58 protein-coding genes and 1 riboswitch (1 of these 59 running past the window's edge) are annotated in these 55307 nt (G+C 69.9%); of the genes, 44 read left to right on the top strand and 14 right to left on the bottom strand.

Annotation, left to right across the window (positions count from 1 at the left end):
* Positions 1-15: 15 nt before the first annotated feature.
* From rplL to E4198_RS09885, 10 genes are all read left to right on the top strand, one after another.
* Positions 16-405: a 50S ribosomal protein L7/L12 gene (rplL, locus tag E4198_RS09930; protein WP_136182835.1), complete on the top strand. Its 390-nt coding sequence runs from the start codon at positions 16-18 to the stop codon at positions 403-405.
* 495 nt (positions 406-900) lie between these two features.
* Complete coding sequence (gene rpoB, locus E4198_RS09925; protein WP_136182834.1) at positions 901-4383, top strand: DNA-directed RNA polymerase subunit beta; 3483 nt, start codon at positions 901-903, stop codon at positions 4381-4383.
* Between the two features lie 98 nt (positions 4384-4481).
* Positions 4482-8381: a DNA-directed RNA polymerase subunit beta' gene (locus E4198_RS09920; protein WP_136185294.1), complete on the top strand. Its 3900-nt coding sequence runs from the start codon at positions 4482-4484 to the stop codon at positions 8379-8381.
* A 150-nt stretch (positions 8382-8531) separates the two neighbouring features.
* Positions 8532-9047 (top strand): DUF1707 and DUF4190 domain-containing protein, encoded by a 516-nt coding sequence (locus E4198_RS09915; RefSeq protein ID WP_136182833.1) that lies wholly within the window; start codon positions 8532-8534, stop codon positions 9045-9047.
* A 283-nt stretch (positions 9048-9330) separates the two neighbouring features.
* The gene (gene rpsL, locus E4198_RS09910; RefSeq protein ID WP_003948652.1) at positions 9331-9702 is read left to right on the top strand and encodes a 30S ribosomal protein S12; all 372 of its coding nucleotides are present in this window, start codon (positions 9331-9333) and stop codon (positions 9700-9702) included.
* 2 nt (positions 9703-9704) lie between these two features.
* A complete protein-coding gene (gene rpsG / locus E4198_RS09905; RefSeq protein WP_027738898.1) occupies positions 9705-10175 on the top strand; it encodes a 30S ribosomal protein S7 in 471 nt (156 codons plus the stop codon).
* A 41-nt stretch (positions 10176-10216) separates the two neighbouring features.
* Positions 10217-12340: an elongation factor G gene (gene fusA, locus E4198_RS09900; protein ID WP_136182832.1), complete on the top strand. Its 2124-nt coding sequence runs from the start codon at positions 10217-10219 to the stop codon at positions 12338-12340.
* A gap of 220 nt (positions 12341-12560) precedes the next feature.
* Positions 12561-13754 carry an elongation factor Tu gene (gene tuf / locus E4198_RS09895; RefSeq protein WP_027763400.1) on the top strand — a complete coding sequence of 398 codons (1194 nt, stop codon included), beginning with the start codon at positions 12561-12563 and terminating at the stop codon, positions 13752-13754.
* Between the two features lie 196 nt (positions 13755-13950).
* Positions 13951-14508, top strand: a complete 558-nt coding sequence (locus E4198_RS09890; protein ID WP_136182831.1) for a YceI family protein — start codon at positions 13951-13953, stop codon at positions 14506-14508.
* A 96-nt stretch (positions 14509-14604) separates the two neighbouring features.
* Positions 14605-15843 carry an alpha/beta fold hydrolase gene (locus E4198_RS09885; protein WP_136182830.1) on the top strand — a complete coding sequence of 413 codons (1239 nt, stop codon included), beginning with the start codon at positions 14605-14607 and terminating at the stop codon, positions 15841-15843.
* A 156-nt stretch (positions 15844-15999) separates the two neighbouring features.
* Here the strand turns inward: E4198_RS09885 and E4198_RS09880 are convergent, their stop codons facing one another.
* Positions 16000-16740: a hypothetical protein gene (locus E4198_RS09880; RefSeq protein ID WP_136182829.1), complete on the bottom strand. Its 741-nt coding sequence runs from the start codon at positions 16738-16740 to the stop codon at positions 16000-16002.
* 563 nt (positions 16741-17303) lie between these two features.
* On the opposite strand from E4198_RS09880, the gene rpsJ reads away from it, so the two are divergent.
* The 31 genes from rpsJ (at position 17304) to rplQ (ending at position 34478) form a co-directional block, all read left to right on the top strand.
* A complete protein-coding gene (gene rpsJ / locus E4198_RS09875; protein WP_016909683.1) occupies positions 17304-17612 on the top strand; it encodes a 30S ribosomal protein S10 in 309 nt (102 codons plus the stop codon).
* A 14-nt stretch (positions 17613-17626) separates the two neighbouring features.
* Positions 17627-18271: a 50S ribosomal protein L3 gene (gene rplC / locus E4198_RS09870; protein WP_027763396.1), complete on the top strand. Its 645-nt coding sequence runs from the start codon at positions 17627-17629 to the stop codon at positions 18269-18271.
* Between the two features lie 4 nt (positions 18272-18275).
* Complete coding sequence (gene rplD / locus E4198_RS09865; RefSeq protein WP_027763395.1) at positions 18276-18938, top strand: 50S ribosomal protein L4; 663 nt, start codon at positions 18276-18278, stop codon at positions 18936-18938.
* Positions 18938-19273 carry a 50S ribosomal protein L23 gene (gene rplW / locus E4198_RS09860; RefSeq protein WP_023531020.1) on the top strand — a complete coding sequence of 112 codons (336 nt, stop codon included), beginning with the start codon at positions 18938-18940 and terminating at the stop codon, positions 19271-19273. Before rplD ends, rplW begins: the two co-directional genes overlap by 1 nt.
* Positions 19274-19319: 46 nt before the next feature.
* Positions 19320-20156 carry a 50S ribosomal protein L2 gene (rplB, locus tag E4198_RS09855; protein WP_027763394.1) on the top strand — a complete coding sequence of 279 codons (837 nt, stop codon included), beginning with the start codon at positions 19320-19322 and terminating at the stop codon, positions 20154-20156.
* A gap of 15 nt (positions 20157-20171) precedes the next feature.
* Positions 20172-20453, top strand: coding sequence for a 30S ribosomal protein S19 (gene rpsS / locus E4198_RS09850; RefSeq protein WP_023531022.1), 282 nt, complete (start codon positions 20172-20174; stop codon positions 20451-20453).
* 38 nt (positions 20454-20491) lie between these two features.
* Positions 20492-20839 (top strand): 50S ribosomal protein L22, encoded by a 348-nt coding sequence (gene rplV / locus E4198_RS09845; protein WP_136185293.1) that lies wholly within the window; start codon positions 20492-20494, stop codon positions 20837-20839.
* Entirely contained in the window at positions 20839-21675 is an 837-nt protein-coding gene (rpsC, locus tag E4198_RS09840) for a 30S ribosomal protein S3 (protein ID WP_027763392.1), read from the top strand. Before rplV ends, rpsC begins: the two co-directional genes overlap by 1 nt.
* Before the next feature lie 3 nt (positions 21676-21678).
* Complete coding sequence (gene rplP / locus E4198_RS09835; RefSeq protein WP_027763391.1) at positions 21679-22098, top strand: 50S ribosomal protein L16; 420 nt, start codon at positions 21679-21681, stop codon at positions 22096-22098.
* Positions 22098-22322 (top strand): 50S ribosomal protein L29, encoded by a 225-nt coding sequence (gene rpmC / locus E4198_RS09830; protein WP_027763390.1) that lies wholly within the window; start codon positions 22098-22100, stop codon positions 22320-22322. Before rplP ends, rpmC begins: the two co-directional genes overlap by 1 nt.
* Positions 22322-22609 carry a 30S ribosomal protein S17 gene (gene rpsQ, locus E4198_RS09825; RefSeq protein WP_027763389.1) on the top strand — a complete coding sequence of 96 codons (288 nt, stop codon included), beginning with the start codon at positions 22322-22324 and terminating at the stop codon, positions 22607-22609. The genes rpmC and rpsQ overlap by 1 nt, the downstream gene beginning before the upstream one ends.
* Positions 22610-22714: 105 nt before the next feature.
* Complete coding sequence (rplN, locus tag E4198_RS09820) at positions 22715-23083, top strand: 50S ribosomal protein L14 (RefSeq protein WP_027763388.1); 369 nt, start codon at positions 22715-22717, stop codon at positions 23081-23083.
* Positions 23084-23085: 2 nt separating this feature from the next.
* Positions 23086-23409 (top strand): 50S ribosomal protein L24, encoded by a 324-nt coding sequence (gene rplX / locus E4198_RS09815; protein ID WP_136182828.1) that lies wholly within the window; start codon positions 23086-23088, stop codon positions 23407-23409.
* Entirely contained in the window at positions 23409-23975 is a 567-nt protein-coding gene (gene rplE / locus E4198_RS09810; RefSeq protein ID WP_136182827.1) for a 50S ribosomal protein L5, read from the top strand. Before rplX ends, rplE begins: the two co-directional genes overlap by 1 nt.
* 1 nt (position 23976) lies before the next feature.
* Positions 23977-24162 (top strand): type Z 30S ribosomal protein S14, encoded by a 186-nt coding sequence (locus E4198_RS09805; protein WP_136182826.1) that lies wholly within the window; start codon positions 23977-23979, stop codon positions 24160-24162.
* A gap of 224 nt (positions 24163-24386) precedes the next feature.
* Positions 24387-24785, top strand: coding sequence for a 30S ribosomal protein S8 (gene rpsH / locus E4198_RS09795; RefSeq protein WP_027763385.1), 399 nt, complete (start codon positions 24387-24389; stop codon positions 24783-24785).
* A 23-nt stretch (positions 24786-24808) separates the two neighbouring features.
* Positions 24809-25348, top strand: a complete 540-nt coding sequence (gene rplF, locus E4198_RS09790; RefSeq protein ID WP_136182825.1) for a 50S ribosomal protein L6 — start codon at positions 24809-24811, stop codon at positions 25346-25348.
* 3 nt (positions 25349-25351) lie between these two features.
* A complete protein-coding gene (rplR, locus tag E4198_RS09785) occupies positions 25352-25735 on the top strand; it encodes a 50S ribosomal protein L18 (protein WP_136182824.1) in 384 nt (127 codons plus the stop codon).
* A gap of 43 nt (positions 25736-25778) precedes the next feature.
* Entirely contained in the window at positions 25779-26378 is a 600-nt protein-coding gene (gene rpsE / locus E4198_RS09780; RefSeq protein WP_027763382.1) for a 30S ribosomal protein S5, read from the top strand.
* Positions 26378-26560 (top strand): 50S ribosomal protein L30, encoded by a 183-nt coding sequence (rpmD, locus tag E4198_RS09775; protein ID WP_027763381.1) that lies wholly within the window; start codon positions 26378-26380, stop codon positions 26558-26560. The genes rpsE and rpmD overlap by 1 nt, the downstream gene beginning before the upstream one ends.
* A 1-nt stretch (position 26561) precedes the next feature.
* Entirely contained in the window at positions 26562-27026 is a 465-nt protein-coding gene (rplO, locus tag E4198_RS09770) for a 50S ribosomal protein L15 (protein WP_136182823.1), read from the top strand.
* Positions 27027-27228: 202 nt separating this feature from the next.
* On the top strand, positions 27229-28542 hold the full coding sequence (gene secY, locus E4198_RS09765; protein WP_136182822.1) for a preprotein translocase subunit SecY: 1314 nt from the start codon (positions 27229-27231) through the stop codon (positions 28540-28542).
* Positions 28542-29192 carry an adenylate kinase gene (locus tag E4198_RS09760; protein WP_136182821.1) on the top strand — a complete coding sequence of 217 codons (651 nt, stop codon included), beginning with the start codon at positions 28542-28544 and terminating at the stop codon, positions 29190-29192. The genes secY and E4198_RS09760 overlap by 1 nt, the downstream gene beginning before the upstream one ends.
* A 211-nt stretch (positions 29193-29403) precedes the next feature.
* A complete protein-coding gene (map, locus tag E4198_RS09755; protein WP_136182820.1) occupies positions 29404-30249 on the top strand; it encodes a type I methionyl aminopeptidase in 846 nt (281 codons plus the stop codon).
* Positions 30250-30423: 174 nt separating this feature from the next.
* Complete coding sequence (infA, locus tag E4198_RS09750) at positions 30424-30645, top strand: translation initiation factor IF-1 (protein ID WP_003948620.1); 222 nt, start codon at positions 30424-30426, stop codon at positions 30643-30645.
* 71 nt (positions 30646-30716) lie between these two features.
* On the top strand, positions 30717-30830 hold the full coding sequence (rpmJ, locus tag E4198_RS09745) for a 50S ribosomal protein L36 (RefSeq protein WP_003956441.1): 114 nt from the start codon (positions 30717-30719) through the stop codon (positions 30828-30830).
* Positions 30831-31048: 218 nt separating this feature from the next.
* Complete coding sequence (gene rpsM, locus E4198_RS09740; protein ID WP_027763376.1) at positions 31049-31429, top strand: 30S ribosomal protein S13; 381 nt, start codon at positions 31049-31051, stop codon at positions 31427-31429.
* Positions 31430-31496: 67 nt separating this feature from the next.
* Positions 31497-31901: a 30S ribosomal protein S11 gene (gene rpsK, locus E4198_RS09735; RefSeq protein ID WP_016473404.1), complete on the top strand. Its 405-nt coding sequence runs from the start codon at positions 31497-31499 to the stop codon at positions 31899-31901.
* A 26-nt stretch (positions 31902-31927) separates the two neighbouring features.
* Positions 31928-32554, top strand: a complete 627-nt coding sequence (gene rpsD / locus E4198_RS09730) for a 30S ribosomal protein S4 (protein WP_027763375.1) — start codon at positions 31928-31930, stop codon at positions 32552-32554.
* Between the two features lie 114 nt (positions 32555-32668).
* The gene (locus E4198_RS09725; protein ID WP_136182819.1) at positions 32669-33694 is read left to right on the top strand and encodes a DNA-directed RNA polymerase subunit alpha; all 1026 of its coding nucleotides are present in this window, start codon (positions 32669-32671) and stop codon (positions 33692-33694) included.
* A gap of 274 nt (positions 33695-33968) precedes the next feature.
* Entirely contained in the window at positions 33969-34478 is a 510-nt protein-coding gene (gene rplQ / locus E4198_RS09720) for a 50S ribosomal protein L17 (protein ID WP_027763373.1), read from the top strand.
* 78 nt (positions 34479-34556) lie between these two features.
* On the opposite strand, the gene E4198_RS09715 is transcribed toward rplQ, so the two are convergent.
* Both E4198_RS09715 and E4198_RS09710 read right to left on the bottom strand, forming a co-directional pair.
* The gene (locus tag E4198_RS09715) at positions 34557-36080 is read right to left on the bottom strand and encodes an FAD-dependent oxidoreductase (RefSeq protein ID WP_136182818.1); all 1524 of its coding nucleotides are present in this window, start codon (positions 36078-36080) and stop codon (positions 34557-34559) included.
* Positions 36081-36088: 8 nt separating this feature from the next.
* On the bottom strand, positions 36089-37024 hold the full coding sequence (locus E4198_RS09710; RefSeq protein WP_210732915.1) for a diiron oxygenase: 936 nt from the start codon (positions 37022-37024) through the stop codon (positions 36089-36091).
* Between the two features lie 133 nt (positions 37025-37157).
* Here E4198_RS09710 and truA point away from each other — a divergent pair, with 133 nt between their 5' ends.
* Positions 37158-38015, top strand: coding sequence for a tRNA pseudouridine(38-40) synthase TruA (gene truA, locus E4198_RS09705; RefSeq protein WP_136182816.1), 858 nt, complete (start codon positions 37158-37160; stop codon positions 38013-38015).
* Positions 38016-38115: 100 nt separating this feature from the next.
* Here the strand turns inward: truA and E4198_RS09700 are convergent, their stop codons facing one another.
* The 3 genes from E4198_RS09700 to E4198_RS09690 form a co-directional block, all read right to left on the bottom strand.
* Positions 38116-39453, bottom strand: coding sequence for a lytic transglycosylase domain-containing protein (locus tag E4198_RS09700; RefSeq protein ID WP_136182815.1), 1338 nt, complete (start codon positions 39451-39453; stop codon positions 38116-38118).
* 5 nt (positions 39454-39458) lie between these two features.
* Entirely contained in the window at positions 39459-39800 is a 342-nt protein-coding gene (locus tag E4198_RS09695; protein WP_136182814.1) for a hypothetical protein, read from the bottom strand.
* Positions 39801-40062: 262 nt separating this feature from the next.
* Positions 40063-40189, bottom strand: a riboswitch (cobalamin riboswitch).
* A 145-nt stretch (positions 40190-40334) separates the two neighbouring features.
* Positions 40335-41402 carry a polysaccharide deacetylase family protein gene (locus tag E4198_RS09690; RefSeq protein WP_136182813.1) on the bottom strand — a complete coding sequence of 356 codons (1068 nt, stop codon included), beginning with the start codon at positions 41400-41402 and terminating at the stop codon, positions 40335-40337.
* A 147-nt stretch (positions 41403-41549) separates the two neighbouring features.
* Between E4198_RS09690 and E4198_RS09685 the strand changes: the two genes are divergently transcribed.
* The gene (locus tag E4198_RS09685) at positions 41550-43175 is read left to right on the top strand and encodes a putative glycoside hydrolase (protein WP_247597617.1); all 1626 of its coding nucleotides are present in this window, start codon (positions 41550-41552) and stop codon (positions 43173-43175) included.
* Here the strand turns inward: E4198_RS09685 and E4198_RS09680 are convergent.
* The 3 genes from E4198_RS09680 to E4198_RS25390 all read right to left on the bottom strand — a co-directional run bounded on the left by E4198_RS09680 (position 43159) and on the right by E4198_RS25390 (position 49715).
* The gene (locus E4198_RS09680; RefSeq protein WP_210732801.1) at positions 43159-46092 is read right to left on the bottom strand and encodes a LuxR family transcriptional regulator; all 2934 of its coding nucleotides are present in this window, start codon (positions 46090-46092) and stop codon (positions 43159-43161) included. The genes E4198_RS09685 and E4198_RS09680 overlap by 17 nt on opposite strands.
* Before the next feature lie 297 nt (positions 46093-46389).
* The gene (locus E4198_RS09675) at positions 46390-47925 is read right to left on the bottom strand and encodes a S8 family peptidase (RefSeq protein WP_136182811.1); all 1536 of its coding nucleotides are present in this window, start codon (positions 47923-47925) and stop codon (positions 46390-46392) included.
* Positions 47926-48080: 155 nt separating this feature from the next.
* Positions 48081-49715 carry a M28 family peptidase gene (locus tag E4198_RS25390; protein WP_247597616.1) on the bottom strand — a complete coding sequence of 545 codons (1635 nt, stop codon included), beginning with the start codon at positions 49713-49715 and terminating at the stop codon, positions 48081-48083.
* A 378-nt stretch (positions 49716-50093) separates the two neighbouring features.
* Here E4198_RS25390 and E4198_RS09665 point away from each other — a divergent pair, with 378 nt between their 5' ends.
* On the top strand, positions 50094-50906 hold the full coding sequence (locus E4198_RS09665) for a hypothetical protein (RefSeq protein WP_168711408.1): 813 nt from the start codon (positions 50094-50096) through the stop codon (positions 50904-50906).
* Positions 50907-50972: 66 nt separating this feature from the next.
* Here the strand turns inward: E4198_RS09665 and E4198_RS09660 are convergent, their stop codons facing one another.
* The 5 genes from E4198_RS09660 to egtA all read right to left on the bottom strand — a co-directional run.
* On the bottom strand, positions 50973-51824 hold the full coding sequence (locus E4198_RS09660) for a hypothetical protein (protein ID WP_247597615.1): 852 nt from the start codon (positions 51822-51824) through the stop codon (positions 50973-50975).
* A gap of 80 nt (positions 51825-51904) precedes the next feature.
* Positions 51905-52876, bottom strand: coding sequence for an L-histidine N(alpha)-methyltransferase (gene egtD / locus E4198_RS09650; RefSeq protein WP_136182809.1), 972 nt, complete (start codon positions 52874-52876; stop codon positions 51905-51907).
* Entirely contained in the window at positions 52873-53715 is an 843-nt protein-coding gene (gene egtC, locus E4198_RS09645; protein ID WP_136182808.1) for an ergothioneine biosynthesis protein EgtC, read from the bottom strand. Before egtC ends, egtD begins: the two co-directional genes overlap by 4 nt.
* Complete coding sequence (gene egtB / locus E4198_RS09640) at positions 53715-55079, bottom strand: ergothioneine biosynthesis protein EgtB (protein ID WP_136182807.1); 1365 nt, start codon at positions 55077-55079, stop codon at positions 53715-53717. Before egtB ends, egtC begins: the two co-directional genes overlap by 1 nt.
* Positions 55076-55307 carry the end of an ergothioneine biosynthesis glutamate--cysteine ligase EgtA gene (egtA, locus tag E4198_RS09635; protein WP_136182806.1) on the bottom strand. It continues 1253 nt past the right edge of the window, so only the last 232 of its 1485 coding nucleotides appear in the window; its start codon lies beyond the right edge, outside the window — the gene reads right to left on this strand; it ends in the stop codon at positions 55076-55078. The genes egtB and egtA overlap by 4 nt, the downstream gene beginning before the upstream one ends.

Raw genomic sequence — 55307 nt, 5'->3', positions numbered from 1 at the left:
GGAAGGACCGCCACCATGGCGAAGCTCAGCCAGGAAGACCTGCTCGCGCAGTTCGAGGAGATGACCCTCATCGAGCTCTCCGACTTCGTGAAGAAGTTCGAGGAGAAGTTCGACGTCGAGGCCGCCGCCCCGGCCGCCGTCGCCGTCGCCGCCCCCGGCCAGGGTGGCGGCGCCGCCGAGGCTGCCGAGGAGCAGGACGAGTTCGACGTCATCCTCACCGGCGCCGGCGACAAGAAGATCCAGGTCATCAAGGTCGTGCGCGAGCTCACCTCGCTCGGCCTGAAGGAGGCCAAGGAGCTCGTGGACGGCACCCCGAAGCCGGTCCTCGAGAAGGTCGCCAAGGACGCCGCGGAGAAGGCCAAGGAGTCCCTCGAGGGCGCCGGCGCCTCCGTCGAGGTCAAGTGACCTCACGAGTCTGCTGACTCTTTCGCGGTACGTCTGAACGTGCCGTTCCGAAGGGCGATCACCCGAACGGGTGGTCGCCCTTCGGCCGTGCCGGGACGGGTTCCTTGCCCTTCCGAAACGGGCGGGTATGGTGATCACCGCTGCCGAGGGGGCGCCGAGGGGGCCTTGACGAATGGCACGCAGCGCGCAATTCTCGGGTCGCGTCGTCACACCGATCCAGGTTCCGAGGCATGGATCGGTGACGAAGCGGGAAGCATGGTGATGCGCCGAGAGCACCCGTCGCCTCCGAGGGCCGGAGGGTGCCCCGGCGCTGTGACGACAGCACAACGAGAGAGGGGGAGAGTGGCACTGCGCCGTTCTCCGGAGAACCGCTCTGGACATCAGTGGGCCGTTTGGCTACACTGACCCTTTGCGCTGCCTGTTAGATGCTCCCTGCCCGTCACCAGGGGCACCGGTATGCGCGTAGTGAGTCCGAGCCCTCGGAAGGACCCCCTCTTGGCCGCCTCGCGCAACGCCTCGACCGCCAATTCGAACACCGCCGTCGGCACCGCCCCGCTGCGAATCTCCTTTGCGAAGATCAAGGAGCCCCTCGGGGTTCCGAACCTTCTTGCGCTGCAGACCGAGAGCTTTGACTGGCTCCTCGGCAACGACGCCTGGAAGGGTCGCGTCGAGGCCGCGCTGGACAGTGGTCAGGACGTCCCCACCAAGTCCGGTCTGGAGGAGATCTTCGAGGAGATCTCCCCGATCGAGGACTTCTCCGGGTCGATGTCGCTGACCTTCCGCGATCACCGCTTCGAGCCTCCGAAGAACTCGATCGACGAGTGCAAGGAGCGCGACTTCACCTACGCCGCGCCGCTCTTCGTCACCGCCGAGTTCACCAACAACGAGACCGGCGAGATCAAGTCCCAGACGGTCTTCATGGGCGACTTCCCGCTCATGACCAACAAGGGCACCTTCGTGATCAACGGCACCGAGCGTGTCGTGGTCTCGCAGCTGGTGCGCTCGCCGGGCGTCTACTTCGACAGCTCGATCGACAAGACCTCCGACAAGGACATCTTCTCCGCCAAGATCATCCCGTCCCGGGGTGCCTGGCTGGAGATGGAGATCGACAAGCGCGACATGGTCGGCGTCCGCATCGACCGCAAGCGCAAGCAGTCGGTCACCGTGCTGCTCAAGGCGCTCGGCTGGACGAACGAGCAGATCCTCGAAGAGTTCGGCCAGTACGAGTCGATGCGCGCCACCCTGGAGAAGGACCACACCCAGGGCCAGGACGACGCACTGCTCGACATCTACCGCAAGCTGCGTCCGGGTGAGCCCCCGACTCGCGAGGCCGCGCAGACGCTGCTGGAGAACCTCTACTTCAACCCGAAGCGCTACGACCTGGCCAAGGTCGGCCGGTACAAGATCAACAAGAAGCTGGGCGGCGACGAGCCGCTCGACTCCGGCGTGCTCACCACCGCCGACGTGATCGCCACCATCAAGTACCTGGTCAAGCTGCACGCCGGCGAGGAGGAGACGGTCTCCGCCGAGGGCGACCAGATCGTCGTCGAGACCGACGACATCGACCACTTCGGCAACCGCCGCCTGCGCAACGTCGGCGAGCTCATCCAGAACCAGGTCCGCACCGGCCTGGCCCGCATGGAGCGCGTCGTCCGCGAGCGGATGACCACCCAGGACGTCGAGGCGATCACGCCGCAGACCCTGATCAACATCCGGCCGGTCGTCGCCTCCATCAAGGAGTTCTTCGGCACCAGCCAGCTGTCCCAGTTCATGGACCAGACCAACCCGCTCTCGGGTCTGACGCACAAGCGCCGCCTGTCGGCGCTGGGCCCGGGTGGTCTGTCCCGTGAGCGGGCCGGCTTCGAGGTCCGCGATGTGCACCCGTCGCACTACGGCCGCATGTGCCCGATCGAGACTCCCGAGGGTCCGAACATCGGCCTGATCGGTTCGCTGGCCTCCTACGGCCGGGTCAACGCGTTCGGCTTCGTCGAGACCCCGTACCGCGTGGTGGAGAACGGCGTCGTCAGCGACGAGGTGCACTACCTCACCGCCGACGAGGAGGACCGCTTCGTCATCGCGCAGGCGAACGCGCCGCTGAACGAGGAGATGCGGTTCGCCGAGGACCGCGTACTGATCCGCCGCCGCGGCGGCGAGGTCGACCTCATCCCCGGCGACGACGTGGACTACATGGACGTCTCGCCGCGCCAGATGGTGTCGGTCGCGACCGCTATGATCCCCTTCCTCGAGCACGACGACGCCAACCGCGCGCTCATGGGGTCGAACATGATGCGCCAGGCCGTGCCGCTGATCAAGGCGGAGTCGCCGCTGGTCGGCACCGGCATGGAGTACCGCTGCGCGGTCGACGCCGGCGACGTCATCAAGGCCGAGAAGGAGGGTGTCGTCCAGGAGGTCTCCGCCGACTACGTCACGGTGGCCAACGACGACGGCACGTACACCACGTACCGCATCGCCAAGTTCTCCCGCTCCAACCAGGGCACCTCCTTCAACCAGAAGGTGCTCGTCGACGAGGGCGAACGCGTCGTCGTCGACCAGGTGCTGGCCGACGGCCCGTCCACCGAGGCCGGTGAGATGGCGCTCGGCAAGAACCTGCTGGTCGCGTTCATGCCGTGGGAGGGCCACAACTACGAGGACGCGATCATCCTCTCCCAGCGTCTGGTGCAGGACGACGTCCTCTCCTCGATCCACATCGAGGAGCACGAGGTCGACGCCCGCGACACCAAGCTGGGCCCGGAGGAGATCACCCGGGACATCCCGAACGTCTCCGAGGAGGTCCTGGCCGACCTCGACGAGCGCGGCATCATCCGCATCGGCGCCGAGGTCGAGGCGGGCGACATCCTCGTCGGCAAGGTCACCCCCAAGGGTGAGACCGAGCTGACCCCGGAGGAGCGCCTGCTGCGCGCGATCTTCGGCGAGAAGGCCCGCGAGGTCCGCGACACCTCGCTGAAGGTGCCGCACGGCGAGACCGGCAAGGTCATCGGCGTCCGCGTCTTCGACCGGGAGGAGGGCGACGAGCTGCCCCCGGGCGTGAACCAGCTGGTCCGCGTCTACGTCGCGCAGAAGCGCAAGATCACCGATGGTGACAAGCTCGCCGGCCGCCACGGCAACAAGGGCGTCATCTCCAAGATCCTGCCCGTCGAGGACATGCCGTTCCTGGAGGACGGCACGCCCGTCGACATCATCCTCAACCCGCTCGGCGTCCCGTCCCGGATGAACCCGGGCCAGGTCCTGGAGATCCACCTGGGCTGGCTCGCGTCGCAGGGCTGGAAGGTCGAGGGCAGCGAGGAGTGGATGGAGCGTCTGAAGTCCATCGGGGCGGACGAGGTCGCCGCGGGCACCAACGTCGCGACCCCGGTCTTCGACGGCGCCCGCGAGGACGAGATCGCCGGTCTCTTCGAGTCCACGATCCCGAACCGCGACGGCGAGCGCATGGTCCAGCCCTCCGGCAAGGCCAACCTGTTCGACGGCCGCTCCGGCGAGCCGTTCCCGGACCCGATCTCGGTCGGGTACATGTACATCCTCAAGCTGCACCACCTGGTCGACGACAAGCTGCACGCCCGGTCCACCGGTCCGTACAGCATGATCACCCAGCAGCCGCTGGGTGGTAAGGCCCAGTTCGGCGGTCAGCGCTTCGGTGAGATGGAGGTGTGGGCGCTCGAGGCGTACGGCGCCGCGTACGCCCTCCAGGAGCTCCTGACCATCAAGTCCGACGACGTCACCGGCCGCGTGAAGGTCTACGAGGCCATCGTCAAGGGCGAGAACATCCCGGAGCCGGGCATCCCCGAGTCCTTCAAGGTGCTCATCAAGGAGATGCAGTCGCTCTGCCTCAACGTGGAGGTGCTGTCCTCGGACGGCATGTCCATCGAGATGCGCGACACCGACGAGGACGTCTTCCGCGCCGCGGAAGAGCTCGGTATCGACCTGTCCCGGCGCGAGCCGAGCAGCGTCGAAGAGGTCTGACGGGGGCCGGGGACCCGCTTTGGCGGGCCCCCGGCACCCACCCCGGACCCCCGTTCAGACCATTGATCTAGAGACGACCCTGAGAGGGATTGACGAGAGTGCTCGACGTCAACTTCTTCGACGAACTGCGAATTGGCCTGGCCACCGCTGACGACATCCGTCAGTGGTCGCATGGCGAGGTCAAGAAGCCGGAGACCATCAACTACCGCACCCTCAAGCCGGAAAAGGACGGGCTCTTCTGCGAGAAGATCTTCGGCCCCACCCGGGACTGGGAGTGCTACTGCGGCAAGTACAAGCGCGTCCGCTTCAAGGGCATCATCTGTGAGCGCTGCGGTGTCGAGGTCACCCGCGCCAAGGTGCGCCGCGAGCGGATGGGCCACATCGAACTGGCCGCCCCCGTCACGCACATCTGGTACTTCAAGGGCGTGCCGTCCCGGCTGGGCTACCTGCTGGACCTCGCTCCGAAGGACCTGGAGAAGGTCATCTACTTCGCCGCGTACATGATCACGTACGTGGACGAGGAGCGCCGTACGCGCGACCTGCCCTCGCTGGAGGCGCACGTGGGCGTGGAGCGCCAGCAGATCGAGCAGCGCCGTGACGCCGACCTGGAGGCCCGGGCCAAGAAGCAGGAGGCCGACCTGGCCGAGCTCGAGGCCGAGGGTGCCAAGGCGGACGTGCGCCGCAAGGTGCGCGAGGGCGCCGAGCGCGAGATGAAGCAGCTCCGCGACCGCGCGCAGCGCGAGATCGACCGCCTCGACGAGGTGTGGAACCGCTTCAAGAACCTCAAGGTGCAGGACCTTGAGGGCGACGAACTGCTCTACCGCGAGCTGCGCGACCGCTTCGGTACCTACTTCGACGGCTCGATGGGCGCCGCCGCGCTGCAGAAGCGGCTGGAGACCTTCGATCTGGAGGAGGAGGCCGAGCGCCTCCGCGAGATCATCCGTACCGGCAAGGGCCAGAAGAAGACCCGTGCGCTGAAGCGCCTCAAGGTCGTCTCCGCCTTCCTCCAGACCAGCAACAGCCCCAAGGGCATGGTGCTGGACTGCGTCCCGGTGATCCCGCCGGACCTGCGTCCGATGGTGCAGCTGGACGGTGGCCGCTTCGCGACCTCCGACCTGAACGACCTGTACCGCCGCGTCATCAACCGCAACAACCGCCTCAAGCGGCTCCTGGACCTCGGCGCGCCCGAGATCATCGTGAACAACGAGAAGCGGATGCTGCAGGAGGCCGTCGACGCGCTGTTCGACAACGGCCGCCGCGGCCGGCCGGTCACCGGCCCGGGCAACCGTCCGCTGAAGTCGCTGTCCGACATGCTCAAGGGCAAGCAGGGCCGCTTCCGGCAGAACCTGCTCGGCAAGCGCGTCGACTACTCGGCCCGTTCCGTGATCGTCGTCGGCCCGCAGCTCAAGCTGCACCAGTGCGGTCTGCCGAAGGCCATGGCGCTGGAGCTCTTCAAGCCGTTCGTGATGAAGCGCCTGGTCGACCTGAACCACGCGCAGAACATCAAGTCGGCGAAGCGCATGGTCGAGCGCGGCCGCACGGTCGTGTACGACGTGCTGGAAGAGGTCATCGCCGAGCACCCGGTGCTGCTCAACCGTGCACCGACCCTGCACCGCCTCGGCATCCAGGCCTTCGAGCCGCAGCTGGTCGAGGGCAAGGCCATCCAGATCCACCCGCTCGTGTGCACCGCGTTCAACGCGGACTTCGACGGCGACCAGATGGCCGTGCACCTGCCGCTGTCCGCGGAGGCGCAGGCCGAGGCCCGCATCCTGATGCTGTCCTCGAACAACATCCTCAAGCCGGCCGACGGCCGTCCGGTGACCATGCCCACCCAGGACATGGTGCTCGGGCTGTTCTTCCTCACGACCGACGAGGAACAGCGCAAGACCATCGGCGACGACCGGTCGTTCAACTCGGTCGCCGAGGCGATCATGGCGTTCGACGCCCGCGAGCTCTCGCTCCAGGCGAAGGTCGACATCCGCTTCCCGGTCGGGACCCTGCCGCCGCGCGGCTGGACTCCGCCGACGCCGGAGGAGGGCGAGCCCGAGTACCAGCCGGGTGACAGCTTCCGGCTGCGGACGACGCTGGGCCGCGCGCTCTTCAACGAGCTGCTGCCGGAGGACTACCCGTTCGTCGACTACACGGTGGGCAAGAAGCAGCTCTCCGGGATCGTCAACGACCTGGCCGAGCGCTACCCCAAGGTGATCGTCGCGGCAGCGCTGGACAACCTCAAGTCCGCCGGTTTCCACTGGGCGACCCGTTCCGGTGTGACGGTCGCGATCTCCGACGTCGTGGTCCCGGCCGCGAAGAAGGAGATCATCGCGTCGTACGAGGCTCAGGACGAGAAGGTCCAGAAGCAGTACGAGCGGGGTCTGATCACCAAGGACGAGCGTTCCAACGAGCTGGTCTCGATCTGGACCCGGGCGACCAACGAGGTCGCCGAGGCGATGAACGAGAACTTCCCGAAGACCAACCCGATCTTCATGATGGTCGACTCGGGCGCTCGAGGAAACATGATGCAGATGCGCCAGATCGCCGGTATGCGCGGTCTGGTGTCCAACGCCAAGAACGAGACCATCCCGCGTCCGATCAAGGCGTCCTTCCGCGAGGGCCTGTCCGTGCTGGAGTACTTCATCTCCACGCACGGTGCCCGTAAGGGTCTGGCCGACACCGCCCTGCGTACCGCCGACTCGGGTTACCTGACCCGTCGTCTGGTGGACGTCTCGCAGGACGTGATCATCCGCGAGGAGGACTGCGGCACCGACCGCGGCCTCAAGCTGGAGATCGCGGCCCAGGGCGAGGACGGGGTGCTGCGCAAGGCCGAGGACGTCGAGACCAGCGTGTACGCGCGTGCCCTGGCCGAGGACGTCGCGGTGGACGGCAAGGTGCTGGCCCCGGCCAACACCGACCTGGGCGACGTGCTCATCGACGAGCTCGTGCGGCACGGCGTCTCCACGGTCAAGACCCGCTCGGTCCTCACCTGCGAGTCCCAGGTCGGCACCTGCGCCATGTGCTACGGCCGCTCGCTGGCCACCGGCAAGCTGGTGGACATCGGCGAGGCCGTCGGCATCATCGCCGCCCAGTCCATCGGTGAGCCCGGCACCCAGCTCACGATGCGCACCTTCCACACCGGTGGTGTGGCCGGTGACGACATCACGCAGGGTCTGCCGCGTGTCGTCGAGCTCTTCGAGGCCCGTACGCCGAAGGGTGTCGCGCCGATCTCCGAGTCGGCCGGCCGGGTGCGGATCGAGGAGACCGAGAAGACCAAGAAGGTCGTGGTCACGCCGGACGACGGCTCCGACGAGACCTCCTACCCGGTCTCCAAGCGTGCGCGCATGAAGGTGTCCGAGGGCGACCACGTGGCCGTCGGCCAGCCGCTGACCGTCGGTGCGACCAACCCGCACGACGTGCTGCGCATCCTCGGGCAGCGCGCCGTCCAGGTCCACCTGGTCAACGAGGTGCAGAAGGTCTACAACTCGCAGGGCGTGTCGATCCACGACAAGCACATCGAGATCATCATCCGGCAGATGCTGCGCCGGGTGACGATCATCGAGTCCGGCGACGCGGAGCTGCTGCCGGGCGAGCTGGTCGAGCGGACGAAGTTCGAGGGCGAGAACCGCCGGGTCGTGACGGAAGGCGGCCACCCGGCCTCCGGCCGTCCGCAGCTGATGGGCATCACCAAGGCCTCGCTGGCCACCGAGTCGTGGCTGTCGGCGGCGTCCTTCCAGGAGACGACCAGGGTTCTGACCGACGCGGCGATCAACGCCAAGTCGGACTCCCTGATCGGCCTCAAGGAGAACGTCATCATCGGTAAGCTCATCCCGGCCGGTACGGGCCTGTCCCGCTACCGCAACATCCGGGTCGAGCCGACCGAGGAGGCCAAGGCCGCGATGTACTCGGCCGTCGGCTACGACGACATCGACTACTCGCCGTTCGGCACCGGCTCCGGCCAGGCCGTTCCGCTGGAGGACTACGACTACGGTCCGTACACCGGCTGACGAGTCGTACGTCGCGCAGGGCGGTCACCCCTCGGGGTGGCCGCCCTGCGGTATGTGCGGGGGGAACTGTACGCGCGGGGCCTGCGTCCTGGATGATGGTTGTCCCCTCCCGTCGCACGCGTACGGGAGGGGCCACGGGGAGGTCGGAAGATGCTGGCTGGAAACGCGGACCGGGAGCGGACGGTCGACGTGCTGCGCGCCGCCTACGCGGAGGGTCGACTGACCCGCGAGGAGCACGACCAGCGGGCCGCCCGGGCGCTTGCCGCGCGCACCGTAGAGGAGCTCCAGCTGCTCGCCGCGGACCTGCCGCAGGGGCCCGGTGGCGTGCCGGCGGTGTTCCAGCAGCCCCGCCCCTTCCCGGGGCCGTTCCCGGGGTATCCGGCGTACCGCGGCTTCGGGCCGCCCGCGTCCCCGTACCCGCCGCCCGTCCCGTACGCGCAGCCGCCCGCCAACGGCGCGGCGATCGGCTCGCTGGTGTGTGGTCTGCTCGCGCCGTTCAGCGCCGGCTTCACCGGTGTCCCCGCGGTGATCCTCGGGCACAAGGCCAGGGCGGAGATCCGGCGGACGGGGGAGCGGGGCGACGGCTGGGCCATCGCGGGGCTGGTACTGGGCTGGATCGGGGTGTGCTTCGTCCTCCTGATCCTCATGGGCATCGCCGCCGGTTGATCGCCCAGGGGCCGCGCGGGTACTTGTTTTGACCGGTGCGGACGCGGTAGGTAGGCTCTGACCTTGTGCCTGGGGTATCCCCTGCCCTTCCTGCGCGCATCGACGCCAGGAACGGGTGACTTCGGATACCGGTGTCTGCACGCTTCTCCCGTAAGGGAAGTCCCGCTCGCGGCACGTTTCCGCAGGCGGGGGGCTGTGCAGGCCCCGACACACCCGACCGCGTGGGTCGGGGACGTGTTCCAGGTTAGCTTTACCGAGACGGCACACAGAAAACGGAGAATCTGTGCCTACGATCCAGCAGCTGGTCCGCAAGGGCCGGCAGGACAAGGTCGAGAAGAACAAGACGCCCGCACTGGAGGGTTCGCCTCAGCGCCGCGGCGTCTGCACGCGTGTCTTCACCACCACCCCGAAGAAGCCGAACTCGGCCCTGCGCAAGGTCGCCCGTGTGCGACTGACCAGCGGGATCGAGGTCACCGCCTACATTCCGGGTGAGGGCCACAACCTGCAGGAGCACTCCATCGTGCTCGTGCGCGGCGGCCGTGTGAAGGACCTGCCGGGTGTTCGCTACAAGATCATCCGCGGCTCCCTCGACACGCAGGGCGTCAAGAACCGCAAGCAGGCTCGCAGCCGCTACGGCGCCAAGAAGGAGAAGTAAGCATGCCTCGTAAGGGCCCCGCCCCGAAGCGCCCGGTCATCATCGACCCGGTCTACGGCTCTCCTCTGGTGACCTCCCTGATCAACAAGGTGCTGCTGAACGGCAAGCGCTCCACCGCCGAGCGCATCGTCTACGGCGCCATGGAGGGTCTGCGCGAGAAGTCCGGCAACGACCCGGTCATCACGCTCAAGCGCGCGCTCGAGAACGTGAAGCCGACCCTCGAGGTCCGCTCCCGTCGCGTCGGTGGCGCCACCTACCAGGTGCCGGTCGAGGTCCGCCCCGGCCGTTCCTCCACCCTCGCGCTGCGCTGGATCGTGGGTTACTCCCGCGCCCGCCGTGAGAAGACGATGACCGAGCGTCTGATGAACGAGCTGCTCGACGCCTCCAACGGGCTCGGCGCCGCCGTGAAGAAGCGCGAGGACACCCACAAGATGGCCGAGTCCAACAAGGCCTTCGCGCACTACCGCTGGTAGTCGCAGACCCCATCGAGAGACCGAGAGAAGACTGAAGCCTTATGGCTACCACTTCACTTGACCTGGCCAAGGTCCGCAACATCGGGATCATGGCCCACATCGACGCGGGCAAGACGACCACCACCGAGCGGATCCTGTTCTACACCGGCGTCAGCTACAAGATCGGTGAGGTCCACGACGGCGCTGCCACGATGGACTGGATGGCGCAGGAGCAGGAGCGCGGCATCACCATCACGTCCGCCGCGACGACCTGCCACTGGCCGCTCAACGACATCGACCACACCATCAACATCATCGACACCCCCGGGCACGTCGACTTCACCGTCGAGGTGGAGCGGTCCCTGCGCGTGCTCGACGGTGCCGTGACGGTGTTCGACGGTGTCGCCGGCGTCGAGCCGCAGTCCGAGACCGTGTGGCGTCAGGCCGACCGGTACGGCGTTCCGCGGATCTGCTTCGTCAACAAGCTGGACCGCACCGGTGCGGAGTTCCACCGCTGCGTCGACATGATCGAGAGCCGCCTGGGTGCGGTTCCGCTGGTCATGCAGCTGCCGATCGGCGCCGAGGCGGATTTCAAGGGCGTCGTCGACCTGGTGCAGATGAAGGCGCTCGTCTGGTCCGCCGAGACCAAGCTCGGCGAGGCCTACGACGTGGTCGACATCCCCGACACGCACACCGAGGCCGCCGAGGAGTGGCGCGGGAAGCTGCTCGAGGCCGTCGCGGAGAACGACGAGGAGATGATGGAGCTGTACCTGGAGGGCCAGGAGCCCACCCAGGAGCAGCTCATCGCGGCGATCCGCCGTGTCACCCTCGCCTCCACCGGCGCCGAGGGCACCATCACCGTCACCCCGGTGTTCTGCGGTACCGCGTTCAAGAACAAGGGCGTGCAGCCTCTGCTCGACGCGGTGTGCAGCTACCTGCCGTCGCCGCTGGACGTCGAGGCCATCGAGGGCCACTCCGTGAAGGACCCGGACGAGGTCCTGAAGCGGAAGCCCTCGGAGGAGGAGCCGTTCGCCGCCCTGGCGTTCAAGATCGCGAGCGACCCGCACCTGGGCAAGCTCACCTTCATCCGCGTGTACTCGGGGCGCCTCGACACCGGTACGCAGGTGCTGAACGCGCTCAAGGGCAAGAAGGAGCGCATCGGCAAGATCTACCGGATGCACTCCAACAAGCGCGAGGAGATCGAATCGGTGGGTGCCGGCGACATCGTCGCCGTCATGGGTCTGAAGCAGACCACCACCGGTGAGACGCTCTGCGACGCGTCCAACCCCGTGATTCTCGAGTCCATGGACTTCCCGGCCCCGGTGATCGAGGTCGCCATCGAGCCGAAGTCCAAGGGCGACCAGGAGAAGCTGGGCGTCGCGATCCAGCGTCTGGCCGAGGAGGACCCGTCCTTCCAGGTCAAGACGAACGAGGAGACCGGCCAGACCATCATCGCGGGTATGGGCGAGCTGCACCTCGACGTGCTGGTCGACCGTATGAAGCGCGAGTTCAAGGTCGAGGCCAACGTCGGCAAGCCGCAGGTGGCCTACCGCGAGACGCTGCGCAGGAACGTCGACAAGCACGACTACACGCACAAGAAGCAGACTGGTGGTTCCGGCCAGTTCGCGAAGGTGCAGATCCAGCTCGAGCCCCTCGAGGGCGACGGCTACGAGTTCGTCAACAAGGTCACCGGTGGCCGTATCCCGCGGGAGTACATCCCGTCCGTGGACGCGGGCTGCCAGGAGGCCATGGAGTTCGGCGTGCTGGCGGGCTACCCGCTCACCGGCGTGCGCGTCACCCTGCTCGACGGCGCGTTCCACGAGGTCGACTCCTCCGAGATGGCGTTCAAGATCGCCGGTTCGATGGCCTTCAAGGAGGCCGCACGGAAGGCCTCCCCGGCCCTCCTCGAGCCGCTGATGGCCGTCGACGTCACCACGCCCGAGGACTACATGGGCGACGTGATCGGTGACATCAACTCCCGCCGTGGACAGATCCAGTCCATGGAGGACCGGGGCAACGCCAAGCTCGTCAAGGGCCTGGTGCCGCTCTCGGAGATGTTCGGATACGTCGGTGACCTGCGCAGCAAGACCTCCGGTCGTGCTGCGTACTCGATGCAGTTCGATTCCTACGGTGAGGTTCCCAAGAACGTCGCCGAGGAGATCATCGCGAAGGCCAAGGGCGAGTAAGGCCGGTTCGCCGGCTGCACTCACCCATTAGGCTGGAGCAAAGGCATTCGGGGCATACCGTCTCAGATCCGCAGGATCTGAGACGGGCCCCCGGAGCCCCGCCCAGAAGACGAAACGGTCAAGGGCGTCCCCCTCGGGGTCCTGACCGGTTCGGTACGACCACCTGAACCCCACCGCAGAGCGTGGTGGGCGTACAGCACCAGTCCACAGGAGGACCCCAGTGGCGAAGGCGAAGTTCGAGCGGACTAAGCCGCACGTCAACATCGGCACCATCGGTCACATCGACCACGGTAAGACCACTCTTACCGCGGCGATCACCAAGGTGCTGCACGACGCTTACCCGGACCTCAACGAGGCCTCGGCGTTCGAGAACATCGACAAGGCGCCCGAAGAGCGTCAGCGCGGTATCACCATCTCCATCGCGCACGTCGAGTACCAGACGGAGAACCGTCACTACGCGCACGTCGACTGCCCGGGTCACGCGGACTACATCAAGAACATGATCACCGGTGCCGCGCAGATGGACGGCGCCATCCTCGTGGTCGCCGCCACCGACGGCCCGATGCCGCAGACCAAGGAGCACGTGCTCCTGGCCCGCCAGGTCGGCGTTCCGTACATCGTCGTCGCCCTGAACAAGGCCGACATGGTGGACGACGAGGAGATCATGGAGCTCGTCGAGCTCGAGGTCCGTGAGCTGCTCTCCGAGTACGAGTTCCCGGGCGACGACGTCCCTGTCGTCAAGGTCTCGGCGCTGAAGGCGCTCGAGGGCGACAAGGAGTGGGGCGAGTCGGTCGTCAAGCTCATGCACGCCGTTGACGAGGCGATCCCGGAGCCGGAGCGCGACACCGACAAGCCGTTCCTCATGCCCATCGAGGACGTCTTCACCATCACCGGTCGCGGTACGGTCGTCACCGGCCGTATCGAGCGCGGTGTGCTCAAGGTCAACGAGAACGTCGACATCATCGGCATCAAGGAGGAGAAGACCTCCACCACCGTTACCGGTATCGAGATGTTCCGCAAGCTGCTCGACGAGGGCCAGGCCGGTGAGAACGTCGGCCTGCTCCTCCGGGGCATCAAGCGCGAGGACGTCGAGCGCGGCCAGGTCATCATCAAGCCGGGCTCGGTCACCCCGCACACGGAGTTCGAGGCGCAGGCGTACATCCTGTCGAAGGACGAGGGCGGTCGCCACACCCCGTTCTTCAACAACTACCGCCCGCAGTTCTACTTCCGTACCACGGACGTGACCGGCGTGGTGACCCTCCCCGAGGGCACCGAGATGGTCATGCCGGGCGACAACACCGAGATGAGCGTCCAGCTCATCCAGCCGGTCGCCATGGAGGAGGGCCTCAAGTTCGCCATCCGCGAGGGTGGCCGGACCGTGGGCGCCGGCCAGGTCACCAAGATCAACAAGTGACCTTCGGCTCCTGCTCCTAGCGAGCGCTTCGCCGGCTTCGGCCGGCACGGAGGGCCCGCACGACGCCTGTCGTGCGGGCCCTCCGCATGTCCCGGTCGCGGTCCCGGTGGAAACGGTTCCCTGCCGACGGAATAGTTGAGCCTTCAACCATGTTGTGCCGTGCAGAGAGCACGACCACGAACTTCGGAGGCCTACCATGACCGTCACCGACGACCGCGCCGGGCTCACCGGCGCGTACACCCTCGACCCGGCCCACACCCGCATCGGCTTCGTCGCCCGCCACGCGATGGTGACGAAGGTGCGCGGCGCGTTCAACGACTTCACCGGCACCGCCCGCATCGACGGCGCGCACCCGGAAGAGTCCTCCGTGGAGCTGACGATCAAGGCCGAGAGCATCGACACCCGCAACGCCGACCGCGACGGTCACCTGCGCAGCAACGACTTCCTCGACATGGCGCAGTACCCCGAGATCACCTTCCGCTCCACCGGTGTGCGGGCGACGGGCGACGACACCTTCGACGTCACGGGCGACCTCACGATCAAGGGCGTCACCCGGCCGGTGACGGTCCCCTTCACCTACGAGGGCAACGCCACCGACCCCTTCGGCAACAGCCGTATCGGGCTGGAGGGCAGCACCACGATCAACCGCCAGGACTTCGGCATCACCTGGAACGCCGCCCTGGAGACCGGAGGCTTTCTGGTCAGCGACAAGATCACGCTCGAGTTCGAGGTGTCGGCCGTCCGGCAGGGCTGACACGCGCCGCCGCCGGCCGTACGGGCCCCCGCCCGGTGCGCGGTCACCGGGCGGGCCGTACGCCCTGCGCTCCGGCGTGGTGGGAGGATCGGCCCCATGGCTCTCACGCACCACGCCCCCGGAATGGTCCTGACCGAGCTGGAGTTCCACGTCCCACTGGACCACGCGGACCCGGACGGCGCGCACATCACCGTCTTCGCCCGCGAGGTCGCCGCGCCGGGCGGGCGCGACCGGCCGTATCTGGTCTACCTCCAGGGAGGGCCGGGCCAGGAGGCGCCCCGTCCCACCGTCGCGCCCACCGCCCCCGGCTGGCTCGAGCGCGCGCTGCCCGAGTACCGCGTCCTGCTGCTCGACCAGCGCGGCACCGGCCTCTCGACGCCCGTCGGGACCCTGTCGGGCATGTCGCCGCGACAGCAGGCCGCACACCTCGCCCGCTTCCGTGCCGACGCGATCGTGCAGGACGCGGAGTGGATCCGCGCCGACCTGGACGTCGACCGGTGGAGCCTGCTCGGGCAGTCCTTCGGCGGCTTCTGCGCCCTGCACTACCTCAGCGTGGCGCCGGAGGCGCTGCGGGAGGTCTTCTTCACCGGCGGCCTGCCGCCCGTGGGGCGCCACCCCGACGAGGTGTACGCGGCGACGTACCGGGTGATGCGGGAGCGCAACGCCCGCTACTACCGGCGCTACCCGGGCGACCGCGCCCGGGTCCGCTCCCTGGTGGAGCGGCTGGAGGCCGGCGAGGTCGTGCTGCCGGACGGCGACCGGCTCACCGCGCGGCGCTTCCGGCAGCTCGGCAACCTGCTGGGTACCAGCGACGGTGCCGAGCGTCTTCACTACCTGCTGGAACGCGACCCCTCGTCGGCGGCGTTCCGTCACGACGTGGCCGCGGCGATGCCGTTCTCCGGCCGGAACCCGCTGTACGCGGTCGTCCACGAGTCGTCCTACGCCGACGGGCACGCCACCCGGTGGTCCGCGGAGCGGACCCTGCCCGCCGGGTACGCCGCCGACACCACGCTGTTCACCGGCGAGCACGTCTACCCGTGGATGTTCGAGGACTACCGCGAGCTGGCGCCGCTGCGGGAGGCCGCCGATCTGCTCGCCGAACACGAGTGGCCCCGGCTCTACGACCCGGACCGGCTGCGCGACTGCGACGTGCCCTGCGCGGCGGCGATCTACGCGGACGACGCGTATGTCGACCGTGCCTTCTCCGAGGAGACGGCCGCGCTGATCCCGACGCTGCGGCCCTGGCTCACCAACGAGTACGAGCACAACGGCCTGCGCGCCGATGGTGCCCGCATCCTCGATCGCCTCATTGCGCTGGCCCGTGGTCACGCGTAGTCCGCCGTGGCGCGGATTGCCCGCACTTCCGGGTACGGGCTCGACCAAGCACCGGACCCCAGCTGTGGTCCGGTCGTCGGAAGTTCCGCCGGGCCGCTGCCGCCCGGCTGCGTGCCGTTCCGGCGCCGGAGGGCTGGGCCGTCGGCCGCACCGCGGTCAGGCGGAGGGAGCGCCGCCGACGAGGTAGTCGACGCGGCGGCGCAGCGGGCCCCAGCGCCGCATGTGGGCGTCGGCACGCTCGGCCGCGCGGTGCTGCGCGCGCGGCCGCCGCGTGTAGAGGCGTTTCGCCCACGGCGACGCCGGCTTCGCGAGCCGCACCGCACCGAAGAGGGCGACCGGCGGGATCAGCACCCCGACAAGCGCCATCCACGTCTTGCCCTTGACCAGCGCGATCAGCACGATCGCGAAGTTCGCCAGCGCGGTGAGCGCGGCCCCGAGTCGGCTCTGCTCCTCGTCGTCGCCGAGGCTGTCGACGCCGAGCGGGGAGAAGCCGCTGAGCAGCAGCAGCGTCAGCGCGAAGGTGACGAGCACGACCTCGACGCTCTGCGTGCCGGCCTTGCTCCAGTACACGTCGTTCAGGTGCAGGACGAGCGCGAACTCGTCCAGGACGAGTCCCGCGCCCATCCCGAACAGCACCGCGGCCACGCCCGCGCCCCAGCCGTGCCGCCCGCCGGCGAAGGCGGTGAACCCGCCGACCGTCATGAGAAGGATGCCGGGCACCACGTGGTGGATGTGCATGCCGCCGGGCGTGACGTTGCGGAACGGCCCGCGTCCGGCGCGGATCATCCGGGTCACCAGCCGCGTGATGGCGAAGGTGAGCACGAACGTCACCAGCGCCAGCAGCAGCGGCAGCTTGCCGGGCTCGACGATGTTGCGCATCCACCAGTCACCGGACATTACGCCCACCTCTCCACGACCCTCTGCAGGGCACGCATACCAGTGCGGAAGGGGAAAGACCCGGAACCGGGCCGCGCCTCCTGTGTGTGTCGGGGTGGCGCGGGGGGTGCGCCGCACAGGCGCGGGACCGGTACGGTCGAGGGCCGGGTCCGAACGCCCGTGTGGGCCTCGTCACCTGCCTGGGCGGGGCCCGGCGCCGATTCGCATGGCCCCCGCCTGGTATGGCACACTGTTCCGGTTGCTCGGTTGAGTGCCGATGCTGTGCGCCTCCCGCCGGGAGGACTGGAAGCGAGTCCCGATGTACTCGTCGCCCCTCGTCAGGGGCGGAAGTACGGGAATCTTCCGGGAAGTGCAGGAGGGGCTCCGACCAGGCATCCCGGTGGGTCTCTTCCCCCGACTCCCTCCTTCATCGAGGACGTTCTCCTGTGGAGACGTACGAGGAGGGTTGCGACACGCCCGACCGCGTGGGTCGGAGCGGAGGAGCAATCGCAAGGAGCGGGAGCGGGGAGCGGACGACCTCCGGGGTTCCAGAGCGTGACGAGAAGAAGGACTACGAAGTAGCCATGGCGGGACAGAAGATCCGCATCCGGCTCAAGGCCTACGACCACGAGGTCATCGACAACTCGGCGAAGAAGATCGTCGAGACGGTGACCCGCACTGGTGCGTCGGTCGCGGGCCCGGTGCCGCTGCCCACTGAGAAGAACGTGTACTGCGTCATCAAGTCGCCGCACAAGTACAAGGACGCGCGCGAGCACTTCGAGATGCGCACCCACAAGCGCCTGATCGACATCCTCGACCCGACGCCCAAGACCGTTGACTCGCTGATGCGCCTGGACCTCCCGGCCGGCGTCGACATCGAGATCAAGCTCTGAGAGGCGCGGTAGTGATGACCAAGCAGATCAAGGGTGTCCTGGGCGAGAAGCTCGGCATGACCCAGGTCTGGGACGACAACAACCGCGTCGTGCCCGTGACCGTGGTCAAGGCCGGCCCCTGTGTCGTGACCCAGGTGCGCACCAACGACAAGGACGGCTACGACGCCGTCCAGATCGCCTTCGGCGAGATCGACCCCCGCAAGGTGAACAAGCCACTCAAGGGTCACTTCTCGAAGGCCGACGTGACCCCGCGTCGCCACCTCGTGGAGATCCGTACCAACGACGCCGGCGCGTACACGCTGGGCCAGGAAGTCACCGCCGAGGTCTTCGACTCCGGCATCAAGGTCGACGTGACCGGCACCAGCAAGGGCAAGGGCTTCGCCGGTGGCATGAAGCGCCACGGCTTCCGCGGTGGCAAGGCCTCGCACGGTGCGCACCGCGTGCACCGCAAGCCGGGCTCCATCGGCGGCTGCGCGACCCCCGGCCGTGTCTTCAAGGGCACGCGCATGGCTGGCCGCATGGGCAACGAGCGGGTCACCACCCAGAACCTGACCGTCCACGCCGTTGACGCGGAGAAGGGCCTGCTGCTCATCAAGGGCGCAGTTCCCGGTCCGAACGGCGGCCTCGTCCTGGTCCGTACCGCGGCCAAGGGGGCTTGAGGTAATGAGCACCGTTGACATTCTTTCGCCGGCAGGCGACAAGACCGGCACCGTCGAGCTCCCCGCGGAGATCTTCGACACGCAGGTCAGCGTTCCGCTGATCCACCAGGTCGTCGTCGCGCAGCTGGCCGCGGCCCGCCAGGGCACGCACAAGACCAAGACCCGTGGCGAGGTCCGCGGCGGTGGCAAGAAGCCGTACCGCCAGAAGGGCACCGGTCGCGCCCGTCAGGGTTCGACCCGCGCGCCGCAGTTCGCCGGTGGTGGCGTCGTCCACGGCCCGCAGCCGCGTGACTACTCGCAGCGGACCCCGAAGAAGATGAAGGCCGCCGCCCTTCGCGGTGCCCTCTCCGACCGGGCCCGTCACGGCCGTGTCCACGTCGTCTCCGGCGTGGTCGAGGGCGAGGTCTCCACCAAGGCCGCCAAGACGCTGTTCGGCAAGGTCAGTGAGCGCAAGCACCTGCTCCTGGTCGCCGAGCGCGCCGACGAGGCCGCGTGGCTGTCCGCCCGCAACCTGCCCCAGGTGCACATCCTGGAGCCGGGCCAGCTGAACACGTACGACGTGCTCGTCTCCGACGACGTGGTCTTCACGAAGGCCGCCTTCGAGTCCTTCGTGGCCGGCCCGCAGAAGGCCGCTGCCGGGGCTGAGCTCGAAGGGAGCGAAGCCTGATGAGCGAGGCGACCGAGCAGACCGCCGTCACCAGCAAGACGTTCACGGACCCCCGTGACCTGCTGCTGAAGCCGGTGGTTTCGGAGAAGAGCTACGCGCTGCTGGACGAGAACAAGTACACCTTCCTCGTCGACACGCGCGCCAACAAGACCCAGATCAAGCAGGCCGTCCAGGCGGTCTTCTCGGTCAAGGTCACCGGGGTCAACACGATCAACCGGCAGGGCAAGCGCAAGCGCACCCGCACCGGTTACGGCAAGCGCGCCGACACCAAGCGCGCCATCGTGACCCTTGCCGAGGGCGACCGCATCGACATCTTCGGCGGCCCGGTCTCCTAACGGGGGCCGAACCGCCAGAAGTCCGGAATCTTCCGAGGACTGAGAAATGGGTATCCGCAAGTACAAGCCGACGACCCCGGGCCGTCGTGGCTCCAGCGTCGCCGACTTCGTCGAGATCACGCGGTCCACGCCGGAGAAGTCGCTGGTCCGCCCCCTGCACAGCAAGGGCGGCCGTAACAACGCCGGTCGTGTGACCGTCCGCCACCAGGGCGGTGGCCACAAGCGCGCCTACCGCGTGATCGACTTCCGTCGTCACGACAAGGACGGCGTGCCGGCCAAGGTCGCGCACATCGAGTACGACCCCAACCGCACCGCGCGCATCGCGCTGCTGCACTACGTGGACGGCGAGAAGCGCTACATCCTCGCCCCGGCCGGCCTCAAGCAGGGCGCCCGGATCGAGAACGGCCCCGGCGCGGACATCAAGCCGGGCAACAACATGGCGCTGCGCAACATCCCCGTCGGTACGGTCATCCACGCCATCGAGCTGCGGCCAGGCGGCGGCGCCAAGTTCGCCCGCTCCGCCGGTGCGTCCGTGCAGCTGCTGGCGAAGGAGGGCCGCATGGCCCACCTGCGCATGCCGTCCGGTGAGATCCGCCTGGTCGACGTCCGCTGCCGCGCCACCATCGGCGAGGTCGGCAACGCCGAGCAGTCGAACATCAACTGGGGCAAGGCCGGCCGTATGCGCTGGAAGGGCGTCCGCCCGACCGTCCGCGGTGTGGTCATGAACCCGATCGACCACCCGCACGGTGGTGGTGAGGGTCGTACCTCCGGTGGCCGCCACCCGGTGTCGCCGTGGGGCCAGAAGGAGGGCCGTACGCGCTCGCCGAAGAAGGCCAGCAACAAGTACATCGTCCGCCGCCGCAAGACGAACAAGAAGCGCTAGGAGGCGGGGTTTTCGATGCCGCGCAGTCTCAAGAAGGGGCCCTTCGTCGACGACCACCTGACCAAGAAGGTGGACACGCAGAACGAAGCAGGCACCAAGAACGTCATCAAGACCTGGTCCCGCCGCTCGATGATCGTCCCGGCGATGCTGGGCCACACGATCGCGGTGCACGACGGCCGTAAGCACGTCCCGGTGTTCGTCACCGAGTCGATGGTCGGCCACAAGCTCGGCGAGTTCGCCCCGACCCGCAGCTTCCGCGGCCACGTCAAGGACGACCGCAAGTCGCGGCGTCGCTGACCGGGGTGACGACCATGACTGACACCGAAGGGACAACCATGGAAGCCAGGGCCTCCGCGCGCTATGTGCGCGTCACGCCCATGAAGGCCCGCCGGGTGGTGGACCTTGTCCGTGGCATGAGTGCCACGGAGGCTCAGGCGGTCCTGCGTTTCGCCCCGCAGGCCGCCAGCGTGCCCGTGGGCAAGGTGCTCGACAGCGCCATTGCCAATGCCGCGCACAACTACGACCACACGGATGTCGACAGCCTCTTCATCTCCGAGGCCTACGTCGACGAGGGTCCGACCCTGAAGCGGTTCCGGCCGCGCGCCCAGGGCCGCGCCTACCGGATCCGTAAGCGGACCAGCCACATCACGGTGGTCGTCAGCAGCAAGGAAGGAACCCGGTAATGGGCCAGAAGGTAAACCCGCACGGGTTCCGCCTCGGCATCACCACCGACTTCAAGTCGCGCTGGTACGCCGACAAGCTCTACAAGGACTACGTCAAGGAAGACGTCGCGATCCGCAAGATGCTCACCAAGGGCATGGAGCGGGCCGGCATCTCCAAGGTGGAGATCGAGCGCACCCGTGACCGCGTGCGCGTCGACGTCCACACCGCTCGTCCGGGCATCGTCATCGGCCGCCGCGGCGCCGAGGCCGACCGCCTGCGGGGCAACCTGGAGAAGCTGACCGGCAAGCAGATCCAGTTCAACATCCTCGAGGTGAAGAACCCGGAGACGGATGCTCAGCTGGTGGCCCAGGCCGTCGCCGAGCAGCTGTCCTCCCGCGTCTCCTTCCGCCGCGCGATGCGCAAGAGCATGCAGACCGCGATGAAGGCCGGCGCCAAGGGCATCAAGATCCAGTGCGGTGGCCGTCTCGGCGGCGCCGAGATGTCCCGCTCGGAGTTCTACCGCGAGGGCCGGGTGCCCCTGCACACCCTGCGCGCCAACGTCGACTACGGCCTGTTCGAGGCTCGTACGACCTTCGGCCGCATCGGTGTGAAGGTGTGGATCTACAAGGGCGACGTCAAGAACATCGCCGAGGTGCGCGCCGAGAACGCGGCCGCCCGTGCGGGCAACCGCCCGTCGCGCGGTGGCGGCAGCGACCGTCCCCGCCGGGGCGGCGAGCGCGGCGGCCGCGGCCGCCGGCCGCAGAGCTCGCAGCAGTCCGAGGCACCGAAGTCGGCCGAGGCTGCGGCTCCCGCCGCTGCTGCCGCGGAGCCCACGGCTTCCGGAAAGGAGAGCTGACCCATGCTGATCCCGCGCAGGGTCAAGCACCGCAAGCAGCACCACCCGAAGCGCAAGGGCATGGCCAAGGGCGGCACCGAGGTCGCATTCGGCGAGTGGGGCATCCAGGCCGTCACCCCGGCCTACGTGACGAACCGGCAGATCGAGGCAGCTCGTATCTCCATGACCCGTCACATCAAGCGTGGTGGCAAGGTGTGGATCAACATCTACCCCGACCGCCCGCTGACCAAGAAGCCCGCCGAGACCCGCATGGGTTCCGGTAAGGGTTCGCCGGAGTGGTGGATCGCGAACGTGAAGCCCGGTCGGGTCATGTTCGAGCTGTCCTACCCGAACGAGAAGATTGCCAAGGAGGCGCTCATCCGCGCCGCCCACAAGCTTCCGATGAAGTGCCGGATCGTGCGGCGCGAGGCAGGTGAATCGTGATGGCGGCCGGAACCAAGGCGTCCGAGCTGCGTGAGCTTGGCGGCGAGGAGCTCGTCGGCAAGCTGCGCGAGGCCAAGGAAGAGCTGTTCAACCTCCGCTTCCAGGCGGCGACCGGGCAGCTCGAGAACCACGGCCGGCTGAAGGCCGTCCGCAAGGACATCGCGCGGATCTACACCCTGATGCGTGAGCGCGAGCTGGGCATCGAGACGGTGGAGAGTGCCTGATGAGCGAGACCAACGTGACTGAGAAGAACGAGCAGAAGCGCGGCTTCCGCAAGACCCGCCAGGGTCTCGTCGTCAGCGACAAGATGGACAAGACCGTCGTCGTCGCCGTCGAGGACCGCGTCAAGCACGCGCTGTACGGCAAGATCATCCGCCGTACCGAGAAGCTCAAGGCGCACGACGAGCAGAACGCCGCGGGCGTCGGCGACCGTGTCCTCCTCATGGAGACCCGGCCGCTGTCCGCCACCAAGCGCTGGCGCGTCGTCGAGATCCTCGAGAAGGCCAAGTAATTTCCCGGGGCCGTCTGGCCCCGGGAGGAGTTCCGCCAGGCTCGGTGGGGCGCGCACCCCGTGTGGGCGCCCCGCCGGGAACCGGCAGACGATCAGGAGATAGACGTGATCCAGCAGGAGTCTCGGCTTCGCGTCGCCGACAACACGGGTGCGAAGGAGATCCTCACCATCCGTGTACTCGGTGGTTCGGGCCGTCGCTACGCGGGCATCGGTGACGTCGTCGTCGCCACCGTCAAGGACGCGATCCCGGGCGGCAACGTGAAGAAGGGCGAGATCGTCAAGGCGGTCATCGTGCGCACCGTGAAGGAGCGCCGTCGCCCCGACGGTTCGTACATCCGTTTCGATGAGAACGCCGCCGTCATCCTCAAGGGCGACGGCGACCCCCGCGGCACCCGTATCTTCGGCCCCGTGGGCCGTGAGCTGCGCGAGAAGAAGTTCATGAGGATCGTCTCGCTCGCGCCGGAGGTGCTGTGAGCATGAAGATCAAGAAGGGCGACCTGGTCCAGGTCATCACCGGCAAGGACAAGGGCAAGCAGGGCAAGGTCATCGTGGCCTTCCCCCGCGAGGACCGTGTCCTGGTCGAGGGTGTCAACCGGGTCAAGAAGCACACCAAGGCCGGCCAGACCGCTCGTGGCTCGAAGACCGGCGGCATCGTGACGACCGAGGCACCCATCCACGTGAGCAACGTGCAGCTCGTCGTGGAGTCCGGTGGCAAGAAGGTCGTCACCCGTGTCGGATACCGCTTCGACGACGAGGGCAACAAGATCCGCGTTGCCAAGCGGACCGGTGAGGACATCTGATGACTGCCACCACCACTGCCACCGCGCCGCGTCTGAAGACGCGCTACCGCGAGGAGATCGCGGGCAAGCTGCGTGACGAGTTCAAGTACGAGAACGTCATGCAGATCCCCGGTCTCACGAAGATCGTGGTCAACATGGGTGTGGGCGACGCCGCCCGCGACTCCAAGCTGATCGAGGGTGCCATCAAGGACCTCGCCACGATCACCGGCCAGAAGCCGGCCGTGACCAAGGCTCGGAAGTCCATCGCGCAGTTCAAGCTGCGCGAGGGGCAGCCGATCGGCGCCCACTCCACCCTCCGGGGCGACCGGATGTGGGAGTTCCTGGACCGCCTGCTGTCGCTCGCACTGCCGCGCATCCGCGACTTCCGCGGACTGTCGCCCAAGCAGTTCGACGGCCGCGGCAACTACACCTTCGGTCTCACGGAGCAGGTCATGTTCCACGAGATCGACCAGGACAAGATCGACCGGGTCCGGGGCATGGACATCACCGTGGTCACCACGGCGACCACCGACGAGGAGGGCCGCGCGCTGCTTCGTCACCTCGGCTTCCCGTTCAAGGAGAACTGACATGGCGAAGAAGGCTCTGATCGCCAAGGCGAGCCGTAAGCCGAAGTTCGCGGTGCGCGCCTACACGCGCTGCCAGCGCTGCGGTCGCCCGCACTCCGTCTACCGCAAGTTCGGCCTGTGCCGCGTGTGCCTCCGCCAGATGGCGCACCGCGGTGAGCTGCCGGGCGTCACCAAGAGTTCCTGGTAATCGGCTCTTCGCAGTCGACCAGCCAGGACTCTCGGTAAGGAACCTGGATGTCGAGCCCCGACCCGCATCCCTTAGGGTGGAGGGTCGGGCGCCCGGCGCCCGGACACGACTTACTACGCCGTAGGTCCCCGCTCCACACCTGTCCCGCCGCGCCGCCGAGGCGCGTGCGGGGAGAAGGACGGAGCAGACAGGAAACCCCGGCGAGAGAGGCCGAAGGCCAGCACATGACCATGACCGATCCGATCGCAGACATGCTGACGCGTCTGCGAAACGCGAACTCGGCGTACCACGACACCGTCGCGATGCCGCACAGCAAGATCAAGTCGCACATCGCGGAGATCCTCCAGCAGGAGGGTTACATCACCGGCTGGAAGACCGAGGACGCCCCCGTGGGCAAGTCCCTCGTCCTCGAGCTGAAGTTCGGCCCGAACCGTGAGCGTTCGATCGCCGGCATCAAGCGGATCTCGAAGCCGGGTCTTCGGGTCTACGCAAAGTCCACCAACCTGCCGAAGGTTCTCGGCGGCCTGGGCGTGGCGATCATCTCCACGTCCCACGGCCTCCTGACCGGCCAGCAGGCACAGAAGAAGGGTGTGGGCGGGGAAGTCCTCGCCTACGTCTGGTAACGGAAGGGAACGGAGGTAAAGCCATGTCGCGAATCGGCAAGCTCCCCATCCAGGTTCCCGCCGGTGTGGACGTCACCCTCGATGGCCGGCAGGTCGACGTGAAGGGCCCGAAGGGCTCCCTCACGCACACGATCGCCGCACCCATCGAGATCGCCAAGGGCGAGGACGGCGTGCTCAACGTCACCCGCCCGAACGACGAGAGCCGGAACAGGGCCCTGCACGGCCTGTCCCGCACGCTGGTGGCGAACATGATCACTGGCGTGACCCAGGGTTACACCAAGGCTCTCGAGATCAGCGGTGTCGGTTACCGCGTCCAGGCCAAGGGCTCCAACCTGGAGTTCTCGCTGGGCTACAGCCACCCGATCCTGATCGAGGCGCCGGAAGGCATCTCGTTCAAGGTCGAGTCGCCGACCAAGTTCTCGGTCGAGGGCATCGACAAGCAGAAGGTCGGCGAGGTCGCCGCGAACATCCGCAAGCTGCGCAAGCCCGACCCGTACAAGGCCAAGGGCGTGAAGTACGCGGGCGAGGTCATCCGCCGCAAGGTCGGAAAGGCTGGTAAGTAAGCCATGGCATACGGCGTGAAGATCGCTAAGGGCGACGCCTACAAGCGCGCCGCCGCCAAGCGCCGGCACATTCGCATCCGGAAGAAGATCTCGGGCACGCCCGAGCGTCCTCGTCTGGTCGTGACGCGCTCGAACCGCCACATGGTGGCGCAGGTCATCGACGACATCAAGGGCCACACCGTGGCCTCCGCGTCGTCGCTGGACGGCTCCATCCGGAGCGGTGAGGGCGACAAGAGCTCGCAGGCCCAGAAGGTCGGCGCCCTGGTCGCCGAGCGTGCGAAGGCTGCGGGTGTCGAGGCCGTCGTCTTCGACCGCGGTGGAAACAAGTACGCAGGGCGGATTGCCGCTCTGGCTGACGCCGCCCGCGAAGCCGGGCTCAAGTTCTGAGCCGGTTCCGCGGACGCGGACGGAAACGAGAGAGGTAATTCCAATGGCTGGACCCCAGCGCCGCGGTGGCGGCGCCGGTGGCGACCGCCGGGACCGCAAGGGCCGGGATGGCGGCGCCGCCGCCGAGAAGACGGCGTACGTCGAGCGCGTCGTCGCGATCAACCGAGTCGCCAAGGTTGTGAAGGGTGGTCGTCGCTTCAGCTTCACCGCGCTGGTCGTGGTGGGCGATGGTGACGGCACCGTGGGTGTCGGTTACGGCAAGGCCAAGGAGGTGCCGTCTGCCATCGCCAAGGGCGTCGAGGAGGCGAAGAAGCACTTCTTCAAGGTCCCCCGTATCCAGGGCACCATCCCGCACCCGATCCAGGGTGAGGAGGCCGCGGGTGTCGTGCTGCTCAAGCCGGCGTCGCCCGGTACCGGTGTGATCGCCGGTGGCCCGGTGCGTGCCGTGCTGGAGTGCGCGGGCATCCACGACGTGCTGAGCAAGTCGCTCGGCTCGGCCAACCCGATCAACATCGTGCACGCCACGGTGGCCGCTCTGCGGGGCCTGCAGCGTCCCGAGGAGATCGCCGCCCGTCGTGGCCTGCCGCTCGAGGACGTGGCTCCCGCCGCTCTGCTGCGGGCGCGTGCCGGGGTGAATGCGTAATGGCTCGCCTGAAGATCACGCAGACGCGTTCCGTCATCGGGACCAAGCAGAACCACCGGGACACGCTGCGGACCCTCGGTCTGAAGCGTGTGAACGACGTCTCCGTCAAGGAGGCCCGTCCCGAGGTCGTCGGCATGGTGCACACCGTGCGTCACCTCGTGACGGTCGAGGAGGTCGACTGAGATGGCTGAGCCGCAGGGCGACAAGCCGCTGAAGGTCCACAACCTCCGGCCGGCCCCCGGCGCCAAGACCGCCAAGACCCGTGTCGGTCGTGGTGAGGCGTCCAAGGGCAAGACCGCGGGTCGTGGCACCAAGGGCACGAAGGCCCGTTACCAGGTTCCCGAGCGCTTCGAGGGCGGGCAGATGCCGCTGCACATGCGGCTGCCCAAGCTCCGGGGCTTCAAGAACCCGGCGCACAAGAACTTCCAGGTGGTGAACCTCGAGAAGCTCGCCGTCCTCTACCCGAAGGGTGGCGAGGTGACCGTGGCCGACCTGGTGGACAAGGGCGCCGTGCGCAAGAACGAACTGGTGAAGGTGCTGGGCGACGGACAGGTCTCCGTGGCGCTGCAGGTGACCGTCGACAAGGTCTCCGGCTCCGCCAAGGAGAAGATCACCGCCGCCGGTGGAACCGTCACCGAGCTCGTCTGAGTTCGTTTGACCGGCTGACCGGGGGTGTCCCATGGGCATCCCCGGTCAGCTGTTGCCGGGGTCGGCCAGCGGTCGTGATGGTTCCGTCACGAGTGGTCGTTCCCCGGGCCCGTCGCCGCCGGTAAGGTGGCGTGCACTGTTGATACCGACCCCCAAGACCGTCCCTCTCGCGCGTTCGTGCCGGGAGGTCGCAGGAGGCACCGTGCTCACCGCGTTCGCCCGGGCGTTCCAGACGCCCGACCTGCGCAAGAAGCTGCTGTTCACGCTGGGCATCATCGTGCTCTTCCGCGTCGGGGCGCACGTCCCGGTACCCGGCGTCAGCTTTGAGAACGTCAACCAGTGCATGAACATGGCCGAGTCCAACAGCGGCCTGTTCGGTCTGGTGAACATGTTCAGCGGCGGTGCGTTGCTCCAGCTCACCATCTTCGCGCTCGGCATCATGCCCTACATCACTGCCAGCATCATTCTCCAGCTGCTGGTCGTGGTGATTCCCCGGCTGGAGCAGCTGAAGAAGGAAGGACAGTCCGGCCAGGCCAAGATCACGCAGTACACGCGTTACCTGACCGTGGCGCTGTCCGTCCTGCAGGCGACCGGTCTGGTCGCGACCGCCCGCAGTGGCGCGCTCTTCCCGCAGTGCCCGGTGGGCAGGGAGATCGTCCCGAACGACGGCGTCTTCACCACCGTGGTGATGGTGATCTGCATGACGGCGGGTTCGGGTCTGATCATGTGGCTCGGTGAGCTCATCACCGACCGCGGCATCGGCAACGGCATGTCCATCCTGATGTTCATCTCCATCGCGGCCGGTTTCCCCGGTGCGCTGTGGGCCATCAAGCAGCAGGGCAAGCTCGCCGGCGGCTGGATCGAGTTCGGTGTTGTGATTCTCGCGGGCCTCGCGATGGTCGTCCTGGTCGTCTTCGTCGAGCAGGCGCAGCGCCGCATTCCGGTGCAGTACGCGAAGCGCATGATCGGCCGGCGTTCCTACGGCGGCACCTCGACGTACATTCCGCTGAAGGTCAACCAGGCCGGCATCATTCCTGTGATTTTCGCCTCGTCCCTGCTCTACATTCCCGCTCTGGTGGTGCAGTTCAGCAACTCCCAGGCGGGCTGGGCGGACTGGATCCAGGCCAACCTGACGCAGCAGAGTTCCCCGCTCTACATCAGCGTGTACTTCCTCCTGATCGTCTTCTTCGCCTTCTTCTACGTGGCCATCACGTTCAACCCCGAAGAAGTTGCAGACAACATGAAGAAGTATGGTGGCTTCATCCCGGGCATCCGTGCGGGACGCCCCACGGCCGAGTACCTGAGCTATGTGCTGAACCGCATCACATGGCCCGGTTCGCTCTACCTGGGTCTGATCGCTCTGGTGCCCACCGTCGCGCTGGTTGGTTTCGGTGCTCAGCAGAACTTCCCGTTCGGTGGCACGAGCATTCTCATCATCGTCGGTGTGGGGCTCGAGACCGTGAAGCAGATCGAGAGCCAGCTGCAGCAGCGCCATTACGAAGGGTTCCTCCGCTGATGCGAATCGTCCTCGTCGGACCGCCGGGTGCGGGTAAGGGCACGCAGGCCGCGTACCTCGCCGAGAACCTGTCGATCCCGCACATCTCCACGGGCGACCTCTTCCGCGCCAACATCTCCCAGGGCACGCCGCTCGGACGGCAGGCCAAGGAGTTCATGGACGCGGGGCGCCTGGTGCCGGACGAGGTCACCATCGGCATGGCCGAGGACCGTATGCAGCAGGAGGACGCCTCCGGCGGCTTCCTGCTGGACGGTTTCCCGCGGAACATCGGCCAGGCTGAGGCGCTGGACCGCTACCTCGGCACCCACGAGTTGAAGCTCGACGCGGTGCTGGACCTGGAGGTCCCCGAAGAGGAGGTCGTCAAGCGGATCGCCGGCCGGCGCATCTGCCGTACCGACTCCAGTCACGTCTTCCACGCGGAGTACGCGCCGCCGGAGGCCGACGGGGTCTGCGACAAGTGCGGCGGCGAGCTGTATCAGCGCGAGGACGACAGCGAGGCGACCGTGCGCAAGCGGCTCGCCGTGTACCACAGCGAGACCGAGCCGATCATCGACTACTACAAGGCGCAGGGTCTGGTGACCACCATCTCCGGGCTCGGCGCCGCGGCCGAGGTCACGCAGCGGGCGATGTCCGCGCTGGGGCGCGGCTAACAGTCGTCCCTGGCCCGCCCGGGCCGCGTCCGGCTTCCCGCCGCAGTGCCCGACGGCCGTTCCCTCGACCGCCCCGGGCACCCCGCGTGCCCGGGGCCGGCCCGGCCCCGGGCGTCTGTGAGGCCCGGGCGGTCTCCCGGCTTTCGGGAAGGGTCGGGGACGGGGAGAATTCCACGCAGTAGCGCCCACGGGCAGGAGGCGACAGAACACCATGGTCGAGATCAAGACCCCTGAGCAGATCGCGAAGATGCGCGCCGCGGGGCTGGTCGTCGCCGCCATGCACAAGGCGTGCCGCGAAGCCGCCGTCCCCGGCGCGACGACGAAGGACCTGGACGACGTCGCCGCCAAGGTGCTCGCGGAGCACGACGCCAAGCCGAACTTCCTCGGCTATGGCGGGTTCCCCGGCAACATCTGCACCTCGGTCAACGACGTCGTCGTCCACGGCATCCCCAGCAAGGACACCGTCCTCAAGAACGGCGACCTGCTGTCCATCGACGCCGGGGCGATCATCGACGGCTGGCACGGCGACGCCGCGATCACTGTCTTCGTCGGCGAGGGCCATGCCCCCGAGCTGCACGAGCTGAGCCGGGTGACCGAGGAGTCCATGTGGGCCGGCCTCGCCGCGGTCCGCAAGGGGCACCGGCTGGCCGACATCTCCCGGGCCATCGAGGGCTACATCCGCCGCCAGCCGCGGCCGGCCTCCGGCAAGTACGGGATCATCGAGGACTACGGCGGCCACGGCATCGGCTCGCAGATGCACATGGACCCGCACCTGCTGAACTACGTCGATCGGCGCCGCCTCATCGGCCGGCACAACCCGAAGCTGGTGCCGGGCATGGCTCTGGCCATCGAGCCCATGGTCGGCCTGGGGACGCCGAAGACGCACGTGCTCTCGGACGAGTGGACCGTCCTCACCGACGACGGCACGTGGTCGAGCCACTGGGAGCATTCGATCGCGCTGACCGAGCAGGGTCCGCTGGTGCTCACCGCGCCGGACGGCGGCCGGGCCAAGCTGGCCGAGCTGGGCGTCACCACCGCCCCCGACCCGCTCGGGTAACAGGACGGTCTCGAAGAGACGTCGTTCCCGACGCTTAACGATCTTCCTCCCGGGGGATACTTCCCCGATTCGTCTTTCCGGGTGCCGTGAAGTAGACTTGCTCGTCGGTCCGGGTGTCTTCGTGTGCCCCGGGCCACCCCAGGTAGCCGATCCCGGAAGGTGAAGCGCTCAAGCATGGCCAAAAAACAAGGGGCCATCGAGATCGAGGGCACGGTCGTCGAGTCTCTCCCGAACGCGATGTTCAAGGTGGAGCTGCAGAACGGCCACCAGGTCCTTGCGCACATCAGCGGCAAGATGCGGATGCACTACATCCGTATCCTTCCCGACGACCGGGTCGTGGTGGAGCTGTCTCCCTACGACCTGACGCGCGGGCGGATCGTCTACCGCTACAAGTAGATCTTGCAGACGCCCTGAGCCGGAATCCTCCGGTGCAGGGCGTCGGCACTGACCCGGAGAACCTCACTTTCATGAAGGTCAAGCCGAGCGTCAAGAAGATCTGCGACAAGTGCAAGGTGATCCGCCGTCACGGCCGGGTCATGGTCATCTGCGACAACCTGCGCCACAAGCAGCGCCAGGGCTGAACGCAGCCGACCCTCGCCTTCGCACCTCGCTCGCAACTCTTCGCGCGACGCAAGCGAAAAGTACATACGCAGTCACCCGACCCCCCGCTCGCCGAGAACGCACAGCCGGTGGGGACGACACCCTCGGTCGGAGGCCGAGGACCCGGCTCGTAACTCCCCCGGGAGACCTACGGGAACGGTGCTGCGCCAGACCTCCGCAGAAATCAGGAGCCACATACATGGCACGCCTCGCAGGCGTTGACCTCCCGCGCGACAAGCGCGTCGAGGTCGCCCTCACCTACGTCTTCGGCATCGGCCGTACGCGATCCCAGGAGACCCTGGCCGCCACCGGCGTCAGCCCGGACACCCGCGTCCGGGACCTCGCCGAGGAGGACCTGGTCAAGATCCGCGAGTACGTGGACAACAACCTCCAGGTGGAGGGTGACCTCCGCCGTGAGATCCAGGCCGACATCCGCCGCAAGGTCGAGATCGGCAGCTACCAGGGTCTGCGCCACCGTCGGGGCCTCCCGGTCCACGGCCAGCGCACGAAGACCAACGCGCGTACCCGCAAGGGCCCGCGTCGCGCGATCGCCGGCAAGAAGAAGCCGGGCAAGAAGTAGTCCACTGCGGACACGCTGACCAGCGGTCCCGCTGTCGGACCGACCACCTCCACGGGAGTAGACCTCTATGCCTCCGAAGGGCCGTACGGCCGGCGCCAAGAAGGTGCGCCGCAAGGAGAAGAAGAACGTCGCCCACGGGCACGCTCACATCAAGAGCACGTTCAACAACACCATCGTCTCGATCACCGACCCGACCGGCAACGTGATCTCCTGGGCCTCGGCCGGCCACGTCGGCTTCAAGGGCTCGCGCAAGTCCACGCCGTTCGCCGCGCAGATGGCCGCGGAGAACGCCGCGCGTCGCGCTCAGGAGCACGGCATGCGCAAGGTCGACGTCTTCGTGAAGGGTCCCGGCTCCGGCCGTGAGACCGCGATCCGCTCCCTCCAGGCCACCGGCCTCGAGGTCGGGTCCATCCAGGACGTCACCCCGACCCCGCACAACGGCTGCCGCCCGCCGAAGCGTCGCCGAGTCTGACCATCAGGAAGTAGGAGATCTAGACAATGGCGCGTTACACCGGGGCCGACTGCAAGCGTTGCCGTCGGGAGAAGCAGAAGCTCTTCCTCAAGGGAGCTAAGTGCGAGAGCGCGAAGTGCCCGATCGAGATCCGTCCTTACCCCCCGGGTGAGCACGGGCGCGGGCGCACCAAGGACTCCGAGTACCTGCTGCAGAAGCGCGAGAAGCAGAAGGCTGCTCGCATCTACGGCGTGCTGGAGAAGCAGTTCCGCGGGTACTTCAACGAGGCGAACCGCCAGCAGGGCAAGACGGGTGAGAACCTGCTGCGCATCCTCGAGACCCGCCTCGACAACGTGGTCTACCGGGCCGGCTTCGCCAAGTCCCGCGACCACGCCCGTCAGCTGGTCCGTCACGGGCACATCGAGGTGAACGGTCGCAAGACCGACATCCCCTCCGCCCGCGTCGTCCCCAGCGACATCATCCAGGTCCGCGAGTCCTCCCGGAACATGACCCCGTTCCAGGTGGCTCAGGCCGAGGCCGGCGACAAGACCGTCCCCGCGTGGCTCGAGGCCATCCCCTCGCAGCTGCGGATCCTGGTCCACTCGCTGCCCGAGCGCCCGGTGATCGACACCCAGGTGCAGGAGCAGCTGATCGTCGAGCTGTACTCGAAGTAATTCGGGTCACGCTCGGTAACGGGGCGGGCGGTACTCGGCCATTCGGCCGGTACCGCCCGTACCCTGTCAGTACGGCATCAAATAGCGGTTGCCGCAGACTGGAGGCACACACCCATGCTGATCGCTCAGCGCCCCTCACTGACCGAAGAGGTCGTCGACGAGTTCCGCTCCCGGTTCGTCATCGAGCCGCTGGAGCCGGGCTTCGGCTACACCCTCGGCAACTCCCTTCGTCGCACGCTCCTCTCCTCGATCCCCGGTGCCGCCGTGACGAGCATCCGGATCGACGGCGTCCTGCACGAGTTCACCACCGTGCCGGGGGTCAAGGAGGACGTCACTGACCTCATCCTCAACATCAAGAGCCTCGTCGTCTCCTCCGAGCACGACGAGCCGGTCGTGATGTACCTGCGCAAGCAGGGCCCGGGCGTCGTCACCGCCGCCGACATCGCGCCGCCGGCCGGTGTCGAGGTGCACAACCCCGACCTGGTGCTCGCCACGCTGAACGGCAAGGGCAAGCTCGAGATGGAGCTGACCGTCGAGCGCGGTCGCGGCTACGTCTCCGCCGTCCAGAACAAGCAGGTGGGCCAGGAGATCGGCCGCATCCCGGTCGACTCCATCTACTCGCCCGTCATGAAGGTCACCTACAAGGTCGAGGCGACCCGAGTCGAGCAGCGCACCGACTTCGACAAGCTGATCGTCGACGTCGAGACCAAGCAGGCCATGCGCCCGCGTGACGCGATGGCCTCGGCCGGCAAGACCCTGGTCGAGCTGTTCGGGCTGGCCCGCGAGCTCAACGTCGACGCCGAGGGCATCGACATGGGCCCGTCGCCGACGGACGCGGCCCTGGCGGCGGACCTCGCGCTCCCGATCGAGGAGCTCGAGCTCACCGTCCGTTCCTACAACTGCCTCAAGCGCGAGGGCATCCACTCCGTGGGCGAGCTCGTCGCGCGTTCCGAGGCGGACCTGCTCGACATCCGCAACTTCGGTGCGAAGTCGATCGACGAGGTCAAGGCGAAGCTGGCCGGCATGGGCCTGGCCCTCAAGGACAGCCCGCCCGGATTCGACCCGACCGCCGCGGCGGACGCCTTCGGCGCCGACGACGACGGCGGCGACCCGGGCTTCGTGGAGACCGAGCAGTACTGAGCCAGCCGGAAACGGCAGGCAGGCAAGCCGACAGCGGACCGTCCCGGCGTCCACGGACGCCGGGACCGGCCCGAGAGCGGCGAGCGGGCGGCACGCGCTGCGGCCGCCCGCAGCACGACTTCCGGCCTCCGGGCCGGGTGGCCGGCCGGTTCGCACCGGCCGGCTCCGGGGCGGCGGTACGCCGACCGTCCCGGGCCCGTGCGGACGGCCCGTCCGTACGGACCCCTGACACCGGTACCTGACACGGCCGGTGCAGTAACCAAGGAGAATCACCATGCCGAAGCCCACCAAGGGTGCCCGTCTGGGCGGCAGCGCCGCGCACCAGAAGGCCATGCTGGCGAACCTCGCCACTGACCTCTTCGAGCACGGCCGCATCACCACCACCGAGGCGAAGGCCCGCCGCCTGCGCCCGGTCGCGGAGCGTCTGATCACCAAGGCGAAGAAGGGTGACCTTCACAACCGCCGCCAGGTCATGCGCACGGTCCTGGACAAGGGTGTCGTCCACACGCTCTTCACCGAGATCGGTCCCCGCTACGAGAACCGTCCGGGTGGCTACACCCGCATCACCAAGATCGGCAACCGCCGCGGCGACAACGCCCCGATGGCGGTCATCGAGCTGGTGGAGGCCCTCACCGTGCAGCAGAAGGCTGTCGGCGAGGCCGAGGCGGCGACGAAACGGTCCGTGAAGGAGGCCGACGAGAAGAAGGCCGCCGACGCGGAGAAGGTCGACGTCACCAAGGACGAGGCTGCCGACGAGGCCGCCGAGGAGTCCAAGGACGCCTGACGCGACCCGCAGCTGCGAACGGGCCCGCACCCCTCGGGGGTGCGGGCCCGTTCCCTGTGCGGCGGGGCCGGGGAGACCTCACCGTCGGCGACGGCGGCGGGCCAGACGGGTGAACGCACGCAGGGAGCGTTCGGGCGGGGGAAGCGCACCGGCGACCGCGTCGGCCAGCAGCGTCCCCACGGTCTCCGCCGCGCACGCGCGGTTCGCCCCGATCCCCCCGGACGGTCCCCGCTTGATCCATCCCACCACGTAGGTGCCCGGACGGCCGGGTACGCGGCCGCCCTCGTGCGGCACCGTTCCGGTGACCTCGTCGAAGGGGAGCCCGGCGACCGGCCTCCCCCGGTGGCCGACCGCCCGGAGGACCGCGCCGGCGGGGAGCTCCACGTCACCGTGCGGGCCCGAGACACGGACCGCGCGCACCGCTCCGCCCGCGCCGCAGACCTCCACCGGCGCCGAGTGGAAGCGGAGGACGATGCGCCGCGCGTCGCCGGCCGGGGGCCGCGTCCAGTCCACGGCCTCCCGCGTCATGCCGCGCAGCACGCCTGCCGTGCCGTGCGTCCCGGCGGCCGCGTCGACCGCCGCGCCCACCCTGGGGTCGTGGGCGTCCAGGACCAGGTCCACGCCCGGCAAGTGCCGCAGCGCGGCCAGCTCCGAACGGGTGTACGCCGCGTCCTCGGGTCCGCGCCGTCCGAGCACGACCACCTCCCGCACGCGGCTGCGCCGGAGCGCGGCCAGCGCGTGACCGGCGATCTCGGTGGCGGCCAGCTGCTCCGGTTCGCTGGCGAGGATGCGGGCGACGTCGAGCGCCACGTTGCCGTTGCCGATGACCACGACGCGCTCGGCGGACAAGTCGACGGCGTCCGGGGCCACGTCCGGGTGGCCGTTGTACCAGGAGACGAAGGTGGTCGCCGGGATGCTGCCGTCGAGGTCCTCGCCGGGGATGCCGACCCGGCGGTCGGCGGAGGCGCCCACGGCCCAGACGACTGCGTCGTGGTGGGCGGCGAGTTCGTCCGCGGTGACGTCCCGGCCGGCTTCCAGGCCCAGGTGCAGCCGCACGCGGGGGTGGGTGTGGAGCCGAGCGAAGGACGCGCCGATCCTGCGGGTGGAGAGGTGGTCGGGTGCCACGCCGTACCGCACGAGGCCGCCGGCCGTGGGCAGCCGGTCGATCAGCGTGACCTCGGCGGGCGTGTGCAGCAGCAGGTCCTCCGCGGCGTACATGCCCGCAGGCCCGGTGCCGACCACGGCCACCCGCAGCGGCCCGAAGTCGGACGGCAAGGTGCGGTCGAACGTCGGCCGGCCCCAGGCGTGGAAGACGGGGCCGTGGTCGGCTCTCTCGCCGGGGGAGGCGGCGCCCGCGAAGTACGCGGCGTTGATGTCGGCGTACTCCTGCTGCGCCGGAGGCAGCCGGTCCACGGGGAAGACCGCCTCCACCGGGCAGGCGTCCGCGCAGGCACCGCAGTCGATGCAGGTCCGCGGGTCGATGTGCAGCATCTCGGTGCTGCCAAAGGCCCGTTCCTGCGGCGTCGGGCGGATGCAGTTGACCGGGCAGACGGCCACGCAGGTGGCGTCGTTGCAGCAGGTCTGGGTGATCGCGTAGGCCATGGGTTTGCTCAGATGAGGTGGGCGCGCCGGTAGAAGACCAGCGCCGGCTTGGTGAGCAGACCGCAGGAGGAGAGGAACTCCATCAGGCCCGAGCAGCTGGAGCGCATCATCGCCTTGTGGTGCTCGTTTGCCTTCGCCTCGCGGACCGCCCGCTGCTCGTCGAGGCCGGCGTTCGCGTAGACCCCGGGGTGCACCATGCTGGTGACGATCACGTACGCGGCGACCGCGATGACGAAGGCGTGGATCGTGCGGCGGGTGCGGCCGGTGCGCGCGAGGTGCCGGCGGGTCTCGTCCCGGGCGAACTTCATGTGCCGGGACTCCTCGACGACGTGGATGTTGTTGATGGTGCGTACGAACGGCACGACCCGTTCGTCGCGCATCCAGTCGCGCTGCATCACGTCGAGGACCTCTTCGGCGACGAGGATCGCGGCGTACGCGGCCTCGCCGAAGGCGACGGTCTTGAAGGCGCGGCCGAGTTCGACGGCGACGCGGTGCGGGCGGTAGGCGGGGGCGCGCAGCTTCTTCGCGCCGCGGGCGAACATGAGGGAGTGGCGGCACTCGTCGGCGATCTCGGTGAGCGCCCACTGCACCGTCTCGTCCGTCGGGTCCTTGGCGTAGATGTCCCGGAGCACCATCTGCTGGAGGATCATCTCGAACCATATGCCGGTGCTGGCCACCGACGCGGCCTCCTGCCGGGTCAGCTCCTTGCGTTGCGCCTCGGTCAGTTCGTTCCAGTACGGCGTCCCGTAGAGCGTGCTCCACTCGGGGCTGGCGCCGTGGAAGTCCTCGTCGAGGGGCGTCTCCCAGTCGACCTCGGTGGCCGGGTCGTAGGAGAGCCGGGCGGAGGAGTCGAGCAGCCGCTGCGCGAGGCGGTCCTCGCGGGGCCGTGCGTCGGCTCCGTTCTCCGGCCGAACGGTGCTGCCTGCCTTGCTGGGCTCCCTGATGCGCGTCGTCGTGATCCGCCGTGGCTTGTTGACGGCCTGTATAGCAAGAACTCCCGGCGATGCCTACCCTCGAGTAAGGAACGGGCGCGGAGGGCCGTCACGCGCGCCGGGGCGTGGTGAGAGGATCGAGTGCGTGAGCGACGACGTGGAGCCCGGCCTCGTCCGGGTACGGCTCGACCTGAGCTACGACGGCAAGGACTTCTCCGGCTGGGCCCGCCAGAAGGGCGGGCAGCGCACCGTCCAGCAGGAGATCGAGGACGCGCTGCGCGTCGTGCTGCGCCTGGACGCCGCACCACCGCTCACCGTCGCGGGCCGCACCGACGCGGGCGTCCACGCCCGCGGCCAGGTCGCCCACGTCGACCTTCCCGCCCACCTCTGGGCCGAGCAGGGCGGCCAACTGCTGCGCCGCCTCGCCGGACGGCTGCCCATGGACGTCCGCGTGCACCGGGTCGCCGAGGCGCCGCCCCACTTCGACGCGCGCTTCTCCGCGATCTGGCGGCGCTACGCCTACCGCGTCTGCGACCATCCCGGGGGCGTCGACCCGCTGCGCCGCGGCCACGTGCTCTGGCACAACTGGCCCCTGGACCTCGACGCGATGAACGCCGCCGCCGACGCGCTGCTCGGCGAACACGACTTCGCCGCCTACTGCAAGAAGCGCGAGGGCGCCACCACCATCCGCACCCTACGGCGGCTGCACTGGGTCCGGCACCGCGACGGCGTCCTGGAGGCGACCGTCCTGGCGGACGCGTTCTGCCACAACATGGTCCGGTCGCTGGTCGGCGCGATGCTGTTCGTCGGCGACGGCCACCGGCCCTCCGAATGGCCCGGCAAGGTCCTTGCGGCGGGCGTCCGCGACTCCGCCGTGCACGTCGTCCGCCCGCACGGCCTCACCCTCGAGGAGGTCGGTTACCCCGCGGACGCCGACCTCGCCGCCCGCAACGCCGCCTCCCGCAACAAGCGCACGCTGCCGGGAGCCTCCGGCTGCTGCTGACCGGAGGTGTGCCGGCGAACTCCACGAGATCCACCGCCGATCCGTCGGCCGTGCGGCCCGACGGGGCCGTCCCGGCGGCTGCCAAGCCCCCCGGCGCCGGTCAGCGGAGCGGCGCCGTCGCCTCGTCCAGCCGGGCGTCGAAGCGGCGCGCGTAGGCCTGGGCGTCGTCGCTCTGCCAGTAGGGTCCGCCGTTGTACCGCGCGGCGAGCTCCTGCATCTGCGCACGTGTCATCTGCTCGGCCGGCACGTCCGCGAAGCCGCTCTCCGCCTTCATCTGCGCGAGGTACTCGGAGGCGATGAAGACGTTCTGCGCCGGGTCCTTGATCGCCTCCTCGACGCGCGCCCGCTGGTGGTCGGTGAGGTGGTGCGGGTCGTAGCCGAGGACTTCGGCGCCTCGCCGGACCTGCACGGCGAGCGGCCCCATCGACGTGTGGTCGGCCTCCCCGGTCCCGGGCACGAGCTGCCGTACCTCGTCGGCCACGTCGTCCACCACCGCCGGCGCGCCCCCGACCTCCTGCCACGCGATGCCCGCGACCATCTCGGGCGGCAGCCCGGAGTGGTGGGCGGCAGCCCTGATCAGCGCGCTGTTGGCGTCGACGTAGCCCCGGAGGGTCTCTTCCGAGTCCGAGGGCAGGAGGTAGCTGATGCCCTTCGCGTCGGGGTGTTCCGCCGCCAGTGACCGGATGCGCTCCAGCTTCTCGTTCACGACGAGCGCGTCGCTGAGGGACGGGATCGCGTCGGCCTTGACGCCGGTGCCGGGAAGTTGCGCGTGGGGGTCGTCCGCGGCCTGCCGCGTCTCCTCCCGGAGGAGGCCGAGGCTGCCCAGGATCTCGGCGGAGTCGCCGGAGCCGCCACGGAACTCGGGGAGCGAGGCGTACGCCGTCCGCAGCTCGGCGAGGCAGCGGCTTCGTGCCTCCGACTCGACGCGCTGCGCGTCCCCGTAGGCGTCGTTCGCCTGCTGGTAGTGGCGTTCGGCGTCCTCCCGGATCGCGTCGACGTCGACGCCGAACTCGCCGATCCGGTCCAGCAGACCGGAGGAGTCGCGCAGGTCCTCCCACTCCCGCATCGGGCTCTCCGCACCGGTCAGACGCGTGAGCAGAGTCGCCTCCCGTGCAACAACCTCGGCCAGCTTCCGTTCGGAGAACTCGCCGTCGTCGAAGTGGCGTTGCGCCGTCGTCACGGCCTCGGCGTAGTCGGCCAGCGCCTGCCAGGCTTTGCGGAAACCGGCGGACAGGCCGTCCACGAGCTGCTTCGCCTCGTCCAGGCGCTTCACGTACTGCTGCTGCGACGTGCTGACCCAGTCGACGCGGCCGGCCTTGAGGAAGGCGTCGTCCGTCGAGTCGGCGAGCCGGTGCAGCCGCGCGAACTCGTCGGCGTTGCGCTCGATGAGCGCCGGGTTGGCGTCGGCGAGGAACGCGACGTCGGCTCGGTGGGCCATCGCGGTCACCTGTCCTGGGGGTCGACGAGCCGCCCGGACTGCAGGACGCCGTCCAGGGCCCGCTGGGAGTCCTCGTCGGCGCGGGCGTAGGCGTGGCCCGTCGCCTCGAGCTTCGTCGCGAGGGCGGCCAGCAGCAGGACGGCGTCGGCGTACTGGTCGCGGGCGAACGTCGCGAACCGGTGCACGGACTGAGCCACCTCGGGATGCGACCGCGGCACCCGGCACATCGTCGCGTTCTCGCCGTCCATCCGTCCGGCGTGGAGCAGTCCCGCGACCTCGAGGAGCAGGTGTGAACTGCCGTCGATGGATGCGGCGCTCGCCGAGAACTCGCCCCCGTGCGTCGTCATGCGTCTCCCCGTTCCGTACCCCTGCGTGGCGCGCCGACCAGTGTAGGCAGCGGCCGAGCGGGGGACGCGCGGAAATTTCACGTACGGTCCGTTGTCACCGCATACGTCTCCGCCGGATCCTCACCTCAGCGTGCGTCGCCGGGCAGCGCCGCCGCCGATTCGGGTTCCGTGGCACGGCGGGGCGGAGTGAAGGTGTCCCGGGCATGCTGCCCACACTCCCCTCCGGGGAAGTCCGCCCCGGTTCGTCGAGGGGCGACCGCGGGAGTCTCCTGGCTCTCGGGTCACTGCTCGTCCCGGCCTTCCCGCCCGCCGGGGGCAGTGGCCTGTTCGGGATCCGCTCGCCGGTCACAGTGGCGGGACCTCGCCGGATTCACACCGGCTTCCTCGTTCCGCCGTCGCCTTGTCGCCGGACATCGTCGCACACTCGGCTGCGCGCGCCGGGGGCCTCCACGGGAGCCGGGGCGTTCAGCCGGGGGAGCGAGGAAGCCCGTGTCCGGGGCGGGTTCGCCCCTTCGGGTGGGGGGGCCGGACGAGTCAGTACGGCTGGGCGCGGTTCTCGAAGGGGGCGGCGAGGGAGGGCTTGCGGTCGGCGGGGAAGGAGACGCGGTCCGGGTCGCCGTCGGAGGTGTAGCGGGCGACGGTGCCGTCCGCGAGCTTGTCGAGCCAGGCGGCGGAGGCGAATTTCGCGTCGGGGCCGTCCGGGCCCTGGGAGCGGATGCGGGGGATCGCCGCCGGGTCGAAGTCCGAGGAGAAGGGGGACGGCGCGGGGTTGGCGCCGACCAGGTAGACTCCGGCGTGCCGGTAGTCGGTGCCGCCGGAGGAGCCCTCGACGGCGAGCCCGGCGGCGGACGGCATCGAGCCGTTGGGCAGGGCGAGGGAGTCCACGGTGACGTCGTCCGGGAGGGCGTCGGTGATGGCCTTCTGGTTGCGGGCGACGGCGCGCTGGACCTCGGAGCCGGAGACCGTGCCGAGGGTGGTGTGCCGCAGGGTGTGGTTCCCGATCTCGAAGCCGTGGTCGTGCAGCCAGCCCAGCGTGCGCTGCCCACCGGGTTCGGCGAACGGGTCGCCGTTGACGAAGAAGGTGGCGACCGGGCGGAAGTCCGGGTGCTTCTCCGCGACGTCGCGGAGGACGGCGACGGCGGTGTCCCGTTCGGGCTTCCCGGCGGCGTCGAGCGCGAGCTGGCTGACGGTGGAGTCGTCGAAGGTGAGGACGACGGGGTGGGTGCCCGCAGGGATGTCGATGCGGCCGCCGGTCAGTTCGCGGGCCGTGACCGGAACGTAGTCCTCGCGGGCGAGGCGTTCCAGCTCGGCCTCGAAGTCCTCGGGCGTGCGGTCGTAGATGCTCTGCGGATCGTCGACGATCTGGTGGTACATCAGCACCGGTACGGCGCCGAGTTCGTCAGCGTCGACGGCGGCCGGGTCGGGCGCGGAGGGGGACGGCGACGGGCTGTCCCGTTCGCCGCCGGCCGTGTCCGCCGCACCCGGCGCGCGTTCCGCTTTCCGGTCCTCCGGCTCGTCCGATGAGGTGCTCCCGGCGCATCCCGCGAGGGTCAGGAGCGCGGCCGCGGCTGCCGCCGCGCCGAGCCGGAGTGGACGAACCATGATTGGCCTCCTGCCGCGCCAGGGAAGTATGAAGAGACGACAGTGGCATTGTTGCCGGGAGTCGAGTGGTCGAATCGTCCGAGGCGGCAGCCCTGTTCAGGCTGACGTCACGTCAGACACGACCTCCCGAACGGCAGGTGATCGCGCGTGCAGACCAGTCCACCCGGAGCGGGAAGGCGCAGGAGCTTCGTCCAGGTCCTCGGCCGCCGACGTCTCGCGATCCTCGCCGTCATGCTGGTGGTGGTCGGCTGCGCGGGCCTGGCCGCCGTCGCGTTCCGGTCCGTACCGCCCCAGATACGCGTGGCGGGCCTGGAGAACGGTGGTGTGCTGAACGGCGCGGAGACGAAGAACGGCCGCCTGGAGCTGGTCGCGCGGGGCGGCACGTCGCTGGACGGCCTCACCGTCTCTCTCGACGGCGAGCCCGCGAAGACCCGTCGGGACGGCGACCGCCTGCTCGTCGAGACGCCCGGGCTGGACGACGGCGCGCACGAACTGACCGTCGCCGCCAACGGGAACCTCGGCTTCACGCAGACCACCCGGCGCTCCTTCACCGTCGACACCACCGCGCCGCGCCTGACCATCGAGAAGGCGCAGGCCGAGTCGCTGCGCGCGCCAGCGACCATCCGCGGACACGTCGAGGGCGCGCGGACGGTCACTGTCGGCGGGGCAGAGGTGAAGGTCGGCGACGACGGCGCGTTCTCCCACCGCCTCGCCGAACCCGCCCCCGAGGTCGAGGTCCGCGCGGTCGACGAGGGCGGTAACGAGACGGCCGAGAACGCCACGGTTCTGGTGCCCTACCCCGACACCCGGGCGGTGCACATCACGGCCATCGGCTGGACGTCGAAGGCCCTGCGCGATCCCATCCTGAAGATGGCCGAGGAGGGGCGGATCAACGCCGTCCAGCTCGACATCAAGGACGAGGACGGCGAGATCGGCTACGACTCGCAGGTCCCGCTGGCGCGGAAGATCGGAGCCGCCAAGGGCTACTACGACGCGAAGAAGGCCCTCCGCGAACTCCACGAGCGGGACGTGCGCGTGGTGGGCCGCATCGTCGCCTTCCGCGACCCGATCCTGGCGAGGGCGTCCTGGAGGTCCGGTGCCCGCGAGCGCGTGGTGCAGGACGCGAACGGCGCCCCGTACGGCGGTGGCGGGCACTACGGGAAGCTGTCGTTCACCAATTTCGCGAACGAGGAGGTCCGCGAGTACAACATGGACCTCGCCGTGGAGGCCGCCGAACTCGGCTTCGACGACATCCTGTACGACTACGTGCGCCGCCCCGACGGCCGGATGAGCGGCTTCACCTTCCCCGGGCTCGGCGACCGGAGGCCGACGGAGAGGATCGCCTCCTTCATGGCCGAGACCCGTGAACGGGTGCGCCCCGAGGGCGCGTTCCTCGGCGCCTGCGTCTTCGGGGTGGCGGCCACCCGCCCGACGGAGATCGCGCAGGACATCCCGGCCATGGCCGAGCACTCCGACTACATCGCGCCCATGGTCTACCCCTCGCACTGGGCGGCCGGCGAGTACGGCGTGTCCAACCCCAACGCCGACCCGTACAAGATCGTGAAGCGGTCGCTGGCGGACTTCGAGAAGCAGGCGAAGGGCAGCGGCGCCGTGATTGTGCCGTGGCTCCAGGACTTCTCGCTCGGCGTCGCCTACGGCGACGACGAGGTGGCGGCGCAGGTGAAGGCGGCCCGTGACAACGGGATGGACTCCTTCATCCTCTGGAACGCCGGAGCCCGCTACCACGCAGGGGGACTCACTCCGAGGAGGTGACGCCGGCGTCCGCACGTCCCGCACCCGAGCGCAGCCACGTGCCGAGCTGGGTGCGGGACCGGATGCCGACCTTGCGGTAGATGCGGGTCAGCGACGCCTCGATGGTCTTGACGCTCAGGAACATCCGCGCCGCCACCTCCTGGTTGGTCGCCCCCTCGCCCACCAGGGCCGCGATGCGGGCCTCGTTGTCCGTCAGCACGCGGCGCTGCGCCGGGGCACGGTCCTCGTGGGCCCCCGTGCCCTGCCGGGCGGGAGGCGTGCCCGCACCGAGCCGGTCGAGGCTGCGCCCCGCCTGCTCCGCCCACGGCCGGGCACCGCACTCGGTGAACAACTCCAGCGCCTCCGCCACGGCGGCCCGGGCGGCGGCGTGCCGGCGCCGCCGGCGGTGGACACGGGCACGTTCCAGCAGGCAGTGACCACGCTCCAGGGGCTGGCCCAGCTCCTCGAACCGCCGCGCCGCGCCCCCCAGCAGCTCCAGTGCCGTGTCCGCGTCGCCGCGCGCAGCACGGACGGCGGCCTCGGCACGGTCGAGCTGTGCGGTGACGCCCACCCCACGGGCGCGGGAGCCCACGGCCGCCCGGGCGGCGCGGATCACCTCTTCGGCCCGTTCGGTCTCGCCCAGCGCCGCCAGCCCGGACGCCAGGTCGCCGTGCCAGCGCAGCGCCAACGGCGAGCACACGCCCTGCCCCCGCTCCAGGGCCTCGATGCGCAGCAGCGTCTTCACGCCGCCCCGCACGTCGCCGCCGCGCATCCGTGCCTGGCCCAGCACATGCAGGTGGCGGCCGCGGTATATGGCGTCCCGTTCTTGCGTGGAGGCCCGCAGCCCGCTCTCCGCGTACGCCACGGCGCGTTCGATGCTGCCGCCGGCGAGTTCGGCGACGGCAGCGTCCCACCAGGCGGGCCCCGGGCTGAGCGACGCCTCCTCGGTGATCCGCACCGCGCGGTCGGCGAAGTCCAGGGCGTCCCGGCAGCGGCCCGTCCGCACCGACACCTCGGCCAGGCTGCGCAGCACCTGCACCACCTCCTCGCCCGACCCGCGCTCCACCAGCGCCAGCATGCGCAGCAGTTCCTCGCGGGCCTCGGCCAGCCGGTCCTCGAACACCGCGAAGCGGGCGGCGACGAACCGGGGGGACGCGTGCAGCCAGCCGTTCAGCGGCGGTTCGGGCAGGCGCAGCGCGCGGTCGAGCACCGCCCGGTGGTCGTCGCGGCCCGTGATCACCGACACGGTCGCCCGGACGCCGAGTGCCATCGCCTCGGTGGTGGTGTCGCCCGCGGCGCGGGCGTGCTCGGCCGCGGCGTCGGCCTCCCGCCCGCTGCGTTCGGGGCGGCCGTCGACCAGCGCCGACCAGGAGATCCGCAGCCGCAGCGGGCCCATCAGCGCGGGGTCCCCGTCGGCGTCCAGCAGCGCGGCGGCGAACACCTCGTCCATCTCGGACAGCCCCTGCCCGGACAGGTCCAGCAGCGCGATCCGCACCCGGGTGCGCTGTGCCCGCGAGGCGTCCGCGGCGAGCACGGCGTCGGCGGCGCGGTGCACCAGCGCGGGCAGCGCCGCCGAGGCGCCCGCCTCGGCGGCGGCGACCAGCCACTCCAGGCGGGCGCTCTGCCCGGCCGGTTCGGCGGGCGTACGGTCGGCCGCGAGCAGGTACAGCTCGGCCGCCATCCGGTGCGAGCCCTGCCGGGCGGCGGCCTCGGCGGCGGTCACCAGTGAACGGACCAGCGCGGCGTCCGGGCCCGGCGCGGCGAGCGCGCGGTGCCGTACCCGGCCGGCGGCGTCGGGGACCACGGTGGCCAGCGCGGTGTGCACCTCCGCGCGGTGCGCCGCGGCGGCGTGCTCGGCGAGCACCGTGCCGACCGCCGGGGGCGTGAAGCGGACGGTGCCGCCCTCGGCGACGAGCAGCCCGGCCGCGGCGGCGAGCCGGATGTCGTGCTCGGCCTCGGCGCGCCCGGCGCGGCGCAGCAGGTCGACGGTCGGATGGGTGGTGAACGCCGCGGTGAGCAGCGTCTCCCGGGAGCGGTCGGGCAGCGTGGCCAGTCGTTCGCTGATCATGTCGTGCACGCGCTGCGGCAGCGGTGCGGGCCGCCAGTGGCGGGGGATGCGGTCGGTGAACGCCCCCGCCAGGGCGAGCGCGAGGTAGGGATTGCCGCCGGAGTCGGCGTGCAGGGTGTTCGCGACGCGGGCGGGGAGGCCGTACTGGGCGAAGAGTTCGGCGAGTTCGTCGGGTGCGAGCGGCGGCAGCGGGACGACGACGGAGGCGGGGGTGGGAGTCCAGGTGGCGCTGCCGCCGTCACCCGCGGCCAGGCCCTCCGGCCACCGGCCGGCGGTGACGGCCCGTACGCCGAGCCCGGTGAGGCGGCGGGCCGCGTAACGCAGGGCGTCCACGGTCGGGCCGTCCAGCCACTGCGCGTCGTCGACCACGAGCAGCACCGGACGGTCGGCGGCACACCGGCCGAGCAGGCCGCGCCAGGCGAGGCGGCACACGGACTGGCTCTGTCCGCCGGCGCCGGTGGTCTGCCGGTCGCGCAGCAACACCCCGTACAGGGCGGAGCGTTGGGGCTCGGGGAGAGCGGCGAGCAGGCCGACGGGAACCTGGCCGAGGAGGTCGGCCAGGCCGGCGTAGGGCAGCCAGCGTTCCGTCTCCGCGCCGGAGGCGCGCAGCACCAGTTCGCCGCGGGCGGTGGCGGAGGCCGCGACGGCTTCCAGCACGGTGGACCTGCCGATGCCGCTGGGGCCGGTCAGGACGGCGCTGCCGCCGGCGGCGACGCGGGCTTCGAGCGCGGCGAGCAGGGCGGTGCGGCCCGCGGGTGGGTGGTGTGGGCCGGTCCGGGTGGTCCGGGTGGTCCGGGTGGTCCGGGTGGTCCGGGTGGTCCGGGTGGTCCGGGTGGTCTGGTGGGTGGTGTCGGCGGCGTGGTCGGTCAACGGGCTCCCCCTCCAGCACGAGCGGGACGGCGCGCTGAGGTTAACCATCCGGTTTCCGGGACTCAATGCCCGTTCATCGAAATATTGCGCTTCGCCCGCTGCCGGGGTGTGCGGCGCCGCGCTGACCTGGAGGGGCGGGGAGGGGTTATCACCGGATGCCATCACCTGCGCGGGGGTGTGGGTCGGGCCGGGACCGGCAGCCCGGCGCTTCCGGTGCGGTGTGGCGGGACGTGCGCAGGGCGCCGGCGCGCGAGGGAGCGCGCGCCGACGCCCTGCGTTCAGGGGTGGGTCACCGGGTCACGGTGTCTCGTATCCCAGGGTGTAGCTTCCGGAGCCGCTGTAGGCGTGGACCTCGTAGCGGTAGTAGCCGGAGGAGCCGTTGTACTCGATGTTCTCGTCGGGGCCGGCGCTGGTGGAGCTGTCGACGTCGGCCCAGTTCCAGCCGTTCCACTTCTGGAGGTAGAGGTCGAAGTCGGTGCCGTCGGGGCCGTCGAGGCAGGCGGTGTGGGTGCCGGCGGGGGCCTGGAAGTAGCTGCCGTCGGGCTGGATCGCGCTGCCGCCGCTGCTCAGCGTGCCGTTCTTGGTCTTGGCGTAGTCCGAGCAGGCGCCCGGCTCGGGGTCGGGCGGGGTGCCGTCGCCCACCACGCGCAGGAGGCGGTTGGGGGAGCCGCTGCCGGCGCCGGATACCACACCGGTGGTGGCGTTCTGCACCAGGTAGTCGCGCACCTGCTGGGGCGACCAGGACGGGTTGGCACCGACGGCCAGCACCGCCGCGCCCGCGACGTGCGGGGACGCCATGGACGTGCCGCTGATGGAGTTGGTGTCGGTGTCGCTGCCGATCCAGGCGGAGGTGATGTCGCTGCCCGGCGCGAAGATGTCGAGGCAGGAGCCGTAGTTGGAGAAGTACGACCGGCTGTCGTTGATCGTCGTGGCGCCCACGGTGATCGCCTCGGGCACCCGGTTCGGGGAGCCGGTGCAGGCGTTCTGGCTGCTGTTGCCCGCGGCGACGGCGTAGGTGATCCCGGAGGCGATGGAGCGCTGCACCGCGTCGTCCAGCGCGGGGGAGTTGCCGCCGCCGAGGCTCATGTTGGCGACGGACGGACCGGAGGCGTTCTGGGTGACCCAGTCGACGCCGTCGATGACGCCGGCGTTGGTGCCGCTGCCGTCGCAGCCGAGGACCTTCACGGCCACCAGGTCGGCCTCCTTGGCGACGCCGAAGTCGTCGCCCGCGGTGGTGCCGGCGACATGGGTGCCGTGGCCGTTGCAGTCGGTGTTCTGGCCGTCTCCGGTGGAGTTGTAGCCCCAGGTCGCCCGGCCGCCGAAGTCCTCGTGGGAGACGCGGATGCCGGTGTCGATGATGAAGGCGGTCACCCCGGAGGACGTGTCCGGGTAGCTGTAGCTGTCGTCCAGCGGCAGTTGCGCCTGGTCGATCCTGTCCAGGCCCCAGGACGGCGGGTTGCTCTGCGTGCCGGTGGCCTCGACACGCTGATCGGCCTCGACGTAGGCGACGCCCGGGGCGGCGGCGATGGCGCGGGCGGCCTTCTCGTCGCCCTTCAGGGCGAAGCCGTCGAGCGCGGTGGAGAAGGTGCGCGTCACCTTGCCGCCGTGCTGGTCGGTGAGCTGCTCGGCCCGGTCGACGACCGAGGGGTTGCCGTCCAGGACGACGATGTAGCGGCCCTCGACGCGGTCGGGGCTGTTCGCGGCTCGGATCTCGCCCTCGGCCGCCTGAGCGGGGGCGGCCAGGGCGCCGGCCGCGAACAGGGCGGTCAGGGACGCCGCGAGCAGCCCGCGTCTCGCGCGGGGCTGGGGTGCGGGGTGGTTTCTGTGCAGCATGCTTCCTCACTCGGATGTGTGGGGTCGGGCCGTGCGGGGGGCACGGCCCGCGAGATCGTGCTGCGTTGCCGTCGTGCGGTGGTGCGGTGGTGCGGTGGTGCGGTGGTGCGGTGGGGGGTGCGGCCGGGCCCTCGTCACCGGGCCCGGCCGTCCGGTCAGGGGGTGTTCCAGCCGAGGCTGTAGGAGCCCGAGCCGCTGTAGGCGTGGACCTCGTAGCGGTAGTAGCCGGAGGAGCCGTTGTACTCGATGTTCTCGTCGGGGCCGGCGCTGGTGGAGCTGTCGACGTCGGCCCAGTTCCAGCCGTTCCACTTCTGGAGGTAGAGGTCGAAGTCGGTGCCGTCGGGGCCGTCGAGGCAGGCGGTGTGGGTGCCGGCGGGGGCCTGGAAGTAGCTGCCGTCGGGCTGGATCGCGCTGCCGCCGCTGCTCAGCGTGCCGTTCGCGCCGTTCTCGGCGGAGCATGCGGAGGTGCCGTTCACGGTGAGGGCGTAGCCGGCGCTGGTGGTGGACTCGCTTCCGTCGCCGGTGACGGTGACCGTGGCGCTCGACGAGGGCGCGTCGTCGGCGGCGGTGAGGGTCAGCGTCGAGGACTCGCCGGAGGTGACGGTGGCGGGGGAGAAGCTCGCGGTGACGCCGTCGGGCAGGCCCTGCGCGGAGAGCGCCACCGTCTGTGCGCTGCCCCGTGTGGTGGCGGTCGCCACGGTGGTGGTCGCCGACGCGCCGGCCTCGAGGGTGCCGGAGGCGGGCGACAGGGAGATGCTGAAGTCGTTCGCGGTCCGCTGTCCGCCGACCGTCCACATCGCATAGGCGACGGCGTCGGCGTTGCGGTTCAGCACGGTGTCGTCGATGTTGCCGAGGTCGTCGCAACTGCGGTGGTAGCACGGGTCGTACGCCTGTCCTGCGGTGCCGCCCCACATGCTCGCCTCGGACTGCGTCTTGCGTCCCTCCGCCCCGGTGAACGTGCCGCCTGCCGGGATGCCGACCCGGATGAACGGTCCGTAGTCGCTCCGGCCGTCGAAGTCGGTGCCGCGGGTGGGGACGTCGATCGTGGCGAAATACTCCTCCAGCACGTTCTCCAGGTGCGCGGAGCCGTCCGGTCCGGGCCCGGAGCCGGTCCCGTCTGAGTTGTCGCCGTCGTAGACGAAATAGCCGCCGTTGGACGAGCCGATCATGTCGAAGTTGTAGTAGCCGGCGATCTTCTGGCGCTCGGCTGACGACAGGGTGTCCACATAGTGCTCGGAGCCGACCAGCCCCAGCTCCTCGGCGCCCCACCAGGCGAACCGCAGGTGCTTGTCCGGCTGGTGGTCCTGACGCGCGACTTCGAGCGCGACCTCAAGGATGCCCGCCGACCCGGTGCCGTTGTCGTTGATGCCGGACCCTGCGCTCACGCTGTCCAGGTGGGCGCCCGCCATGAGCACCTGCTCCGGGTCGCCGCCCGGCCAGTCGGCTATCAGGTTGTAGCCGGTCTCGCCGAAGTAGCTGAACGTCTGGAGGGTGGTGTCGTAGCCGGCGGCGTCCAGCTTCCCGCGGACGTAGTCCACGGACGCCTGGTAACCCGGCTCGCCGTGTGCACGGTTCCCGCCGTTGGCGTCGGCGATGCTCTGGAACTCGTTCAGGTGCGACTTGACGTTCGCGAGCGAGATGTCCGGCACGGCCGCGGTGGCCGTGACCTCCCCGGCGCCCGGCGCGGCACTGGGGGCGTCGGCCTGCGCGGCTCCTCCGGCGAATGCGGCGCCGGACACCGACAGGGCGAGAACCGCCACCGACGCGGCCACGCGTCTGAGCTTGGGCATCCCGGCCCTCCTTCCTCTCCACCCCTGCAAGGCCACGAGCAGGGAGCGGGGTCGCCGTGACCCCGTGGGTGAGCATCGGAAAGATGCGGAAGAAGTGAAATCGGGGAAATCCCTTGTCGTGCCGGGGGGTTGGCCGGGGCCGGGGTGTGGTCCGGCTGGGCGGGGGTGTCGCGGGGCGGCCAACCGCCCCGACCACTGCCCGGATCGCTTGCAGGAACGTGCGGTTGGCGGGGCGGAGTTCGAGCAGAGGCGAAGTGGAGGAGACGCGATGAGTTCGTGACGGCTCATCTGTTCAGATGTCGGACATGGGGACTTGTGGGGAGGCAGGGCGTGCTCGAAAATCGCCCTTTCAACGGTGATCTGTGGAGAGATGACGAAGTGCAGAAGAACGTGCGCCGAACGACCCCGACGGCTGCCGCGGCTGTTGCCGCGCTCGCGGCACTGGTGCTGACCGGGTGCGGAGGCGCCTCGGAGGCCGCCGACGATGCGAAGCCGGGCGACGAGAAGAAGACGGAGGCGCCCGCCGCTCCCGCCATGTCCCAGGGCGACCTGGAGAAGCTGGCGCTGGCGGAGGGCGACGTCGAGGGCTTCACCGTCGAGAAGGGCGCGGCCGACGACGTGATGCCGCCACCGAAGGGGGCGAAGGCCGAGCCCGCCGAGTGCGGGCCGTACGCCGACCTGTTCATGAAGACGGCTCCCGGCGAGCCCGGCCCGGCGGTGCTCCGCACCGTTTCGGAGAAGCAGGAGACGCCCGCCCTCGACGGTGACGGCGACCTCGACATGGACGAACTCGAGGCGTTCGAGGACGCGATGGACGACGCGTTCGACGTGCAGGTGGTGCGGGTGGGCGTCGCCGGGTACGGCGGCGACGGTGCCGCCGACGCGATGAAGGAGCTCCGGGACTGGACCGGCGCGTGTCAGGGCGGCTTCGCCGTGGGTCCGCAGAAGCAGGGTGTCACCGACGTGGTGCCGGACGCCCCCGCACGGGGCACCGACGAGGCGACGACGTTCACGGTGACGGTCGACACCGAGGGCAAGAAGATCCCGATGTCCAGGTTCGCCGTCTACCGGGACGGTGACACGGTCGTCACGTTCATGGCGATGAACGGCGCCGCGCTGCTCGGCGAGGGCGGCGGGGACTGGGGAGTCCCGGAGGCCGTGGTCGAGGCGCAGCTCGGCAAGCTCGGCTGATCCGGCGGTCGTGCGATGTCGCCCCGCACCCGGTGCGGGGTGGCCGCACGCTTCCGCCGGCCGGGCTCAGTCCGCGGAGGCGTCGGCGGCGGCCTGGCGTTCGCCGCGGTCGATGAGGCGGGAGTAGCCGTAGTTGGAGCCGTCGACGGCCACCTGCTTGGCGGGCTCGTCGTCGTCGCCGGCGGGCTTGCCGTCGGTGTGGCCGGAGATGGTGAACAGGGCGTACCGGCCGAGCGAGTTGACGGTGGTACGGCAGACGACCGTGCGGCAGTACGTGGGCACGTCGCCGCCGGACAGGGACTCGACATTCGGCTCGTAGCCGGACTTGACGGCGGAGGCGTCCTTCTCGGAGTCGAAGACCGCGATGCCCAGGGTGAAGGCCAGCCCGTCGCGGACGAAGGTGGCGCGGAACATCTCCCGGCAGTCGTTCTTCTCCAGCACCGAGCCGAGACCGCCCTGGGCGGAGGCGGTGCACTTCTTCGTGGAGTCGACGGCCTCGCGGGTGTACTCGCGGCCGTTGACGGTGATCGTCGTGTCCGGGAAGAGCGTGCCCGTGTCGATGGGTGCCTTGTCCTTCTCCGGGTTCTTCAGGTAGTCCTGCGGCGGAGCGGGCGGCAGCTCCTTCTCGAAGGTGGGCTCCGGCTGCGGAGGGCTCGACGGCAGGTCCTCCGGCGTGGGGAGGGACTGCGACGGCTTGTCCTCCGGGTCGCCGTTCTCGCTGACCACGGCCACCGCGACGACGCCCGCGACCGCGACCGTCGCCAGGGCGCCGCCGCCGATCATCAGCCAGCGCCGTTTGCTGGCGCGCTTGCGCTCCGACTCCTCGGCGAGCGCGGCCCAGTCCGGCGTGGATCCCCCCGAACCTCCCGGACTCCCGGCTCCGCCGCGCCCGAACGGATCACCCTGGCTGAAACTCATGCGCCGCATCCTAAGCCGTACTCCGCCGCACGCGTGCGGCGGAGTACGGCTGTGTGGGCCCGAGGAGCGGGGGGTGCGGCCTACGCGGGCGAGGCGAGGGACAGGGCGAACCGGCCGCCCGGATCGGTCCACCAGTGCCGCAGGGTGAGGCCGGCTGCGGACAGCTCCTCCCGTACGCCCGCCTCGCGGAACTTGGCCGAGACCTCGGTGCGCAGCTCCTCCCCGGCCGCGAAGTCGACCGTCAGGTCCAGGGCCGGGATCTTCGCGGTGACCGCGCTCCGCGCGCGCAGTCGCATCTCGATCCATTCGTGTTCCGCGTCCCAGACGGCGACGTGGTCGAAGTCTTCGGGTGCGAAGTCGGCGTCCAGTTCGCGGTTGAGCACGGCGAGCACGTTCCGGTTGAAGGCGGCGGTGACGCCCTGCTCGTCGTCGTAGGCGGCGACCAGGGTCGCCGGGTCCTTGACCAGGTCGGTGCCCAGCAGCAGCGCGTCCTCGTCGCCGAGCAGCGAGCACACCATACGGAGGAAGCCGGCGCGTTCCCCTGGAACCAGGTTGCCGAGGGTGCCGCCGAGGAAGGCGATCAGGTGCGGGCCGGGGGTGGCGGGGAGCGCGGGCGCAGTGGAGAAGTCTGCGACCAGGGCGTCCACGGTGAGGCCGGGGTGGTCGCTGAGCAGGGCCTTTCCGGCGCCGGTCAGTGCGGACTCGCTGACGTCCACCGGTACGTAGTGCGGGGGGCCGCCGCGCGCGGTGAGGGCGTCGATGAGGAGGCGGGTCTTCTCGGAGGAGCCGGAGCCCAGTTCCACCAGAGTGCGGGCCCGGGTGACGTCCGCGATCTCGGTGGCGCGGGCCTGGAGGATCTCCCGTTCGGCGCGGGTCGGGTAGTAGACGTCCAGCCGCGTGATCTCCTCGAACAGTTCGCTGCCGCGGGCGTCGTAGAACCACCGCGGCGGCAACTCCTTGGGCCGCAGGGCGAAGCCCTGCTGCACGTCGGCGCGGAGGGCCGCGGCGGTGGCGTCCGGCGGCAGGGTGCGGGTGAGGGAGAAGGGGCTCACAGTGCGGGCTCCTGTCGCTGGGCACGGCGGGCGTGCTCCGTGCGGGCGTGCTGCGGGTGGACGGAGGGGTGAACCGGGCGGTCTCCGGCGTGCTCGTCGAGTGGGGTGAGGTGGACGGCGGACGGGTCGCCGGTGAGCAGATGGCGGTCGGGCACGGTCGCCCAGCGCGGGTCGTCGTCGTACGGCTCGGACGCCACGACGAGGGAGCGGTCACCGAGGTGCAGGTACCACAGCTCGTCGCCCCACGCGGTGCCGGCAATGGTGCGGCCGTCGGTGAGAAGGAAGTTGAGCCGGGAGGCGGGGGCCGCCGCGGCGAGTTCGCGCGTGACGCCTGCGAGGGCGTCGCCCGGGCTGCTCCCGGAGGACCGGAGCCGGTGCTGGACCAGTGCCCAGGCGAGCGCGGAGTCGCAGCGTGCCTCCAGGGCGAGCAGTTCGGCGGTGGAGAGGGTGGCGGCCGGGCCGACGACGGAGGCGGGCCAGCCGTCCAGGGCGCCGTTGTGGCTGAACAGCCACGACCCGGCGGCGTACGGGGCGGCGGCCGACTCGTCAGCGACGCAGCCCTCGGTGGTGTCGCGGACCGCGGCCAGCACGGCGTGCGAGCGGACCACCCGGCACAGGTCCTGGAACGACGGGTCGCCCCACACCGGCCCGGAGCGGCGGTAGCGGGCGGGCACCGGGTCGTCGGGCGCGTACCAGCCGGCGCCGAAACCGTCGGCGTTGACGGTCCCGTACCGCTGCCGGCGCGGAGCCCAGGACTGGCGGTACAGCGAGTGGGCGGGGGCCAGCAGCACCTCGCGCAGTGCGACCGGCGGCCCGAGGTAGGCGAGGTGACGGCACATCAGGCGGTCACCTCCTCGCCGTCGGCACGGGGGCTCGCGTCGCGCGCGGTGCGGAAGCCGGAGAAGATCTGCCGCCGCACCGGGTGGTCCCAGTTGCGGAACGTGCCCCGGCAGGCGACGCCGTCCACGGCGAACGACCCGCCGCGCAGCACCTTGTAGTCGCCGCCGAAGAACACCTCGGAGTACTCGCGGTACGGGAACGCGCGGAAGCCCGGGTAGGGAAGGAAGTCCGACGCCGTCCACTCCCACACGTCGCCCATCAACTGCCGTACGCCCAGTGGGGACGCGCCCTCGGGGTAGGCGCCCGCGGGTGCGGGACGCAGGTGCCGCTGCCCGAGGTTGGCGTGCCGCGGGCCGGGGTCGGCGTCGCCCCACGGGTAGCGGCGGGACCGGCCGGTCGCCGGGTCGTGGCGGGCGGCCTTCTCCCACTCGGACTCGGTGGGCAGCCGTCGCCCGGCCCAGCGGGCGTACGCGTCGGCCTCGTACCAGCACACGTGCAGCACGGGTTCCTCGGGCGGCACGGGTTCGGTGACGCCGAACCGGTCGCGCAGCCACTGGCCGCCCTCCCGGGACCAGAACCGGGGCGCGTACAGACCGTACCGCCGTACGTGCTCCCAGCCGGCCTCCGTCCACCAGCGGGGGTCGTCGTAGCCGCCGTCCTCCAGGAAGCGGGCGTAGGCGGCGTTGGTCACCGGCAGGGTGTCCAGGAAGAACGCCGGAACGTTCCTGCGGTGGGCGGGGCGTTCGTTGTCCAGGGCCCAGGGCTCGGTGTCCGTGCCCATGACGAACGGCCCGCCCGGGACGAGCACCTCGGGCGGGAGGAGCGCCGCGTCGCCCGGTGCCGGGGGCGGCTGGGGAGCGGTCAGCGCCGCCGGGCCGCGGCGCAGCTGGTGGGTGATCAGCATCGTCTCGTCGTGCTGCTGCTCGTGCTGGGCGATCATGCCGAACGCGAAGCCGCCGTCCAGCAGACCGGTGCCGCGCAGCGGGCTGGCCTCCAGCACGTCCAGCGCCCGGCCGCGTACCTCGGCGACATAGGAGCGTGCCTCGGCGGGGGAGAGCAGCGGCAGGGAGGGGCGGGCGGCGCGCGGATGCTCGAAGGCGTCGTACAGCGGGTCGATGTCGGGCCGGATGGCCTCGCGTCCGCCCACGGCGCGGAGCAGCCACTGCTCCTCCTGGTTGCCAATGTGCGCCAGGTCCCAGACCAGCGGGGACATCAAGGGAGAGTGCTGCGCCGTCAGGTCGTGCTCGTCGACGCAGTCGGTCAGTCCGGTGGTGCGGGCGCGGGCCGCGAGCAGCGTCTCCAGGGCCCGGGCGCGCAGCACCTCGGGGTCGTACGGGACCGTCCGGTCCTCGGCGGTGGTCATGGGCGGCTCTCCCTCGGTACGTCCGTGGTGGTGCCGGCGGGGTCTGCGGGGTCAGCGAGAACGGCGGGGCGGGGGGTGCGCTGGGCGGTCGGGGGCCGCGGGCGCCACGCGTCCAGCACGTCGTCGGCGGGGCACCGGCCCCGCTCGACGTACCGCTCGCGGAACCGGTCGACGGCCGCCAGCACCTCCGGCCCGGCGCCGAGGCGGGGCAGCGCCTCGCGGCCGGCG

Source organism: Streptomyces sp. RKND-216 (assembly GCF_004795255.1).
Lineage (GTDB): Bacteria > Actinomycetota > Actinomycetes > Streptomycetales > Streptomycetaceae > Streptomyces > Streptomyces hazeniae.
Note: the sequence above shows the minus strand (reverse complement) of the source record. Positions and strands in the feature narration are given on the sequence as shown.

What these genes read in the sequence shown, in the direction of transcription:
- rplD (WP_027763395.1), top strand. Translation starts at nt 18,276, where the DNA reads ATGAGCACCGTTGACATTCTTTCGCCGGCAGGCGACAAGACCGGCACC.
- rpmC (WP_027763390.1), top strand. Translation starts at nt 22,098, where the DNA reads ATGGCGGCCGGAACCAAGGCGTCCGAGCTGCGTGAGCTTGGCGGCGAG.
- E4198_RS09715 (WP_136182818.1), bottom strand. Translation starts at nt 36,080, where the DNA reads ATGGCCTACGCGATCACCCAGACCTGCTGCAACGACGCCACCTGCGTG.
- egtC (WP_136182808.1), bottom strand. Translation starts at nt 53,715, where the DNA reads ATGTGCCGTCACCTCGCCTACCTCGGGCCGCCGGTCGCACTGCGCGAG.
- E4198_RS09675 (WP_136182811.1), bottom strand. Translation starts at nt 47,925, where the DNA reads ATGCTGCACAGAAACCACCCCGCACCCCAGCCCCGCGCGAGACGCGGG.
- infA (WP_003948620.1), top strand. Translation starts at nt 30,424, where the DNA reads ATGGCCAAAAAACAAGGGGCCATCGAGATCGAGGGCACGGTCGTCGAG.
- E4198_RS09660 (WP_247597615.1), bottom strand. Translation starts at nt 51,824, where the DNA reads ATGAGTTTCAGCCAGGGTGATCCGTTCGGGCGCGGCGGAGCCGGGAGT.
- E4198_RS09890 (WP_136182831.1), top strand. Translation starts at nt 13,951, where the DNA reads ATGACCGTCACCGACGACCGCGCCGGGCTCACCGGCGCGTACACCCTC.
- E4198_RS09695 (WP_136182814.1), bottom strand. Translation starts at nt 39,800, where the DNA reads ATGACGACGCACGGGGGCGAGTTCTCGGCGAGCGCCGCATCCATCGAC.
- E4198_RS09885 (WP_136182830.1), top strand. Translation starts at nt 14,605, where the DNA reads ATGGCTCTCACGCACCACGCCCCCGGAATGGTCCTGACCGAGCTGGAG.
- rpsS (WP_023531022.1), top strand. Translation starts at nt 20,172, where the DNA reads ATGCCGCGCAGTCTCAAGAAGGGGCCCTTCGTCGACGACCACCTGACC.
- E4198_RS25390 (WP_247597616.1), bottom strand. Translation starts at nt 49,715, where the DNA reads ATGCCCAAGCTCAGACGCGTGGCCGCGTCGGTGGCGGTTCTCGCCCTG.
- E4198_RS09805 (WP_136182826.1), top strand. Translation starts at nt 23,977, where the DNA reads ATGGCGAAGAAGGCTCTGATCGCCAAGGCGAGCCGTAAGCCGAAGTTC.
- rpsD (WP_027763375.1), top strand. Translation starts at nt 31,928, where the DNA reads ATGGCGCGTTACACCGGGGCCGACTGCAAGCGTTGCCGTCGGGAGAAG.
- rplP (WP_027763391.1), top strand. Translation starts at nt 21,679, where the DNA reads ATGCTGATCCCGCGCAGGGTCAAGCACCGCAAGCAGCACCACCCGAAG.
- E4198_RS09700 (WP_136182815.1), bottom strand. Translation starts at nt 39,453, where the DNA reads ATGGCCCACCGAGCCGACGTCGCGTTCCTCGCCGACGCCAACCCGGCG.
- rplO (WP_136182823.1), top strand. Translation starts at nt 26,562, where the DNA reads ATGGCTGAGCCGCAGGGCGACAAGCCGCTGAAGGTCCACAACCTCCGG.
- rplX (WP_136182828.1), top strand. Translation starts at nt 23,086, where the DNA reads ATGAAGATCAAGAAGGGCGACCTGGTCCAGGTCATCACCGGCAAGGAC.
- rpsK (WP_016473404.1), top strand. Translation starts at nt 31,497, where the DNA reads ATGCCTCCGAAGGGCCGTACGGCCGGCGCCAAGAAGGTGCGCCGCAAG.
- rpsH (WP_027763385.1), top strand. Translation starts at nt 24,387, where the DNA reads ATGACCATGACCGATCCGATCGCAGACATGCTGACGCGTCTGCGAAAC.
- rplE (WP_136182827.1), top strand. Translation starts at nt 23,409, where the DNA reads ATGACTGCCACCACCACTGCCACCGCGCCGCGTCTGAAGACGCGCTAC.
- rpsQ (WP_027763389.1), top strand. Translation starts at nt 22,322, where the DNA reads ATGAGCGAGACCAACGTGACTGAGAAGAACGAGCAGAAGCGCGGCTTC.
- rplV (WP_136185293.1), top strand. Translation starts at nt 20,492, where the DNA reads ATGGAAGCCAGGGCCTCCGCGCGCTATGTGCGCGTCACGCCCATGAAG.
- rpmD (WP_027763381.1), top strand. Translation starts at nt 26,378, where the DNA reads ATGGCTCGCCTGAAGATCACGCAGACGCGTTCCGTCATCGGGACCAAG.
- E4198_RS09690 (WP_136182813.1), bottom strand. Translation starts at nt 41,402, where the DNA reads ATGGTTCGTCCACTCCGGCTCGGCGCGGCGGCAGCCGCGGCCGCGCTC.
- rplW (WP_023531020.1), top strand. Translation starts at nt 18,938, where the DNA reads ATGAGCGAGGCGACCGAGCAGACCGCCGTCACCAGCAAGACGTTCACG.
- E4198_RS09725 (WP_136182819.1), top strand. Translation starts at nt 32,669, where the DNA reads ATGCTGATCGCTCAGCGCCCCTCACTGACCGAAGAGGTCGTCGACGAG.
- E4198_RS09880 (WP_136182829.1), bottom strand. Translation starts at nt 16,740, where the DNA reads ATGTCCGGTGACTGGTGGATGCGCAACATCGTCGAGCCCGGCAAGCTG.
- rplC (WP_027763396.1), top strand. Translation starts at nt 17,627, where the DNA reads ATGACCAAGCAGATCAAGGGTGTCCTGGGCGAGAAGCTCGGCATGACC.
- rplF (WP_136182825.1), top strand. Translation starts at nt 24,809, where the DNA reads ATGTCGCGAATCGGCAAGCTCCCCATCCAGGTTCCCGCCGGTGTGGAC.
- rpsC (WP_027763392.1), top strand. Translation starts at nt 20,839, where the DNA reads ATGGGCCAGAAGGTAAACCCGCACGGGTTCCGCCTCGGCATCACCACC.
- rpmJ (WP_003956441.1), top strand. Translation starts at nt 30,717, where the DNA reads ATGAAGGTCAAGCCGAGCGTCAAGAAGATCTGCGACAAGTGCAAGGTG.
- egtB (WP_136182807.1), bottom strand. Translation starts at nt 55,079, where the DNA reads ATGACCACCGCCGAGGACCGGACGGTCCCGTACGACCCCGAGGTGCTG.
- rplR (WP_136182824.1), top strand. Translation starts at nt 25,352, where the DNA reads ATGGCATACGGCGTGAAGATCGCTAAGGGCGACGCCTACAAGCGCGCC.
- rplL (WP_136182835.1), top strand. Translation starts at nt 16, where the DNA reads ATGGCGAAGCTCAGCCAGGAAGACCTGCTCGCGCAGTTCGAGGAGATG.
- rpsM (WP_027763376.1), top strand. Translation starts at nt 31,049, where the DNA reads ATGGCACGCCTCGCAGGCGTTGACCTCCCGCGCGACAAGCGCGTCGAG.
- E4198_RS09915 (WP_136182833.1), top strand. Translation starts at nt 8,532, where the DNA reads ATGCTGGCTGGAAACGCGGACCGGGAGCGGACGGTCGACGTGCTGCGC.
- rpsG (WP_027738898.1), top strand. Translation starts at nt 9,705, where the DNA reads ATGCCTCGTAAGGGCCCCGCCCCGAAGCGCCCGGTCATCATCGACCCG.
- rplB (WP_027763394.1), top strand. Translation starts at nt 19,320, where the DNA reads ATGGGTATCCGCAAGTACAAGCCGACGACCCCGGGCCGTCGTGGCTCC.
- rplQ (WP_027763373.1), top strand. Translation starts at nt 33,969, where the DNA reads ATGCCGAAGCCCACCAAGGGTGCCCGTCTGGGCGGCAGCGCCGCGCAC.
- rpsJ (WP_016909683.1), top strand. Translation starts at nt 17,304, where the DNA reads ATGGCGGGACAGAAGATCCGCATCCGGCTCAAGGCCTACGACCACGAG.
- E4198_RS09760 (WP_136182821.1), top strand. Translation starts at nt 28,542, where the DNA reads ATGCGAATCGTCCTCGTCGGACCGCCGGGTGCGGGTAAGGGCACGCAG.
- rpsE (WP_027763382.1), top strand. Translation starts at nt 25,779, where the DNA reads ATGGCTGGACCCCAGCGCCGCGGTGGCGGCGCCGGTGGCGACCGCCGG.
- map (WP_136182820.1), top strand. Translation starts at nt 29,404, where the DNA reads ATGGTCGAGATCAAGACCCCTGAGCAGATCGCGAAGATGCGCGCCGCG.
- fusA (WP_136182832.1), top strand. Translation starts at nt 10,217, where the DNA reads ATGGCTACCACTTCACTTGACCTGGCCAAGGTCCGCAACATCGGGATC.